The sequence below is a fragment of the Streptomyces bambusae genome, from assembly GCF_020532645.1.
GTDB lineage: Bacteria > Actinomycetota > Actinomycetes > Streptomycetales > Streptomycetaceae > Streptomyces > Streptomyces bambusae.
The window spans coordinates 1-56,799 of record NZ_JAJAUZ010000006.1; the positions used below are offsets into that span (position 1 = coordinate 1).

General features: G+C 73.9%; 49 protein-coding genes and 2 pseudogenes (1 of these 51 only partly in view). 31 read left to right on the forward strand and 20 right to left on the reverse strand.

Going from position 1 to position 56,799, the window contains the following annotated elements; genetic code table 11:
- Window positions 1-186: 186 nt before the first annotated feature.
- Together LG634_RS05965 and LG634_RS05970 are read right to left on the reverse strand one after the other, a co-directional pair.
- Window positions 187-423, reverse strand: a pseudogene (locus LG634_RS05965) (ATP-binding cassette domain-containing protein); the annotation flags it as partial.
- Window positions 420-830 carry a GntR family transcriptional regulator gene (locus LG634_RS05970; RefSeq protein ID WP_226732563.1) on the reverse strand — a complete coding sequence of 137 codons (411 nt, stop codon included), beginning with the start codon at window positions 828-830 and terminating at the stop codon, window positions 420-422. The gene LG634_RS05970 and the pseudogene LG634_RS05965, both read right to left, overlap by 4 nt.
- A 184-nt stretch (window positions 831-1,014) precedes the next feature.
- Between LG634_RS05970 and LG634_RS05975 the strand changes: the two genes are divergently transcribed.
- The gene (locus LG634_RS05975) at window positions 1,015-1,842 is read left to right on the forward strand and encodes an oxidoreductase (RefSeq protein WP_226732564.1); all 828 of its coding nucleotides are present in this window, start codon (window positions 1,015-1,017) and stop codon (window positions 1,840-1,842) included.
- A gap of 61 nt (window positions 1,843-1,903) precedes the next feature.
- Here the strand turns inward: LG634_RS05975 and LG634_RS05980 are convergent, their stop codons facing one another.
- Window positions 1,904-3,151, reverse strand: coding sequence for an FG-GAP repeat domain-containing protein (locus LG634_RS05980; protein WP_226732565.1), 1,248 nt, complete (start codon window positions 3,149-3,151; stop codon window positions 1,904-1,906).
- Between the two features lie 217 nt (window positions 3,152-3,368).
- Between LG634_RS05980 and LG634_RS05985 the strand changes: the two genes are divergently transcribed.
- From LG634_RS05985 to LG634_RS06015, 7 genes and pseudogenes are all read left to right on the forward strand, one after another.
- Window positions 3,369-4,949 carry a N,N-dimethylformamidase beta subunit family domain-containing protein gene (locus LG634_RS05985; RefSeq protein ID WP_226732566.1) on the forward strand — a complete coding sequence of 527 codons (1,581 nt, stop codon included), beginning with the start codon at window positions 3,369-3,371 and terminating at the stop codon, window positions 4,947-4,949.
- Between the two features lie 69 nt (window positions 4,950-5,018).
- Window positions 5,019-6,362, forward strand: a complete 1,344-nt coding sequence (locus LG634_RS05990; protein WP_226732567.1) for an LCP family protein — start codon at window positions 5,019-5,021, stop codon at window positions 6,360-6,362.
- 73 nt (window positions 6,363-6,435) lie between these two features.
- Complete coding sequence (locus LG634_RS05995) at window positions 6,436-7,461, forward strand: SPFH domain-containing protein (protein WP_226732568.1); 1,026 nt, start codon at window positions 6,436-6,438, stop codon at window positions 7,459-7,461.
- Entirely contained in the window at window positions 7,458-8,357 is a 900-nt protein-coding gene (locus tag LG634_RS06000) for a hypothetical protein (protein ID WP_226732569.1), read from the forward strand. The genes LG634_RS05995 and LG634_RS06000 overlap by 4 nt, the downstream gene beginning before the upstream one ends.
- Window positions 8,358-8,487: 130 nt before the next feature.
- Entirely contained in the window at window positions 8,488-9,342 is an 855-nt protein-coding gene (locus LG634_RS06005) for a hypothetical protein (protein ID WP_226732570.1), read from the forward strand.
- A 29-nt stretch (window positions 9,343-9,371) separates the two neighbouring features.
- Entirely contained in the window at window positions 9,372-10,700 is a 1,329-nt protein-coding gene (locus LG634_RS06010; protein ID WP_372482376.1) for an MFS transporter, read from the forward strand.
- A 413-nt stretch (window positions 10,701-11,113) separates the two neighbouring features.
- A pseudogene (locus LG634_RS06015) lies at window positions 11,114-11,254 on the forward strand (DUF3117 domain-containing protein); the annotation flags it as partial.
- Between the two features lie 137 nt (window positions 11,255-11,391).
- On the opposite strand, the gene LG634_RS06020 reads toward LG634_RS06015, so the two are convergent.
- Window positions 11,392-15,261, reverse strand: coding sequence for an nSTAND1 domain-containing NTPase (locus LG634_RS06020; protein WP_226732572.1), 3,870 nt, complete (start codon window positions 15,259-15,261; stop codon window positions 11,392-11,394).
- A gap of 227 nt (window positions 15,262-15,488) precedes the next feature.
- Here LG634_RS06020 and LG634_RS06025 point away from each other — a divergent pair, with 227 nt between their 5' ends.
- The 4 genes from LG634_RS06025 (at window position 15,489) to LG634_RS06040 (ending at window position 19,404) form a co-directional block, all read left to right on the forward strand.
- Window positions 15,489-16,055, forward strand: coding sequence for a hypothetical protein (locus LG634_RS06025; protein WP_226732573.1), 567 nt, complete (start codon window positions 15,489-15,491; stop codon window positions 16,053-16,055).
- Between the two features lie 310 nt (window positions 16,056-16,365).
- Window positions 16,366-16,992: a polysaccharide deacetylase family protein gene (locus LG634_RS06030; protein ID WP_226732574.1), complete on the forward strand. Its 627-nt coding sequence runs from the start codon at window positions 16,366-16,368 to the stop codon at window positions 16,990-16,992.
- Between the two features lie 90 nt (window positions 16,993-17,082).
- A complete protein-coding gene (locus tag LG634_RS06035; protein ID WP_226732575.1) occupies window positions 17,083-17,748 on the forward strand; it encodes a hypothetical protein in 666 nt (221 codons plus the stop codon).
- A gap of 135 nt (window positions 17,749-17,883) precedes the next feature.
- A complete protein-coding gene (locus tag LG634_RS06040; protein ID WP_226732576.1) occupies window positions 17,884-19,404 on the forward strand; it encodes a hypothetical protein in 1,521 nt (506 codons plus the stop codon).
- Here the strand turns inward: LG634_RS06040 and LG634_RS06045 are convergent.
- The 3 genes from LG634_RS06045 to LG634_RS06055 form a co-directional block, all read right to left on the reverse strand.
- Window positions 19,359-20,411: a DMT family transporter gene (locus tag LG634_RS06045; protein WP_226732577.1), complete on the reverse strand. Its 1,053-nt coding sequence runs from the start codon at window positions 20,409-20,411 to the stop codon at window positions 19,359-19,361. The two genes, LG634_RS06040 and LG634_RS06045, sit on opposite strands and share 46 nt — an antisense overlap.
- Window positions 20,412-20,481: 70 nt before the next feature.
- On the reverse strand, window positions 20,482-21,273 hold the full coding sequence (locus LG634_RS06050) for an ArsR/SmtB family transcription factor (RefSeq protein WP_226732578.1): 792 nt from the start codon (window positions 21,271-21,273) through the stop codon (window positions 20,482-20,484).
- 50 nt (window positions 21,274-21,323) lie between these two features.
- A complete protein-coding gene (locus tag LG634_RS06055; protein WP_226732579.1) occupies window positions 21,324-22,028 on the reverse strand; it encodes an RraA family protein in 705 nt (234 codons plus the stop codon).
- A 173-nt stretch (window positions 22,029-22,201) separates the two neighbouring features.
- Between LG634_RS06055 and LG634_RS06060 the strand changes: the two genes are divergently transcribed.
- Window positions 22,202-23,071: an AraC family transcriptional regulator gene (locus LG634_RS06060; protein ID WP_226732580.1), complete on the forward strand. Its 870-nt coding sequence runs from the start codon at window positions 22,202-22,204 to the stop codon at window positions 23,069-23,071.
- A 90-nt stretch (window positions 23,072-23,161) separates the two neighbouring features.
- On the opposite strand, the gene LG634_RS06065 is transcribed toward LG634_RS06060, so the two are convergent.
- A complete protein-coding gene (locus LG634_RS06065) occupies window positions 23,162-23,920 on the reverse strand; it encodes a YqjF family protein (protein ID WP_226732581.1) in 759 nt (252 codons plus the stop codon).
- Between the two features lie 99 nt (window positions 23,921-24,019).
- Window positions 24,020-25,432 (reverse strand): aminopeptidase P family protein, encoded by a 1,413-nt coding sequence (locus tag LG634_RS06070; RefSeq protein ID WP_226732582.1) that lies wholly within the window; start codon window positions 25,430-25,432, stop codon window positions 24,020-24,022.
- Between the two features lie 148 nt (window positions 25,433-25,580).
- On the opposite strand from LG634_RS06070, the gene LG634_RS06075 reads away from it, so the two are divergent.
- Entirely contained in the window at window positions 25,581-26,564 is a 984-nt protein-coding gene (locus LG634_RS06075) for a helix-turn-helix domain-containing protein (protein ID WP_226732583.1), read from the forward strand.
- A gap of 94 nt (window positions 26,565-26,658) precedes the next feature.
- On the forward strand, window positions 26,659-27,450 hold the full coding sequence (locus LG634_RS06080) for an ATP-grasp domain-containing protein (RefSeq protein ID WP_226732746.1): 792 nt from the start codon (window positions 26,659-26,661) through the stop codon (window positions 27,448-27,450).
- 38 nt (window positions 27,451-27,488) lie between these two features.
- Here LG634_RS06080 and LG634_RS06085 read toward each other — a convergent pair whose 3' ends face one another.
- Window positions 27,489-28,796: a sulfite oxidase gene (locus LG634_RS06085; RefSeq protein ID WP_226732584.1), complete on the reverse strand. Its 1,308-nt coding sequence runs from the start codon at window positions 28,794-28,796 to the stop codon at window positions 27,489-27,491.
- A gap of 279 nt (window positions 28,797-29,075) precedes the next feature.
- Here LG634_RS06085 and LG634_RS06090 point away from each other — a divergent pair, with 279 nt between their 5' ends.
- The gene (locus LG634_RS06090; RefSeq protein WP_226732585.1) at window positions 29,076-29,567 is read left to right on the forward strand and encodes a hypothetical protein; all 492 of its coding nucleotides are present in this window, start codon (window positions 29,076-29,078) and stop codon (window positions 29,565-29,567) included.
- Window positions 29,568-29,653: 86 nt separating this feature from the next.
- Here LG634_RS06090 and LG634_RS06095 read toward each other — a convergent pair whose 3' ends face one another.
- Both LG634_RS06095 and LG634_RS06100 read right to left on the reverse strand, forming a co-directional pair.
- Window positions 29,654-30,232, reverse strand: a complete 579-nt coding sequence (locus LG634_RS06095; RefSeq protein WP_226732586.1) for a snapalysin family zinc-dependent metalloprotease — start codon at window positions 30,230-30,232, stop codon at window positions 29,654-29,656.
- A gap of 662 nt (window positions 30,233-30,894) precedes the next feature.
- Window positions 30,895-31,035 carry a hypothetical protein gene (locus LG634_RS06100; RefSeq protein WP_226732587.1) on the reverse strand — a complete coding sequence of 47 codons (141 nt, stop codon included), beginning with the start codon at window positions 31,033-31,035 and terminating at the stop codon, window positions 30,895-30,897.
- A gap of 606 nt (window positions 31,036-31,641) precedes the next feature.
- Between LG634_RS06100 and LG634_RS06105 the strand changes: the two genes are divergently transcribed.
- The 9 genes from LG634_RS06105 (at window position 31,642) to LG634_RS06145 (ending at window position 41,807) form a co-directional block, all read left to right on the forward strand.
- Window positions 31,642-32,544 (forward strand): hypothetical protein, encoded by a 903-nt coding sequence (locus LG634_RS06105; RefSeq protein WP_226732588.1) that lies wholly within the window; start codon window positions 31,642-31,644, stop codon window positions 32,542-32,544.
- Between the two features lie 98 nt (window positions 32,545-32,642).
- Complete coding sequence (locus tag LG634_RS06110; protein WP_226732589.1) at window positions 32,643-33,077, forward strand: ester cyclase; 435 nt, start codon at window positions 32,643-32,645, stop codon at window positions 33,075-33,077.
- A 14-nt stretch (window positions 33,078-33,091) separates the two neighbouring features.
- Complete coding sequence (locus LG634_RS06115; protein ID WP_226732590.1) at window positions 33,092-33,715, forward strand: hypothetical protein; 624 nt, start codon at window positions 33,092-33,094, stop codon at window positions 33,713-33,715.
- A gap of 84 nt (window positions 33,716-33,799) precedes the next feature.
- On the forward strand, window positions 33,800-35,560 hold the full coding sequence (locus LG634_RS06120) for a hypothetical protein (protein WP_226732591.1): 1,761 nt from the start codon (window positions 33,800-33,802) through the stop codon (window positions 35,558-35,560).
- A 31-nt stretch (window positions 35,561-35,591) separates the two neighbouring features.
- Window positions 35,592-37,064, forward strand: a complete 1,473-nt coding sequence (locus tag LG634_RS06125) for a Dyp-type peroxidase (RefSeq protein ID WP_226732592.1) — start codon at window positions 35,592-35,594, stop codon at window positions 37,062-37,064.
- Window positions 37,061-38,281, forward strand: coding sequence for a catalase family protein (locus tag LG634_RS06130; protein WP_226732593.1), 1,221 nt, complete (start codon window positions 37,061-37,063; stop codon window positions 38,279-38,281). The genes LG634_RS06125 and LG634_RS06130 overlap by 4 nt, the downstream gene beginning before the upstream one ends.
- A gap of 33 nt (window positions 38,282-38,314) precedes the next feature.
- Window positions 38,315-38,704 (forward strand): hypothetical protein, encoded by a 390-nt coding sequence (locus tag LG634_RS06135; RefSeq protein ID WP_226732594.1) that lies wholly within the window; start codon window positions 38,315-38,317, stop codon window positions 38,702-38,704.
- Window positions 38,705-38,785: 81 nt separating this feature from the next.
- Window positions 38,786-40,639, forward strand: coding sequence for a peroxidase family protein (locus tag LG634_RS06140; protein ID WP_226732595.1), 1,854 nt, complete (start codon window positions 38,786-38,788; stop codon window positions 40,637-40,639).
- Between the two features lie 181 nt (window positions 40,640-40,820).
- Entirely contained in the window at window positions 40,821-41,807 is a 987-nt protein-coding gene (locus tag LG634_RS06145) for a trypsin-like serine peptidase (protein WP_226732596.1), read from the forward strand.
- Window positions 41,808-41,859: 52 nt separating this feature from the next.
- Here the strand turns inward: LG634_RS06145 and LG634_RS06150 are convergent, their stop codons facing one another.
- Window positions 41,860-42,138 carry a hypothetical protein gene (locus LG634_RS06150; protein WP_226732597.1) on the reverse strand — a complete coding sequence of 93 codons (279 nt, stop codon included), beginning with the start codon at window positions 42,136-42,138 and terminating at the stop codon, window positions 41,860-41,862.
- Window positions 42,139-42,435: 297 nt separating this feature from the next.
- Between LG634_RS06150 and fabG the strand changes: the two genes are divergently transcribed.
- Window positions 42,436-43,221, forward strand: a complete 786-nt coding sequence (fabG, locus tag LG634_RS06155) for a 3-oxoacyl-ACP reductase FabG (RefSeq protein WP_226732598.1) — start codon at window positions 42,436-42,438, stop codon at window positions 43,219-43,221.
- A gap of 40 nt (window positions 43,222-43,261) precedes the next feature.
- Here the strand turns inward: fabG and LG634_RS06160 are convergent, their stop codons facing one another.
- From LG634_RS06160 to LG634_RS06190, 7 genes are all read right to left on the reverse strand, one after another.
- Complete coding sequence (locus tag LG634_RS06160; protein WP_226732599.1) at window positions 43,262-45,235, reverse strand: ABC transporter ATP-binding protein; 1,974 nt, start codon at window positions 45,233-45,235, stop codon at window positions 43,262-43,264.
- 430 nt (window positions 45,236-45,665) lie between these two features.
- The gene (locus tag LG634_RS06165; RefSeq protein WP_226732600.1) at window positions 45,666-45,875 is read right to left on the reverse strand and encodes a hypothetical protein; all 210 of its coding nucleotides are present in this window, start codon (window positions 45,873-45,875) and stop codon (window positions 45,666-45,668) included.
- Window positions 45,876-46,302: 427 nt separating this feature from the next.
- Window positions 46,303-47,415: an AI-2E family transporter gene (locus LG634_RS06170; RefSeq protein WP_226732601.1), complete on the reverse strand. Its 1,113-nt coding sequence runs from the start codon at window positions 47,413-47,415 to the stop codon at window positions 46,303-46,305.
- 78 nt (window positions 47,416-47,493) lie between these two features.
- On the reverse strand, window positions 47,494-50,376 hold the full coding sequence (locus LG634_RS06175) for a type 2 lanthipeptide synthetase LanM family protein (protein ID WP_226732602.1): 2,883 nt from the start codon (window positions 50,374-50,376) through the stop codon (window positions 47,494-47,496).
- Between the two features lie 115 nt (window positions 50,377-50,491).
- Window positions 50,492-50,695, reverse strand: a complete 204-nt coding sequence (locus LG634_RS06180) for a DUF6229 family protein (protein ID WP_226732603.1) — start codon at window positions 50,693-50,695, stop codon at window positions 50,492-50,494.
- Window positions 50,696-51,018: 323 nt separating this feature from the next.
- The gene (locus tag LG634_RS06185) at window positions 51,019-51,399 is read right to left on the reverse strand and encodes a hypothetical protein (RefSeq protein WP_226732604.1); all 381 of its coding nucleotides are present in this window, start codon (window positions 51,397-51,399) and stop codon (window positions 51,019-51,021) included.
- Window positions 51,396-52,031: a TetR/AcrR family transcriptional regulator gene (locus LG634_RS06190; RefSeq protein ID WP_226732605.1), complete on the reverse strand. Its 636-nt coding sequence runs from the start codon at window positions 52,029-52,031 to the stop codon at window positions 51,396-51,398. The genes LG634_RS06185 and LG634_RS06190 overlap by 4 nt, the downstream gene beginning before the upstream one ends.
- Before the next feature lie 249 nt (window positions 52,032-52,280).
- Between LG634_RS06190 and LG634_RS06195 the strand changes: the two genes are divergently transcribed.
- The 5 genes from LG634_RS06195 to LG634_RS06215 form a co-directional block, all read left to right on the forward strand.
- Window positions 52,281-53,243 carry a ribosome-inactivating family protein gene (locus LG634_RS06195; protein WP_226732606.1) on the forward strand — a complete coding sequence of 321 codons (963 nt, stop codon included), beginning with the start codon at window positions 52,281-52,283 and terminating at the stop codon, window positions 53,241-53,243.
- Between the two features lie 273 nt (window positions 53,244-53,516).
- Window positions 53,517-54,536: an ABC transporter ATP-binding protein gene (locus LG634_RS06200; RefSeq protein WP_226732607.1), complete on the forward strand. Its 1,020-nt coding sequence runs from the start codon at window positions 53,517-53,519 to the stop codon at window positions 54,534-54,536.
- Window positions 54,533-55,273 (forward strand): ABC transporter permease, encoded by a 741-nt coding sequence (locus tag LG634_RS06205; protein WP_226732608.1) that lies wholly within the window; start codon window positions 54,533-54,535, stop codon window positions 55,271-55,273. Before LG634_RS06200 ends, LG634_RS06205 begins: the two co-directional genes overlap by 4 nt.
- Before the next feature lie 5 nt (window positions 55,274-55,278).
- Complete coding sequence (locus LG634_RS06210; RefSeq protein ID WP_372482379.1) at window positions 55,279-56,484, forward strand: sensor histidine kinase; 1,206 nt, start codon at window positions 55,279-55,281, stop codon at window positions 56,482-56,484.
- Window positions 56,481-56,799 carry the 5' portion of a response regulator transcription factor gene (locus LG634_RS06215; protein WP_226732610.1) on the forward strand. 305 nt of this gene lie beyond the right edge of the window, so only the first 319 of its 624 coding nucleotides appear in the window; its start codon is at window positions 56,481-56,483; its stop codon lies off the right edge, out of view. The genes LG634_RS06210 and LG634_RS06215 overlap by 4 nt, the downstream gene beginning before the upstream one ends.

Here is a 56,799-nt window from a genome sequence, read left to right on the forward strand (position 1 = left end):
CCCCCCCCCCCCCCCCCCCCCCCCCCCCCCCCCCCCCCCCCCCCCCCCTGCCCGGCGCCGGCCGGGTTGCCGTTCTTGGGGCTCCGCCCCAAACCCCGCTCCTCAAGCGCCGGAGGGGCTGGAATTGCACCGCCCGGCGGGTTGGATTCCCATGCGCAGGGTTTCGGCGACGGTCAAGTGCGGTTAGAGCGGCTTGTCCTGGGCGACGTAGCCGACCGCCTCGCGGGGCGGGGCCGTCAGGGTGCCCTCGGTGGGCTTCAGCACGCCCGCGGCCAATGCCAGCAGCGTGGACTTGCCGGCCCCGTTGGGGCCGATCAGCGCGCATATGCGGCCGGCGGGGAGCCGGAAGGAGCAGTCCCGCAGGACCCAGCCGCCGTGGCGGAACCTCCGTCCCAGACCGTGCGCTTCGATGGCTGCCGTCATGCGTCGTCCCCCTCGTTCGTTCCACTGTCGGCCCCGCTCAGCACGGAGGTGAACAGTGCGGTCATGTCGTCCTGCTCCAGGCCCGCCCGGCGCGCCCGCTCCACCCACGCGGCGAGTTCGGCGCGCAGCGCGCCGTCCGCGGCCCGGCCCTCGCCCAGCGTCCGGCGGACGAACGTGCCGAGCCCCCGCCGGCCCTCCACCAGTCCTTCGCGTTCGAGTTCCCGGTACGCCTTGAGCACGGTGTTGGGGTTGATGGCGAGGGCCTCGACCACCTCACGTGCGGTGGGCAGCCGGTCCCCGGGCTTCAACAGGCCCAGGCGAAGGGCCTGTTTGGTCTGCTGCACGATCTGGAGGTAGGTGGCCAGGCCACTGCGCCGGTCAATGCGGTAATCGATCACACCGTTCATCCCCCTTTAACTAAGGAAGTAGTGAAAGGGTGGCGTGCGGGCGGGGTGGCTGTCAAGCACCCCCGCGCCGAGACCGGACGGAAGAGTGACCCTCGTCACATCCCTCTTGATCTAGAGTCGACTCCAACTCCTATCGTCGAGACGCCGGCCGATGTGCCGGTCGGAGACGAAACAGGGGGAAAGCATGGGAGTTTGGTTTGTCACGGGTGCGTCGCGCGGGCTCGGCGCGCAGATCACCCGGGAGGCGCTGGAGCGCGGGCACAGCGTGATCGCCACGGCGCGGGACGCCTCGGCGGTGAAGCAGGCGTACCCGGACGCGCCCGCCGGTCTGCTGGCGGTGAGCGCCGACGTGACCGACCCCGGACAGCTGGCGGCCGCGGTGGAGGCGGGCCTGGCCGAGTTCGGCCGGATCGACGTCGTGGTCAACAACGCCGGGTACGGGCTCGTCGGCGCGGTCGAGGAGGTCTCCGACGAGGCCGCCCGGGCCCTGTTCGACGTCAACGTCTTCGGCGCGCTCAACACCCTGCGGGCCACACTCCCGACGCTGCGCGCCCAGCGGTCCGGCCACGTCCTCAACATCGGTTCCGTGGGCGGCTTCGCCACCGCCCCGGGCGTCGGCCTGTACGGCGCGTCGAAGTTCGCCCTGGAGGGCATCTCCGAGGCGCTGCACGGCGAGCTGGCCCCGCTGGGCGTCCGCGTCACGATCGTCGAACCGGGCGGATTCCGCACCGACTTCCTCAACGCCGCGAGCATCCGCGTCGAACCGGCGTCCATCCCCGACTACACCGCCGGCGCGGGCCCGGTGCGCGAGGCGCTCGCCCAGAACGACGGCCGCCAGCCGGGCGACCCGGTGAAGGCGGCGAAGGCCGTCGTCGACGTCACCGAGGCAGCGGAGCCGCCGCTGCGCCTGCAACTGGGCGCGGACGCGGTCGAGCGCGTCGAGGCGAAGCTGGACCTGGTGCGGCGCGAACTCGACGCCTGGCGCGACACGGCGCTCGCGACCGGCATCTGAGGCACCGTCCGCCAACCGGTGGCCGGCTGGGTGGAGACCCGGCCGGCCACCGCCGCGTGCATCAGTGGATGCCGTCGTACACCTGCCAGCCGGTGGCGAGCCTGGTGCGGCCGCCGAAGGTGCCCTTGCCGGTGCCCTTCCAGCGCCAGATGTTCCCGGCGGTGTCACGCGCGAGCAGGTCGGCGTGCCCGTCCCCGGTGAGGTCGCGGATGCCGACGACGGCGTTGAACGACGCACCCCAGTTCTCGGCGAGCAGCACGCGCTTGGCGAACTTCTTCTTGCCGAGGCCGTTCATGCGCCACAGCTTGTTGGACTTGTCCTGGAGCAGCAGGTCGCCGTGACCGTCGCCGTTGAGGTCGCCGGCGCCCACGATCTTCTTGTACTGGTTGTAGCCGGTGCCCAGCAGCTCGCGGGGGTAGAAGATCGAGTAGCCGAACGAGGTGTACAGGTACAGGTTCCCGGTCTTCGGGTCCCGGGCGATCAGGTCCGCTTCACCGGACAGGTTGACCCCCGTGCTCACGTTGCCGACCGAGGTGATGATGTCGTACGCGTTCCAGCCCTTGCCCAGCACCTTGTACGGGCTGGCGGGCGTCAGCGGCGCCCCGCACCCGGGCGTGTAGACGCGCATCTCGCCGGTGGCGAGGCGGACGAGGGTGTCGTTGCAGCGGTTCTCGTCCATCAGGCCGGTGGGGATGGGGCGGAAGCCCTTGGGCCAGCCGGTGCTGGTGGCGCTGCCGCTGAAGTTGCCGGTGGACCGGTTCCCGTAGGCGGTGCGCAGGGTGCCGGACGCGGTGGTGGACATGAGGTCCGCGATGCCGTCGGGCGTCCCGGTGGGGCCGCCGACGTCGCGGCGCACGGCCTTGCCGCCGATCACGGTGACCGTGCCCCTGTCCAGTACGACGGCGGTCGGGGAACCGACGGCGGTGGCCTTCAGCTCCCAGCCCATCGGGCCGTTGGCGGCGTAGAAGTAGCCGTCCAACCCGTGCCAGTAGGGCTTGATCTCCTGCTGCGCGGTGGTCTCGGTGATCGTGTGGAAGTGCTTGCCCATCAGATCCGTGAACGTCAGCGTCCAGGTGACCGGCTGGTTGACGGTCCAGACGGGCTTCCAGCCGGGCGCGGGGTAGTTCCCCCGGGCGTCGGCCACGGCCGGCACCTGGGAGCCCGTCACGACGATCGGGACCTCGGCGGCGGCAGGGGCGCCGGCCGTCACGGCCGCGGCCGGCGGCGCGAGCGCGGCCCCCGAAACGGCCAGCGCCGCGGTCGTGACGAACAGTGCGAGCCGGTGGTGCGTACGGGCGCGTGTGCGCATGGATGATGCCTTCCCCGTTGGAACATGGCGATCGCTGTCGACCGCGGTGATCGGTGAGTTGGACACACCGCCCCCGCCAACGGTTGTACGGCCCCGCCGCAGGATCCGGGAAACCCCGCCCCGATGACTCCGGACGGCTAGCGCAGGGGGTGTTCGTCCGCGTGGCCGGTGGGTGGGTGTGGGGTGGTCGGTTAGAAGGGGAGGGGACGGTGGCGGTGTGGTGGAGGTGGGTATGCAGCAGCGGCTGGTGGGAGGCGGGGCTCAGGGGCCCGGGCGCAGGCGGGTGCTGGTGGCGGCCGCCGGGGCGGCCGGTGGGCTGCTGGCCGGGACCGGCGGCGCGGCGGCGCGGGTGCCGGGGGCGGGCGGCCGTCTGGATGTCGCCGCGGAGAACGAGCGCCCGGGGGACTCGGGCTGGCGCGTCACCCGGCCCGGTCCCGCGCAGGCGATCGAGGGCTTCGCCGGCGAGACGAGCGTGCTGCCGGGCGAGCCGGTCCGGCTGTACGTCTCCACGACCGCGTCCTCGTACCGGGTGTCCGCGTACCGGATGGGCTGGTACGGCGGGGCGCGGGCCCGGCTGGTGTGGCGCTCGCCCGCCCTCGCGGGTGCCCGGCAGGGGGCCGCGCGCACCGAGCCGGCCACCCGCATGGTGACCACCGGCTGGCGGCCGTCGCTCCGGCTCGACACCACGGGCTGGCCGGAGGGCTGCTACCTGCTGCGCCTGGACACCGCGGACGGCACGGCGCAGCGGTTCGTGCCCCTCACCGTCCGGTCCTGCACCACCCGGGGCCGCCTGGTCGTGGTCAACGCGGTCGCCACCTGGCAGGCGTACAACCGGTGGGGCGGCGCGGACCTGTACCAGGGTCCCACGGGCACGAAGGCCTCCAGGTCCCTGGCCGTCTCCTTCGACCGCCCCTACCGGGCTCGGAACGGGGCGGGCCAGTTCCTGTTCTTCGAGGCGCCGCTCGTGGCCCTGGCCGAACGCATGGGCCTGCCGCTGGCCTACGCCACCGGGGTGGACGTGGCCCGCGAGCCGCACCTCCTGGACGGCGCCGTGGGCATCGTCTCGCCCGGCCACGACGAGTACTGGAGCCCCGAGCAGCGCCGGCACGTGACCTGCGCCCGCGACGCCGGGACGAACCTGGCGGTCCTCGGAGCGAACTGCTGCTACCGGCGCGTGCGCTTCGCACCGTCCGCCGTGGGCGCCGACCGTACGGTGGTGTGCTTCAAGGAGGACTACGCCGCCGACCCCGGCCACCGGGCCGGGCTGCCGCCGACCAACGACTTCCGCCGCAGTCCGCTGCCGGAGCCGGAGAGTGAACTCCTGGGCGTGATCTACGACGGCTACCCCGTGGATGCGCCGTACGTGGTCACCGAGCCCGCCCACTGGCTGCTTGCCGGCACCGGAGCCCGGTACGGCGACTCCTTCCCCCACCTGGTGGGCGTCGAATACGACTGCGTGGACACCCGGTACCCCACGCCCCGCCCGATCGAGGTGGTCGCCCACTCTCCCGTCGTCTGCAAGGGCCGCCGCGCCCACGCCGACACCGCCTACTCCACCCATGCCTCGGGTGCGGGGGTGTTCGCGGCCGGGACGATGCGGTGGGTCGAAGCCCTGGACGTGACCGGACCCGGCAAGGGCGCCCACGGCCTCGACGCCCGGGCGGGGGCGTTCACCCGGACCGTCACCGAGAACCTCCTGCGGGCGTTCAGCCGGGGGCCCGCGGGCCGGGTCCGGCCCGCGGCGGACAACCTGACGGCCTATTACCCGGGCGCTCCACCCGTCGGCTCCGGCGTGTGACGCCCCGTCAGGCCCCGGGGTCCCGTAGCGTCGCGCACGCCCCACCCGACCGATCGTCAGGAGGCTCGCATGCGACGGCTGACCATCGCCCTGGCCCTGGTGTCCACCCTCGCCGTCGGCGCCTGGCCGGCCTCCGGCGCCGCCCCGGACGACGGCCGGGCGCAGCGCGCAGCCCACCGCGGCACGAACATCCTCGTCGTCGGGACCGACAGCCGCGAGGGCCTCTCCGCCGCCGAGAAGCGCCGCCTGAACGTCGGCGGCAAGGGCTGCAACTGCACCGACGTGATGATGCTCGTGCACCTGTCGGCCGACATGGAGCGGGCCACCGTCGTCTCCGTCCCCCGCGACTCCTACGTGCCCTACGCGCAGACGGACCCCGTCCGCAAGGGCAAGATCAACGGCGCGTACGCCCTCGGCCGCGGACCGCAGGCCGTCGCCACCGTCGAGCAGGTCACCAAGCTGCACATCGACCACTACCTGGAGACGGACTTCACCGGCTTCGAGCGGGCGGTCAACGGCCTCGGCGGGGCCACCGTCTGCACCGACCAGCCCCTCAAGGACGTCAACTCCGGACTCGACCTCCCCGCCGGCGTCCACCGCACGGACGGCCGCGGCACCCTCCGGTACGTCCGCGCCCGCCACATCGGCCGCCCCGGCGACCTGGGGCGGGTCCGCCGGCAGCAGCGCACCGTCTCCGACCTCCTGGTGAAGCTCCGGGCCGACCGCGCCCTCGCCGACCCGGCCGCCGCCTACCGCACGGCCACCACCCTGCTGAAGTCCGTCCGTACGGACGACCGGACCGACGTGTGGGACCTCGTCCGCATCGCCACCGCCCTCGGCCGGCTCGACCACGCGCGGACCGAGTTCGCGACCGTTCCCATCCGCGAGTTCGACCACCGCGTCGACGGCGTCGGCTCCACCCTCCTCTGGCACGAGCCGCGCGCCGAGGCCCTGTGGGACGCGCTCGCCGCCGACCGGCCCATCATCGGCGACACCCGCATCCTGCCCCGCCCCGCGAACCTGGTCCCCAACAACCCCGCCGCCGTGAAGGCGCGCGTCGACGACGCCGCAGTGGCCCGCGCGCTGGGCGCCGCCAAGTTCGTCGTCACCGACACCTCGGCCGCCGCGCCGCCGGTACGGCACGCAGGTCCGCCCGTCATCCGGTACGCGCCGGGCCGCGAGGACGATGCCGCCACCCTGGCCATGGCGCTGCCCGGTGCCCGCAAGGAAGCGGTCGCGGGCCACGACGCCTTCCTGGACGTGCTCGTGGGCACCGACCCCGTCACCGTCGGGTCCGTCACCTGGGACCGCAACATCGTCGACGGCGCCCCCGTCGCCGGCAACCGCCTCGGCTGCGTCGGGGACGGCCACCGCTTGCCGGCGACGACCGGGCCCGCCAGGCCTGCCCCCTGACGCCGTTTTCGTCCCCTTGACGATATGAACACCGCTCGTTATCGTCGCACTGACGAAATCGAGGGGGTTTGCCATGGCCGACATCACCCGGCGCTTCGGCTGGCGTCATCTGCGTTCCGCACCCACCGCTCACATCCGCCACCACAAGCGCGGCCGGCTCGTCCACGACGGGCGCGGACTCAGCTTCTGGTACCGGTCGCTGTCGGCGGCGCTCTCCGAAGTGCCGGTCGACGACCGGGAACTGGCCATGGCCTTCCACGCCCGCACGTCCGACTTCCAGGACGCCGCCGTACAGGCCACCGTCACCTACCGCATCAACGATCCGGCCCAGGCCGCGGACCGGCTCGACTTCTCCGTCGACCCGGACACCGGGAGCTGGCGCGCCGCGCCCCTGGAGCAGATCGCCACCCTGCTCACCGAGACCGCGCAGCAGCACGCGCTCGACGTCCTGGCCCGGACCCCGCTCGCCGTCGCCCTGGTGGACGGCGTCGCCTCCGTACGGGAGCGGGTCGCCGCCGGGCTCGCCGCCGAGCCGCGGCTCCCCGCCACCGGCATCGACGTGGTGGCCGTACGCGTCGTGGCGATCCGCCCCGAGGCGGAAGTCGAACGCGCCCTGCGCACCCCGGCCCGCGAGCAGATCCAGCAGGAGGCCGACCGGGCCACCTACGAACGGCGGGCCGTCGCCGTCGAACGCGAACGCGCCATCGCCGAGAACGAACTGGCCAGCCAGATCGAACTCGCCCGCCGCGAGGAACAGCTGGTCGAACAGCGCGGCATCAACACCCGCCGCGAGGCAGAGGAGAAGGCGGCGGCCGACGGCATCAGGACGGAGGCCGAGGCCGCCCGCAAGGTCCGCCTGGCCCGCGCCGACGCCGAGGCCGCCCGCGAAACCGGCGCAGCCCGCTCCGAAGCCCAGGCCGCCTGGCTGCGCGTGCACGACGAAGCCGGTCCGGCCACACTGCACGCCCTGGCCGCGACCCGGCTCGCCGAGAACCTGCCGCGGATCGAGAGCCTCACCCTCTCGCCCGACGTCCTCACCACCCTCCTGACCCGGCTGGGACGCACGGGCGCGGCACCGGAAGGCGGCACCGGCGCGTGAGCCTGGCCCCGCGGGCGGTGCTCGTCCACCGCAGGACCGAGTACGAGGAACTGCTCGCCCGGCACGGGACGCACGGGCAGGCCGCGTTCTTCCTCTCCAGCCGGGGCCGGTCCATCGACGAGGTGGTCCGGCGCCACGCGAGCACCCAGCAGGCACTCCGGGAGGTGGCGGCGGCCGTGCCGCTCACCTGGCGCGGCGCCCGCGTGGAGCGGGCGGACCTGGACCGCTTCCTGTTCGCCCCCGAGGACGTGGTGGTCGTCGTCGGCCAGGACGGCCTCGTCGCCAACACCGCGAAATACCTGCGCGGACAGCCGGTCGTGGGCATCGACAGCGACCCCGGGCGCAACCCCGGGGTCCTGGTCCGCCACCGCTGCGCCGACGCCGCCGCCCTGCTGCGCGCCGCGACCGCACCCGGCGGCCGGGCGGAGGAGCTGACCATGGTCGAGGCCGTCGCCGACGACACCCAGCGCCTCCTCGCGCTCAACGAGATCTACCTCGGCTCGTCCGGCCACCAGACGGTCCGCTACCGCCTGGGCTCCGCCGGCACACAGGGCGCGGACGAGGCCCAGGCCTCGTCCGGCGTACTGGTCGGCACCGGCACGGGCGCCACCGGCTGGCTGCGCTCCCTGTGGCTGGAGCGCGGCAGCTCCGCACACCTGCCCGCCCCCGCCGACCCGCGCCTCCTGTGGTTCGTACGCGAGGCCTGGCCCTCGCCCACGACCGGGACGACGCAGGTCGCCGGCGAGCTGGGAAGGGGGCAGGCGCTCCAGCTGACCGTGGAGTCCGACCGGATGGTGGTCTTCGGCGACGGGATGGAGAACGACGCCATGCAACTGACCTGGGGTCAGAGCATCAGCCTCGGCATCGCGGACACCTCCCTGCACCTGGTGACGTGAGCCGGCCCGCTCCCCGCCGACCGAAGCCGCCCGGCTTCCCAGCGGAGCCGTCCGGTGGGACCATGGCGCCACCGGCGGCACCCACCGGCGTGGGGGAGTGCTCGTGCGGTGTCACCGTTCGGGAGTCCCCATGAACCCCAGGCTCCGTCCCACCACCCGATCCCGCCGGTCCAGCCGGTTCCTCGCCGCAGCGGCCGTCGCAGGGCTGCTCCTCACCGGCTGCGACGACGGCTCCCCGGAGCGCGCGGCGCCCACCGGCGGGCCCTCCCGCACGCCGAGCCAACCCCCGAGCTCCCCGCAGGCCACCGGCGAGCGCACCGCTCCCGCGCCCACCGGCCCCGCCGCCTCCCGGTCCGCAACCGCCGAACCGCCCCTCGGCGCGGGCCTCCACCCGCTGTGGCCGTTCGCCACGTACGCGCAGGCACAGGCATGGCAGCGGTCCTACCGCGAGGGCGGCCACCAGCCCTGGCACCTGGAGGCGGACCGGACCGCGCTGGCCTTCGTCCAGGGCTACCTGGGCTTCCGCGAGATCGACCGGGTCTCCTCACGTTCCGTCAGCGGCCGGCACGCCCGGATCGGCGTCGGCCCGAGCGCCCCCGAGGAGGCCCGCCGCAGCACCGCGGCCGTCATCCACCTGGTGCGGTACGGCCCGGGAGCGGACGCCCCCTGGGAGGTGGTGGGCACCGACGACACGACGTTCAGCCTGACCGTGCCCGCGTACGGCGCCACCGCGCGCTCCCCGCTCCGGGCCGGCGGACGGATCACCGGCGTGGACGAGAGCATCAGGGTGCAGGTGCGCCAGCCGTCCTCGGCGCGGCCCCTGGGCACCGGCTGCTGCACCCCCGCCGGCGGCTCGGACCGGCCCTGGACCGCAACCGTCTCCTACACCCGCCCCACCGACCCGGTCCTGACCGTGGTGGCCTCCACCGGCGGCCACGTCACGGAGGTCGAGCGCTTCACCGTCACGGCCGTACGGTCCCGCTGACCCCGCAGGCGGTCAGGGCCGCGCAATAAATGATTTGTCCGATTCCGGCGGATCGCGGACGATGTTCCGTCGTGAGTACCCCCCGTCGCCTGACCGCCCTCCTGCCCGACCTGACCCCCTGGCGATCCAGCCGGGACTTCCGCCTGCTGTTCTGGCAGGGCACGGTCACCTTCTTCGGCTCCTTCATGGCGATGATCGCCCTACCGCTCCAGATCAAGCACCTCACCGACTCCCCGCTCGCGGTGGGTGCGATGGGCGCGGTCGAGCTGATCCCGATGGTGGTCTGCGGCCTGTACGGAGGAGCCCTCGCGGACGCCGTGGACCGGCGGCGGCTGATCCTGCTCACCGAGGCCGGACTCGGCGCCCTGGCCATGATCCTGCTGGTCAACGCGCTGCTGCCGGACCCCCTCCTGTGGCCGCTGTACGTGGTCGCCGCAGGGGTCTCCGGCCTCGCGGGCCTCCAGCGCCCGGCCCTCGACTCCCTGATGGCCCGGATCGTCCCGCACGACCAGATGACCGCCGCGGCCGCCCTGAACTCGCTGCGCTACAACGTCGGCGCCATCGCCGCGCCCTCCCTCGCCGGCCTGGTCGTCGCGTACGTCGGCTACGCCTCCGCCTACGCGGTCACGGTGCTCGGCTTCGCGGTCTCCGTGCTGCTGTGCACCCGGCTCGCGCCCGCCCCGCCCGTCCACGGCGCCGAACGGCCGTCCCTGCGCTCCATAGCGGAGGGCGCCCGGTACGCCTGGAGCAGGCCGGTCCTGCTGGGCACGTACGCGGTGGACCTCGCGGCGATGTTCTTCGCCTTCCCCAACACGATCTTCCCCTTCCTCGCGGACGAACTGGACGCGGTGTGGGCCCTGGGCCTCATGTACGCGGCGGGCGCGGTCGGTTCCCTCCTGCTGGGCCTGACCAGCGGCTGGACCTCCCGTGTCCACCGGCACGGGCTGCTGGTGATCGGCGGGGCCACCGTGTGGGGCCTGGCCGTCGCCGCGGCGGGCTGGACCGGCAGCATCTGGCTGGTCCTCGCCTGCCTGGCCGTCGCGGGCGCCGGCGACATGCTCAGCGGCCTCGGCCGCGCCACGATCTGGAACCAGACCATCCCCGAGGAACTGCGCGGCCGCCTCGCGGGCATCGAGGTCCTCTCCTACAGCGTGGGCCCGCAGCTCGGCCAGGTCCGCGCGGGCACCATGGCGGGCTGGACCGGCACCCGCTCCGCGTTCTGGACCGGCGGCGTGGCCTGCGTGGCCTCGGTCGCCATCCTGTCCGCGCTGCTCCCGAAGCTCTTCACGTACGACGCCCGCACCGACGAGGACGCCCTCCGCCGTCGCGCCGCCCGCGAGACGGCCCCGACCACCTGACCGGGGCCCGGTCCCGGCCGCCCCGCCGGCCGTCCGGTCGACACCGGGTGGGGGGCGGGGGACCATGGGCGGGAGCGGCGCTTCACGATCAGTGCGGCGCCGCACCGGCGCCACAGCCGTACGTCCGTCGTCGTGTGCTGTGGCCGGAGGGACACTTCCCGGAGCGCGGGTGCGGCGACGTGCCCCCGCGCCTCCGCGGCCCTCCACTCATCGCGTCACCGCGAGGGAGGACACCCGTCATGGCCCGACGCATCCGGCACAATGCCGTCGTCTCGCTCGTCGCCTCATCGTTCCTGCTGGGATCCACGGCCGTGCTCGCGCCGACCGCCACCGCAACACCCGCCCCGGGGACGTACGCACGCGGAACCGGAGCGGCACCCTCCCTCGACGGGAGCGGATTCCCGAACGCCAGGATCAGGCCGCGCGCGGGCGACGGTCCGATGGAAGCCGCCGACGAGGGTAAGTCCGTCGTCATCCGCGTACCGCTCGAAGGCGGCGGCCGGCTCGTGGTCGAACTGTCCCAGGACGAGGCCGACGCCCTCGCCGAGGAACTCCTCGACCCGAGCGGACGCGGCCGCCCCGACCCCGACGAGTCCGACGTACCCGACGAGTCCGACGTACCCGAGGTGCCCGACGCGTCCGACGAGCCGTAGCGAGGAGCACCGCTCAGGAGCCCGTCCGCCGGGCCGGATCAGCCGTCCGGCTGCCCGGGGCAGGTGCGGCGGTAGGGGAGTTCGGGCAGGTGCGTGCGCCACTGCGCGCGGTCGAGGCCGCCGTGCAGGGCGCAGGCGGCGGCTGCCGCGTCCGCGGGCCGCACCCGGTGGACGAAGGCGGCGGTGTGCGCTCCCTGGACCAGCAGGCCCGTGCCGTCCGGGGTGAAGGAGAGCCGGGAGACGGGGTCGCCGGCACCGGGGAACGGGCCGCCGAGCGGCTGGCGGGACGGGACGTCCCACAGGCGGACCGCCCCCGTGTCGTCCCCGGTGGCCAGCATCGTGCCGTCCGGCGAGAAGGCCACCGCCGACACTCCGGCCGCGTCCGACGGCACGCCGTGCGGGCCGGTGGTGAAGAAGGCCGGCGCCCCGGCCGGCGCGCCCGTCCACAGGGCGATGCCGCCGGTGGCGTCCGCGAGCGCGAGATGCCGGCCGTCCCTGCTGTAGGCGGCCGTGAACGACGATCCGAGGGCACCCGCCACCAGGTCGACGCGTTCTTCCGGCACGGTCACCACCGGTCCGTCCGACGGCACGAGCACCCCGCCGTCCGGCCGGACCGCGACGGCCCGGGACGCGACCGGCAGCACCGCGACCGGACGGGACGCGGTGAGGTTCCACAACTCGCCGCCACCGGCGGCCTCGTCGGCGAAGACGCCGTACACGACCGGTCTTCCGCCGCGCAGCACCGGCACCAGGGCGGTGACGGACAGGTGCCGGTGCGCCCCTCGGCCTGCCGGAGCCGTCCCGCCCGACGGCCGCCCGGCCCCGGGCACGGCCACGTCGGGCAGGGCCCTCCGGCGGTGCACGTCCCACACCCTGACGGTCGGTCCGGCACCGCGCCGCGGGTACGGGCCGTAGGCGAAGAGGCGCCCGTCGGGACTGAACGCCCCCACCGCGGACCGGCCGGCTGCCGCCTGCCCCGGAAGCGGGGGAAGCCGCACGACCGGTCGCGCGGCCGCGCCCAGCGGGTCGTCCGGGCCCCCGCCGCCTGCCGCGGCGGCGTACAGCTCGGGGACGACGGTGCCGCCCTGCCGGCGCAGGACGACGGTGGCGGATCCGTCCGGCGCCGGGAGGACGGCATCGGTGCCCGCCGGCGACCAGACCGCCCCGGGCAGCAGGCCGAGCCGCAGGGCGGCCACGCGGCGCCGGTCGTCGTGCACGTACCGCAGCACCCCCGCACGGTCGTCGATGCGCACGTCCGTGGGCCCGTCGGGACGCAGGCGCTGCCGGAAGACCACGGGGTCCGGGCGCCCGTCGTCGGTGCGCCACACCCGGGCCGTGTCCGCCGACACCGCGGCCAGCAGCGTGCCGTCCCGGTTGAAGGAGAAGCCGGTCACGCCGGCCGCGGCCAGTCGCCGGGCGGGGCGGCCGCCGGGGCCGGTGGCCGCCAGGAGGATGCCGGTGTCCAGGCGGACGGCGAGCCGTGACCCGTCGGGGCTCAGGCGCAGGGTTTCCGGGCTGCAGGCGCGGGCCGGCACGTCCCGCCCGGCCGTCCCCCCGACGGGCAGCCGGCGCCGCCCCGGTACGTCCCAGACCTCGACGCCGGACCTGCCGCACAGCGCCGCCCGCCGGCCGTCCGCGCTGAGGGCCGCGCCGGTGAACGCCCCTGCGGCGGGCACGGCGAACAGCGGCCGGCGGCCCACGACGTCCCAGAACCGGACGCTCCCGGGGACGGTCACGGCCAGCAGCCGGCTCCCGCCGCCCCACGCAAGGTCGGCCGCCAGCCGGACGCCGGGCAGCACGAACGCCGACTCGTCCCCCGTCCGCAGGTCCAGCAGCCGCACTTCCGCCCACCCGGGCGTCCGGTTGCCGTACGCGCCGCCCTGGCTGATCACGGCCGTCCGCGTGCCGTCCGGACTCGGCCGCAGCACCTCCCCGGCGGGATGCCGTCCCGGCGGCAGCCGGGGGCCCGGGAGCGGGAGCGGGCGCACCCGGGTGGGACGCGGCAGCCGGTGGCCCGAGAGGCGGTGGCCCGCCCGCAGGTCCCACCGTTCGACCTGCCGTCGGCTGCTGACCGTGAGGGTGCTGCCGTCGGGGTCCGCGAACTCGCTCTGCACGGACTCGTCGCCGATGCCCACCGTGAGGTCCGGCCCGGTCCGGTCGGTGCGGGCGGCGTACAGTCCGGCCCTGGTCTGCGGGGTCCGCGCCAGCTGCCAGGCGGCGAGGTTCAGGCGGGCCGCCGTCCGCGGATCGGTGGCGCGCAGGCCCTCGGCGACGGCGGCCGTGCGCAGCGCGACCGCGGTGCTGCGGCGGTCCCGCTCCGTCCGTCCGGCCTGCCATGCCGCGGTGCCGGCGAGCAGGGCGAGGACGGCGAGGAGGGCCAGCAGTCCCCGGGTGGCGCGGCGGCGGGCCGCCGCCCGCGTCCGGGCGCGGGTGCTGGCGGCGACGAATTCGCTTTCCACGGTGGTGAGCCGGTGCGGGGCGGCCGTCGGGAGGAGCGGCGCGCAGGATGCGAGGAGCGCCGCCGGGGCGAGCGCACCCGGCGGCCGGCCGAGCCGGTCCCAGGTCTCCGCGGCCGTGCCCAGCCGCTGGCGCAGCCGCAGCTGCTCACGGCTCTCGTCGACCCAGCCGTGCAGGCGGGGCCAGGAGGTGATCAGCGTCTCGTGGGCGAGTTCGACGGTGTTCCGGTCCAGGGTGACCAGCCGGGCCGCGGCGAGGAGGTCGAGGACGTGCCGTACGTCCTCGCCCTCGCCGAGTTCGTCCGGGCGGGCCGGGCGGCGGGTGTCGGGGAGCCCCTCGTCCCCGGGGCTGACCAGGCGCAGCAGGATCCGGCGGGCGAGGTCGGCCTGCTCGGCGCCGAGCAGGCCGTACGTCGTCTCGGCGGTGCGGGCGATGGCGCCGTGCACACCGCCGGCCGCCTCGTAGGCCTCCAGGGTCAGCCGGCGGGCCGCGCGGCGGTGCCAGGTCTCGCGCAGGGTGTGGGAGAGCAGGGGCAGGGCGGCGGCATTGCCGTGCACCTCGTCGACGAGGCGGGCGGTCAGGGCGCGTTCCACCTGGACGGAACGGGCCGCCGCCGGCGCGGTGACGGCCTGGTGCAGTTCCTCCCTGCTCATCGGCGTCACGGGCAGGCTCGCCTCCCGCACGGCCGCCGCCAGCGCGGGATCGGCCAGGCAGTGGGCGTAGAAGTCGGCCCGGACACCGAGCACCAGCCGCACCCGCGCGCCGTCCGGCCGGGTGCCGGACAGCAGGGCGCCGACGAAGGCGGACCGTTCGGCCGGGTCCCGGCACAGGGTGAACACCTCTTCGAACTGGTCGACGATCAGCCAGGTGTCGCCGGGCCGGTCCGCCGGTGCGAGGTTGGCGCGGTGCCGGTCCAGCGGGTTGCCGCCCGGGGTGAGGAGCCGGACCGCGGCCGCCTCGCCGGCGGACTCCTGCAGCCGGGGGACCAGCCCCGCGCGCAACAGCGAGGACTTGCCACTGCCCGACGGCCCGAAGACGACCACGACCCGGTGCTTGAAGGTGAGCGCCACCAGATCGTCGACGAGCCGGTCCCGGCCGAAGAACAGCTCGCGGTCGCCGGGCTCGAAGCGGGCCAGGCCCGGGTAGGGGGCCGGCTCGTCGTCGTGCAGGGCGGTACGGGCGGCCAGTTCGTCGGCAGCCAGCCGCCAGCGGGTCTCCCACTGCGCCGGGTCGCCCTCGCAGGCGGCCGCGTACGCGAGCACCACCGGCAGGGTGGGCAGCTGCTCGCCGGCCGCCGCGCGCGAGAGCGTCGCCACCGAGTACGTGCCGGCCCGGCGGGCCATGGCCGCGTACGTGGGACTGCCCGCCGCCCGCCGCAACTCACGTAGTGCCGCGGCCAGTTCGACGACGGGCCCGCCCGCCGGGTCGAGCGGTTTCTCCTGACGTCCCATCCATCCCACCCCGCCCGCCCCGAGTACCCGGCCACTCACCCAACAGCGCCGCCCGAGGCCGCCACAAGGCGTCTTCGCGCCGTGTGCCGACCACCGCCCGGGAGTTGTTTCAAGCCGCTGAGGAGCAGCGCAACAACCCTGCGGTGCCGGAACCTTGGGGCGACGCCGCGCGGCGTCAGACCGCCGCCCGAGCCGGCGGCGGCCCGTACGCACACCGAGGAGCCGGCATGAGCGTGACGAGCAGGAACCCCGTGCAGGGCCCGCACCCCCGGCGCCCTGGCGCCCGGCCGCCCGGGGCCCGGCGCCCCGGCGCCCGGCGGCTCGGGGCGGTGGCCGCAGCCCTCCTCTTCACCCTCAGCACCTCGGTGGCCCTGGCGAGCGAGGCGGCCGCCGCACCGACCGCCTGTGCGGCCTTCGGCTGCGACAACCACAACCCGAACGTCCAGAGCTGGAGCTGGGGCCCCACCACCCCCCGGGGCGAGCCGCATCCGTTCGGTGCGATCGACCTGCGGGCGGGGACGACGGACGGCGACCACTACGCCTGGGCCCGCGCGACCTACCCGCTCGGCGCCGGCAGCGCGTACGTCTACGTGAACCGCCGCAACAGCGACGGCACCGGCTTCGAAGGCCGCCTCGGCCCGCGCGGCATCGGCCAGCAGGGCTGGAGCACGTCTGCGGGCACCAACACCGTTGCCACCTGGTCGGGCATGTACTACGACCCGCCCTACAAGCAGGTCCAGGCCTGTATCCACATCAACTCGGACGGCCGGTCCTACTGCACGGGCTGGTACTGACGGGTGGGTGTTGCGAAGTCCCGCACGGCGCAGGACTTCGCAACACCCCCGGACGATTTGCGCCGGTTCGCGGTCGTGTCGGGTGCGTGGCGGGGCGCGGCTCTGGTGGCGGTTGCCGTATGCGTGCTCTCCGCAGGGTCGCGTGGTCGTCGACCGTCCTTGCCGCCGCCTTCGCCATCGGCGGCTGCGGACCGGGGCAGCCGGCCGCGGCACCCCCGGCCAAGCCCACCTCCTCCGAGTCCACCCCTGCCCCCGCTCCGCCGCGCGCGGGCACCCGAGCGCCACGCCGTCGCCGGTTGCCGCGGGCCCCGTGCCCGTCGACTGCCGCAAGGCCCGGTGCGTCGCCCTGACCTTCGACGCAGGACCGGGCCCCGACACGGCGCACCTGGTCGACGTCCTCAAGGCGAAGCGCGTCAGCGTGACGTTCTTCCTCCTCGGCAAGAACACGCGCGCCCGTCCCGCGCTCGTCCGCAGGGAGGCGACCGAGGGGCACGAACTGGCCAACCACACGTGGACGCACCGGCGCCTGACCCTCGTACCGCAGACCGAGATCCGCCGGGAACTCGTCACCCTCCAGGAACAGATCAAGCAGCTCACCGGCCGCGCCCCCACCCTGATGCGTCCGCCGCAGGGACTGACCGACGCGCGGGTCGCCGAGGTCTGCCGCTCGCTCGGACTCGCGCAGATCCTGTGGTCCGTGACGGCCAGCGACTACCGCGACCACGACCCCGGGGTCATCCCGAGCCGCGTCCTCCAGGGCGCCCGGCGCAACGGGATCATCCTCCTCCACGACGTCTACCCGGGCACCGTTCCCGCGGTGCCGGCCATCATCGACGGCCTGCGGCAGCGCGGTCTGACCCCCGTGACCGTCTCCCAGCTCTTCGCACCGGCCCGCCCCGTCCCGGGCCGGGCCTACTGGACCGCCCCGCAGACCTGACCCCACCGGCCCGCGGGCATCCGCCGGCGCACTGCGCCACGCGGCGGACGCCCGCTGGCCGGTGTCCCGCACCCGCCGGACGCTGCTGTCATGCACCGACCCTCGTCGCCCACCGTCCGGGCCCGCCGACTCGCCGCCCTGCGGCGGTGCCCGGCAGCGGGAGGCAGAACGTCCCGGGCACGGCGGTGGCACGTCCTGCGCCGCGAGCTGGTTCCCTGGGCGACGGCCCTGACCGCCCTCACGGCGGCGATCGGCCTGCTCTTCAGCGGCATGGTGGCGATGTCCAGCGTGGACGCGTCCCGCAAGGAGCTGGAGCGGGACCGGCGCCGGCAGGCCGGACGGGTCGGGTACTGGACCCAGGACGCCGCCGGGGACAGCGAGACGGTGATCATCGCGAACCGTTCCCTGGACCCGGTCACCCGCGTCGACCTGTGGTTCCACGCACCGGACGCCGGAGTCGACACGTACGAATGGGTGTTCGTGGGCTTCGACGCCATCCCGCCGTGCACCAGGCTCGTGTTCGCGCCCCGCACGATCGACGACTACCTGCAAGGGCGCTTCGGCATCGAGCCGGGCGGGGCACCGATCCGGGCGATCCAGTTCTACGACGGCGACGGCCGGTGGTGGATCCGCGACATCGACGGGCTGCGGCCGGGCGAGCACGAGAGGTCGGCCGACGAGGACGAGCGGGTGGACGGCGAGGACGTGGGCGCTCCGCCTGCCCGGCAGGAACCCGCCGAGCACTGCGAGACCTGACGACGGGACGCGTGCGGAACGGACACCGGCCGTGCCCCCGCCGTCCCGGGTTCGGCCGACTGCCGCCCGGAATGCGGGGCCGGCCCGCCCCGGGCAGGGTGGTGCCCCCACCCCTTCGCCCCGGAGGCGACGCCGATGCCCGAGAAGGCCACCACCGTGTCGGACCCACCGACCACCCCGGCCGGCTCCGCCACGGCTCACGGCCGCGCCGGCGATCTGGCCGCGCTGGGGTCCGTCGCCGCCGCATACGGCCTCGTCCAGCTCCTGCTCGTCGTACCGGGCACCGGACTGGGGTGGGACGAAACGGTCTACGTCAGCCAGGTGTCCCCGGACGCTCCGGCCGCCTACTTCAGCGCCCCGCGCGCCCGCGGCATCACCTACCTGATCGCCCCGGTCACCGCCTTCACCTCCTCCGTACCGGTGCTGCGGGCCTTTCTCGCCGTGCTGGCCGCGGGGGGACTCCTGCTCTCGCTGTGGGTGTGGCGCGGACTGCTGCCCACCCGGGTGCTCGCCCTCGCGGGCGGCCTGTTCGCGGGGCTCTGGGTCACCGTGCTCTACGGCCCGCAGGCCATGCCCAACCTCTGGGTGGCGTTCGCGGCGCTCTTCACCGTCGGGTGCTTCCTGCGGGCCGCCCGCGATCCCGCGGACCGGCTCGCACCGGCCGGCGTCGCCGCGGGCGTTGCGTTCGCCGCACTCATGCGGCCCGGTGACGCCGTGTGGCTGGTCCTGCCGCTGCTCGGCGCCGCGCTGGCCGTGCCCGCCTGGCGGCGGGCCGTGCTCGCGACCGCCCTCGTCGCCGGCCTCGTCGTGGGCGGGGCGGAATGGGCCGTCGAAGCCCACCTGCGCTACGGCGGCCTCCTGCCCAGGCTCCGGCGGGCCGGCGAGATCCAGGGGGGCCTGGGGTGGAACCCGGCCTTCTTCGACCAGCTGCGCTCCCTCGACGGTCGGACCCTGTGCCGTCCGTGCGACGTGCCGTGGTCCCGGCCCGTCACCGGTCTGTGGTGGTTCGCCCTGCCGCCGCTGGCCGCGGGCGGGCTCGTCGCCGCGCACCGCAGCGGCCGGCTCGGGCGCGTCGCCGTGCCGACGGCGGTCGCGCTGTTCCTCGCCGCGCCCTACCTGCTGATGATCGGCTACGCCGCACCGCGGTTCCTGCTGCCCGCCTACGCCCTGCTCGCGATCCCGGTCGCGCTCTGCCTGGACCGGCTGTTCGCCGCCTGCCGCGCCCGCCCGCTCGCCCTGACCGCCCTGTGCGCCGCCCTGGCGGTCCATCTGGCCCTGCAGTTCGCGGTCGCCGGCACCGCGGCGGCCCGCAGCCGCGCCAACCGCGTGGCGTTCGCCGCGGTCGCCGCCGAACTGCACCGCCTGGGGGTGCGCCCGCCGTGCGTCCTCAGCGGCGACGAGGCGGTCCGCGCCGCCTTCGCCACCGGATGCGCCGCCCGCCAGGTGTACGGGGGTCACGACGGCAGCATCACCGTCCGCGCGCTCACCGACCTGGCGCGCACCCGCCCGACGGCGGTGCTGGTGACGGGAGGCTCCCCGCCGCCGCAGTGGGCCCGCAGCTGGCACCCCCACTCCCTGCCCGGCCTCCCGGACCAGCCCGGCTACCGCGCCTATCTGGCGCCCGCCGCCTCCCCGGCGCCGCCCGACGGGCCGTAGCGGGTGTCCTCACCGTCCTCACCGTCCTCACCGTCCGCGCCGTTCTCACCGTCCGCGCCGTCCTCGGCTCGGGCGGGGGAGGGGCGGACGGCGGGCCGGCGGCGGGACACCGCGACTCCGGCCAGGCACAGGGCGCCGCCCAGCAGCGTCAGCCAGGCCGGGACCTCGCCCAGCAGCAGCCAGCTCAGCAGCACCACGATGGCCGGGACGGCGTACGTGGTCGCGCCCAGCTTCCCCGCGGGCATCCGGGCCAGGGCGTACGTCCAGGTGGTGAACGCGAGGGCGGTCGGCACCACGCCGAGGTAGAGCATGTTCAGCGTCGCGGACAGCGGCGCCGCGGGGACCTCCGCGGCCAGTTGCCCGGCGAAGGGCAGGCAGACGACGGTTCCGACGAGGCAGCTGTACGCGGTGATCTGGAGCGGCGAACCGCAGGCGAGCGCAGGCTTCTGGGCGATCACTCCCGTCGCGTACGCCACCGCCGCCAGCAGGCAGAGGACCACGCCGAGCAGGGACGTCGAGTCGGCAGCACCGGCCCCGTCGTCCGAGGCGGACATGGACAGGCCGACGACGACCGCGCCCACGAACGAGACCCCCATGCCCATGAGCAGTTGCGGCGGCAGTCCTTCGCCGAGCAGACGGGCGGCGAGCAGGGCCATCAGGATCGGGCCGATGTTGACGAGCAGGGCGGCCGTACCCGCGTCCACCAGGCGCTCGCCCCAGTTCAGCATCACGGTGTACCCGAAGAACCAGACCACCCCCGAGACCAGGATCCCCCGCCACGCACCCCGCGGCGGCAGTCCTTCGCGGCGGACCAGGAGCAGGCCCCCGAGCACCAGCGAGGCGGTCAGCAGCCGTCCCAGCGCCAGGGCGCCCGGGGAGTACGCCGCGCCCGCGCTGCGGATCGACACGAAGGCGGAGGCCCACGCGAGCACGGTGAAGGTGATGGCTCCCAGGGTCGGGAGGTGGAGCGACGGCGGCGGACGCAGGGGCAGCAGGTGGGGTCTCATGCCTTCCACCCTAGCCCTCGATATTTCGGTGTCCACCGAAATATAGGACGCCCCCCGACCGCGCGTCCCGTCAGGCGTACGCCTCCGGCCCGATGCCGAGCAGCTCGGTGAAGGCCCGTTCGCCGGCCGCCGTCACCAGCAGGCCCCGCCCACCGGACGCGGGCCGGCCCACCCAGCCGGCGTCCAGTGCTCGGGTGCACAGCCGGGCCCCCGCCAGGCCGCCCAGGTGCCGGCGCCGCTCCGTCCAGTCCAGGCAGGCACTCACCAGCGGCCGGCGCCCCGTCTGCACCAGGTCCACGCCCGCCCCGGCGCACCACTCCCGCCCCGCCGCAGTGAGCTCGAACACCCCGTCGGTCCGCAGCAGCCCGCCCCGCTCCATGGCGTCGGTGACGGCCATCCCCAGGCGCCCCGCGAAGTGGTCGTAGCAGGTACGGGCCCGCGCCAGCGGATCGGGTGCGCCGACCACCGGCACCGCGTGGGCCGCGTCCCGGTCCGGGATCGCGAACGAGGCCAGCCCGTCCACCAGCCGGGCCGTCGCGGCGTCGGCGATCCGCACGTACCGGTGCCGGCCCTGCCGCTCGGTCACGCAGACACCCGCCTCCTCAAGCCGCACCAGGTGCCCGGTCATGGTGGACGGCGCCACCCCGGTGATCCTGGCCAGCTCGCCCGCCGTCCAGGCGCGCCCCTCCAGCAGGGCCATGCAGATGGCCGCCCGGGTCTCGTCGGCCAGGGCCCCGGCCAGGCTCGCCAGACGCGCGGCCGGGGCCGCTGCCGGGGCCGGGGCCGGGGCCGGAGTCGCGGCCGGGGCCGGGGACGCCGGATCGCGGGGGTCGGACGGTTGCCCGGCGGGGGACTGATGCATGCCCCCAGCTTGCCGCAACATTTCGCCCGATGCCGAATCAATGACGGGATCTACTCCTCGATGGCCCCGCCGATGGCCCGCAGGTGCTCGCGGAACGTCGTGCCGTCCCGGTCGCGCGCCGCGAGGTGGTCGGCGAACCGGACCTGGGTGCGCAGGCTGGTGCCGAGCCGCATCCGGGCCGCCTGGTGGCGTTCGGTGTCGCGGATACCACCCGCCGCCGCGGCGATGTCGGCGGCCCGGTCGAGCGGCAGGAAGAGCACCCCGTCGTCGTCGCCGAGGACGAAGTCCTCGCGGGTGACCTCCACCCCGCCGATCCGGGCCGAGACGAGAGAGTCGGGCCCCTGCGGTTCGAGCCGCTGCGGACCGGCGGGCAGCGCCCCCTGGCTGAACACGGGCAGCCGCATGCCGCGCAGCTCGCGGGTGTCCCGGTGCAGCCCCCACACCACCAGGCCGGCCAGCCCGGCCCGTTCGGCCTCCAGGGCCACCAGGTCGCCCACGCACGCCTCGTCGTCACGTCCGGCGTTGTCGACCACGAGCACGTCCCCGGCGTCCGCGTGCCCGATCGCCTCCAGGAACACGTCCACGCTGCCGTGATGACGTGCCGGCCGGGCCCGGCCGGCCATGTGCACGCCGTCGCCCAGCGGCCGCACGGTCGCCGGGGCCTGCCGGATCGGCAGACCCAGCCGCAGGAGCGCGTCCGCCACGTGCGCGGTCGTCAGGTCGAGGTACATGAGCTGCAGTTTCAGGGCGTCCATCGGGTCCGCTTCTCCTCGTCGTACCGGCAGCGCAGCAGGACTGGCACCGGAGTGCCACGCGAGTGCGTACCCAGTCCGCGGAGGCAGGAAGCACCGGCATGATCGGATCGGTTCGCAGCGATCGGGTGCCGGCGGGGTGCCCGCTGCCAGGGTGGGAGTCGAAAGGAGGCCTCGTGATCTCGGCACTCAACCGGCTCGTCGACCTCGTCGAGGAGCAGCTCGCGGAGGATCCCGACGTCAGCGCACTGGCGGCGTCGGTCGGCTCGACCGAATACCACCTGCGCCGGATGTTCTCGTCGCTGGCCGGCATGCCGCTGTCGGAGTACGTGCGGCGGCGGCGCATGACCGTGGCCGCCGCCGAGGTAGTCCGCGGCGAGCACGACCTGCTCGGCATCGCGGTCCGGCACGGCTACGGCTCGGCCGAGGCGTTCGGCCGCGCGTTCCGGGCCGTGCACGGCGCCGGCCCCGGCGACGTGCGCCGCGACGGAGGCCCCCTGCGTACACAACCACAGCTCAGGTTCCGCCTGACCGTAGAAGGGAGCGTCCCCATGGACACCCGCCTCGTCAACCGGCCCGCGTTCCGCCTGGTCGGACACGCCATCCGGGTCCCGCTCGTCCACCAGGGCCCCAACCCCCGCATCCAGGAGCACATCGCCGCGCTGCCGCCCGAGGAGCACCAGCGCCTCAAGGCACTGGCCGACACGGCACCCGAAGGCCTGCTCCAGGTCTGCGACGACGTCGACCCCGACGGCAGGGAGGGCACCGAACTCACCTACCTGCACGGGGTGGCCGTCGGCCGGGACACCCCCGCCCCCGCGGACCTCGACGCCATCGAGGTCCCCGACGGCATGTGGGCGGTCTTCCGCACCAGCGGTCCGCACCCCCAGACCCTCCAGACGGCCTGGGCGGCGACCGCGACCGACTGGTTCCCCTCGAACCCGTGGCGGCTGCGCCCCGGCCCCTCGATCGTCACCACCCTGGACCACGCGCCCGACTTCACCACCGCGACCTGCGAACTGTGGCTGCCCGTCGAACCGGAGTGACCACCGGCCGAACCGGAGTGACCACCCGTCGAACCGGAGTGACCACCGGTCGAACCGGAGCAACCCACCGGCAGCCGCCGTACCCGGCCGCTACCCGACGCGCGGGCCCGCAGCTCCGGCGAGCGACGGGCTGCCGAGACGGACCGGCACCCCCGGCGAGTAGAGCACGCTCACCGGGGCGCCGAGGGGCGCGGTGAGACCGGCCGCGGCGAGCAGGTTCTCCTCGCAGGCCAGGAGGTCCGCGCGGTAGAGGGGCCAGCGAGGATGGTCGTTGGGCAGGTACGCGGTCCTGCCGAAGAAGCGGTTGTGCAGGCCCCAGCGCGCGGTGAGGAAGTGCTCCAGCTCGGTGGGCTCCTCGATCCGCTCGCCCCTGGCCACCGTGATGCGGCTGTGCGCACCGCGCGGGCCGGGCCAGCGCCGGGTACTCGTGTAGCCCACCGTGCCGCCCTCGGTGCGGACGCTCATCCGGGACCACAGGTACGGCAGCCGGAATCCGGCCCGCCCCATCAGGACCGGGAGCAGCCGCGAGGCGTCCATCGACCGGAAGACGACCCCGCGCCGCCCGTGCGCGTCGACCGAGTACAGGCGCACGTTGGTCTCCGGGAACGAGCCGAGGTACGGGATGCCGGGCAGCCGCAGCCAGCCGACCCGGTGCATGCGGAACGCCACCAGCCCGACGTAACTGACCCCGTCGTGCACATCGGGCACCGTTCCGCCCGGCAGGAGCGGGGCCACGACGGCCGGGTCCACGGCCCAGTGGACGAAGGTCAGGTCCAGCCACTGCTGGGTCAGCAGCGGCCCCGCTATGCGGGCGGGTGCGTCGGGCGTCACGGACGAGGGCGGCTGCACGCCGCCAGCATGCCAGAGCACCCGCCGGTCCGGCGCCGCCGGCCGCCCGCCGTTCCGGGCCGGCACGGGCTCGCGCCCGTGCCGGCCCGAGGGCGTCCGTCAGCCCGCGACGCGGGCCATCCACGCCTCGACCTCGTCCGACGAGCGGGGCAGGCCCGCGGACAGGTTCTCGTGGCCGTCGGCCGTCACCAGCAGGTCGTCCTCGATCCGGACGCCGATGCCGCGCCACTCCTCGGGCACGGTGAGGTCGTCCGGCTGGAAGTACAGGCCCGGTTCGACGGTGAGCACCATGCCCGGCTCCAGCACGCCGTCGACGTACTCCTCGTTGCGGGCCTCGGCGCAGTCGTGGACGTCCAGGCCGAGCATGTGCCCGGTGCCGGCCATGGTGAAGCGGCGCTGCAGCCCGAGTTCGTACGCGCGGTCCGCCGGGCCCTCGATGAAGCCCCACTCGACCAGCTTCTCCGCCAGGTACCGCTGGGCCGCCACGTGGAAGTCGCGGTACGCGGCCCCCGGCTTCACCGCGGCCATGCCCGCCTCCTGGGCCTCGTACACCGCGTCGTACACCGTGCGCTGCACGGCGGTGAAGGTGCCGCTGACCGGCAGGGTGCGGGTGACGTCGGCGGTGTAGAGGGTGCGCGACTCCACGCCGGCGTCGAGCAGCAGCAGGTCGCCGGGGCGCACCGGGCCGTCGTTGTCGGTCCAGTGCATGATCGTGGCGTGATCGCCGGCCGCGCAGATCGAGCCGTAGCCGACCGAGTTGCCCTCCAGCCGGGCACGGCGGAAGAAGGTGCCCTCGACCCACCGCTCGGACGACGCCACCGCCCGCGACAGCTCGCCCACGCAGTCGGTGAAGCCGCGCACGGTCGAGTCCACCGCCTTGCGCATCTCGCCTATCTCCCACGCGTCCTTGACGAGGCGCAGCCCGCTCAGCGCCTCCTCCAGCTCCTCGTCGCGCTCCTCGTCGCTGGTGACGGCGGCCTCCAGCGCCGCGTCGACGCCGCGGACGATGCGGGTGGGCACGGCGGAATCGGCGCGCAGGTCGTCCGCCACGGCGCGGACGTCGCGGCAGGACAGTCCGAGCACCCGCTCCGACTCGGCCAGCGAACGGCGGCGGCCCATCCAGAGCTCGGCGTGGTAGCCCAGCCAGAACTCGTCGGTGTCCCGGCCGTCGCGCGGCAGGACGTAGCAGTACGCGTCGTGACCGCCTTCCGGGCGGGGTTCGAGGACCAGGGCGCCGTCGCGGGCCTGGTCGCCGGTCATGTGGACGTAGCCGGAGTACGGGCGGAACGGGTAAGTGTCGTCGTTCGAGCGCGCCTTGAGGTTGCCCGACGGGATCACCAGCCGCTCGCCGGGGAAGAGCGCGGACAGGGCGGCGCGGCGGCGGGCCGCGTACGGAGCCTGTTCGTCGAGCGGGAGTTCGTGCCGCTCGGTGTCCGCCCAGCCCGTCTTCATCAGGGCGGACAGCTCCGCGGAGATCCCCGAGTAGAGGCCGTTCTTCCGGGCCTTCGCCACGTCGTGCACCTGCTTCCGGATCGGGTCGACTGCCGAGGGGCCTCGGCGACTCCCGGACGGTACTGCGGACCCGTGCACCCGGGAGGGCCATGCGTGTCAGTGGCACCGATCGGCCACTGCGGTCTCGCGGACCGGGACAATGCCGTGCATGGCAAACGTGAAACTGGGCGAGGCCCTGCGCCTGCTGGGCATCGGTCCCGAAGCGGGCCGGGTCTACACGGCCCTCCTGGAACTGGCCCCCGTGCCCCTCGCCGCGATCGGGCGGGCCGCCGGGCTGGCCGGCGCCGAACTCGACGCCGCATACGGCGAACTGGTCGATGCCGGGCTGGCCAGCACCGCCGAGGAGGGGGCGGACGTGGTGGCGCCGGTGCCGCCCACCGCAGGGCTGGAGATCCTCGCCCGGCGCCGGGCGGCGGAGCTGGAGAAGTCGCGCATCACCGTGGGCGGGGCGTTCGACTCGTTCCGCCGCCAGCGGCTCGCGGCGTACAACGACCACCTCGTCGAGGTGGTGACCGGCGAGGCCATCGGCCCCCGGATGCGCCACGCCTGGGCCAGCGCCCGGGAGCAGATCCGCCAGCTGGACTCGCCGCCGTACTTCCCGCTGGCCGGAGCCACCGACGACGCCCTGGGAACGCTCGCCCGCGGCATCACCCAGCGGGTCGTCTACTCGAAGGCCTCCCTGGAGGTGCCCGGACAGCTGGAGAACGCCATCGAACCCTGCATCGACGCCGGCGAACAGGCCCGGGTCGCACCGCAGGTGCCGGTGAAACTGGTGATCATCGACGAGGCGTACGCCCTGGTGTCCCTGTCGATCAGGGAGGCGGACGTGCACAACACGATGCTGGTGGTGCAGCCGTGCGGGCTGCTCTCCGCGCTGGTCGCCCTGTTTGAGCAGACCTGGCAGGCGGCCCTGCCCCTCGACGGCCGCGCCACCCGCCCGGCGGGCCTGCTGCCGGCCGACCGCCGCCTGCTCCGCCTCCTCGCCGGCGGCGCCGCCGACGAGGTCATCGCCCGCGAACTGGGCATCAGCCGCCGCACGTTCTTCCGCCGCCTTCAGATCCTGATGGCCCGTCTGGGCGCCGAGAACCGCTTCCAGATGGCCCTGCAGGCCCAGCGCAGCGGCTGGCTGTGAGGGGCACCGCCGGTCCCCGGGCCCGAATCCGGTGGACCGCCGGACCCGATCGGTGACATCGTCGGCGCCTGTGACGAACCACGGATTCCTGGCGATGGCCCCGCAGTACACGACGACGTCCGAGCTGCTCGCGGCGGCGGCGCGGCGGCGCGGAATGGACGTGGAGGTCCTGCCCGCCCGCGGCGGTGCGGGCGGTGCGGCGGGGCGGCACGGCGGCCACTACTACGGCGGCCCCGCCTTCGCGGCACACGTCGCGGACGACCTCGGCGTCGCCCTCCTGGAGCCGACCGACGACTGGCTCGCCGCACTGCCCGTCGCGTACACCCGGCGGCGCATCACCCTGGCGACCCTCGGCGAGGCGCGCGCCCTGCCCGGGCCCGCATTCGTCAAGCCGCCCACCGCCAAGACCTTCCCGGCCGCCGTGTATGCCGTCGGCAGAGACCTGCCGACGGGACCGGACCTGACCGCGGACCTGCCCGTGCAGATCAGCGACGTGGTGACCTGGGCAGCCGAGTTCCGCCTGTACGTCCTGGACGGCGAGGTCCGTACGGGCTCGCAGTACGCCACCTTCGGCCGGCTCGACAGCGCACCACTGCACGGGCACGACCGCGAAGGCGCCGTCCTGGAGTTCGCGGACGGCCTCCTGGCCGCGTGCGGCGCCGGCCTGCCCAGCGCCGTCGTGGTGGACGTGGGCCTCCTGTCCGGCCCCGACCGCGCCGCCGCCGACGCATGGGCGGTGGTCGAGGCGAACATGGCCTGGTTCAGCAACACCTACGCCGCCGACCCCGACCGCGCCCTGGACGTCGTCCTGCGCGCCGCCGGCCCGCGCCCGCGCATGGCGGCCCGCGACCACCGCTTCTGCCGCGCGGTCCGCCCGTCGGGTTGACGCCGCGCCGGTCCCGGTGCTCCCGACCGGACGGGCCGTCAGACCACCGTGACCGGGTGGCGTACCACCGCGTCGAAGAGGTAGCCCTGGGTGTTGTGGACGGCCTTGCTCGGCTGGGTGCGGCCCGTGGTGTCGGTGGCACGGGCCAGGAGGGCGGTGGGGCCCGCGGTGCGCGGGGTCCACGGCACGGACCAGCGGACCCAGGTGCCGCGGCGCGGGGCGTCGTGGAAGCGGGCCCGCCGCCAGTGCGTACCGCCGTCCGTGCTGACCTCGACCCGGTGCACGGGGGCCGCGCCCGACCAGGAGCGGCCGGTCAGGAGGTGGGGGCGGTGCGCCGGGACGGTCGCGCCCGGCCGGAGTTCGAAGGCGCTCTTGAGGGTCTGGCGGGTGAGCGGGGCGCTGCCCTGCGGCGGGTGCTCGGGACCGAAGAGGCGGTAGAGGTCGGTGTTCCAGGGGGTGTAGAGGGGCCGGGCGCTGACCTCGATGTCGCCGACCCACTTGACCGAGGAGATGCCGATCCACTCGGGGACGACGACGCGGACCGGGCCGCCGTGGTCGGCGGGCAGCGGTTCACCGTTCATCTCGTACGCGAGGATGACGTCGTCGAAGGCCTTGGAGACGGGCAGCGGGCGGCGGACCCGGCCGAGGTTCACGCCGTTCGCCACCACCTCGTCGTCGAGGCCCCGGGGCAGTACGTCCACGGCGCGGCGGGTCACGCCCGCCTTCCGGAGCACGTCCGAGAGCCGGGCGCCGCGCCAGCGGGCCACGCCGATCGCGCCGAGGGTCCAGGCGGTCCCGGTGACGGTCTGGCCCTGCTGGGTGGTGTAGAAGCTGCGGCCGTTGCCCGCGCACTCGATGAACAGGGTGCGTTCGACCGCCGGCAGGCGGCGCAGCGCGTCGTACGAGAACTCGACCGGGCCGTGTCCCTCCGGCAGGGCGTCGCCCCAGACGGTCAGGCGCCAGTCGGCGGGGTCGAGACGGGGGGTGGAGGTGTGGTTGCGGACGAAGAACCGGTCCAGCGGGGTGAGGTGGCCGGTGCCGCGCAGGGCCTCGAAGTTTGTCTCGGCGTTGGTGCCGCGCAGGGTGAACAGCTCGGGCGGCAGGGGCTTCACGATGCCGGGTGCGGCCGCTGCCGTGGGCGCGGCGGGAGTCACCGGTCCGGTGCGGGGGGCCGCCCCGGCGGTTTCCGCGGCGGTCAGGGACAGCGGGGCGGCGGCCGCGGCACCCGCCGCGAACAGCGTGAGCAGGTCGCGGCGGTCCACCCCCGCCGAGCGGGCGCGGCCGCGCGCCCACTGGCGCAGGCGCGCGCGGTCGTACTGGCTCTCGTCCGACAGGTCGACGGGCATGACGGGAGGCTCCCTCGGGTCGTGGTTCCCGACGGACCGTAGGAGCCCGCCCCCGTCTGCGGGAACCGCCCGGCTGCGATGGCCACGAACCTGCAACACCGCTGCAACGACCCCGACGGCAGGCGCGCCGGCCCCGGACCTCAGGACAGCCGCGGATGCCGGGGACCGGGGCCGCGCGGGCGGACGCGTCCGGGACGACCGTGTAGGTTGCGTGCAGTCCCGCGGCCGGCAGGTGCGGGCGGGCGAGGGTGCGGGCGGGCGAGGGGGCGGGGTGGGGTCGTGGCGGTGTGCTTCGAGCTGGTGGTGAACTTCGGCGGTGACGTGGCGGCGGCCCGGGCTGCCGCCGGGATCGAGCCGTGGCCCTTCACGCTCCCCTCCGGAGACCACCGGATCCCGCTGCACCGGCCCGTCCTGTCGGTGACCGACGGTTCCGCGTGGCTGTCGGTCCTGCCGGCGGCCGTCGGGTACGGGGTCGCGATGGACGGCAGCCTGCCGCGGTTCGAGCTGACGGAGGCCGAGCTCGCCGAACTCGGCGGCGGACTCTACGGGTTGCTCGCGCGGTTCGAGGGGTACCTGGCGGCCATGGTCGGGTGGGACCCGGAGCCGCTGCTCGACGTCGACGACCTCGCCGCCGACTGGGCCGGGGAGCTCGCCGACGGCGCGCTGCCGGGACTGGTCCTCGCCGAACACCTGCGCACCCGCCTGCCGTTGGGTCCGGAGTGGGTGCCCTTCCGGCCGGGACACGTGTGGCTGCCGTACGGGAGTCGTTGAGCGGCCCCGTGCGGAGGCCCCGCCCGGGCTCGCGCAAGGCGTGCCGGGACGGGGCCGGTGGGGGCACCGCCCCCCCGTGTCGTACGTCAGGGGGCGTCGACGAGAAGCCGGCCGTCGGTCGGCACGGTGGCGGCGAGCGCGGTGGCGTAGGCGGACTGCACCCGGGACCGCTCGGTCGCGTTGGGTACGGCGTTCGTGCAGGCCGTGCCGGCGCTGGAGCCGGACATCAGCTGGCTGCACGGCCCCGGCTTGGTGTCCGGCAGGCCCAGGCTGTGGCCCAGCTCGTGCGCCGTGATGCGCGTCTTGTCGTAGCCCTGGGTCACGGCCTGCGCGCCGAGTTCGACCCGCACCTGCCGCCCCGGACGGACCGGTCCGAGGGTGGCCTGCGGCCAGCCGGTGGTGGCCACGATGACGATCTCGGCCCGGACCCCGGGCGCCGCCTTCACCAGCCGTACGTTGCTGACGTTCGTGTTCCAGGAGGCGACGCCGGCCGCGACGGCCGCTTCCCAGCCGACGGCCCGGCTGTCGTCGTAACGGAGCGTCACCACTGCTGCGGCGGCGTCCGGTACGGCCACGGGCGCGGGTGCGGCGGTCGCGGCAGTCGCGGCCGCGAGGACCAGTGCAGCGGCGGCGGTGCCTGTTTTGAGCCAGGTGCCCAGGGACATGGAGGTGCTCCTTCACGTGTGGGGGACCCGGCCCCTCGGCGGAGCCGGGGCGCGGAGGCGCCGCCACCGCCCGCCGGTGGCCCGGGCGTTCGGACAGCCGCCCCTCCGGAGCCCTAAGAACGTAGCCCCGCACCCCGCCAACCCGTCATGCGCATGCCAGCCATTTCCGCCCACGCGCTCCGGCCGCTGCCCGGTCAGCGGGCGCCACGGGTCGTGCACCTGCCCCCCGGCCGCCCGGCCGCACCCGGATCCGCAGGCGCCCGCCCGGCACATGCCCTGGTGATGGGCCAGTTCCCGGTCGCTACGTGGGGACATGGCGGAGAGGGGGTCTCTCCCGGGCTGCACCCCTCCTGCCCGCCTCGCGCCGCGAAGCCGACGTCCCCGGCCCGGGGCCTCTGCCGCCGGGCGGTTGGACCGGGTTGCGCCGGTCATGTATGGTTGATCTTGTTCTCGCGGCCGGATTCCCCGGTGGTGGGCATGCGTTGGTGGTCCAAGGAAAGGCACCCCACTTCCCGTGGGGGGATGCAGGTGCAAGGCCTGCCCAGCGCTCGAACAAGGCCCCGGTCTCCTCAGGGAGACCGGGGCCTTCTGCGTTGCGTTACGGTGTCCTGCGCGGCCGTCACACGGTCGGTGCACCTGAGGCGGCCGCCCGCCGGCCGTCCCTACGTCCCGCCGTCCCGGCCCAGTCGGCGGTCCAGGAACGCGACCAGGCGCGCCTCCGAACGCAGGAGCCGCTCGCGCTGCTCAGGCGGCAGCGAGGCGAGGGGGTCGACGAGGACCTGTTTCCGGGGGACGAACACCATGTTGCCGCGGTAGATCCGGCACCCGGCACACCAGGCGAGTCCGATGCAGCGCTCGAACAGCGGTGATTCGGGCGGGTGATGGCGGTACCGGTACGAACGGACGCCCGTCCCGCACGCGGCACAGACCCGCCGATCCCCCTCGGGAACGGTTTCCCAACTCCCGACCTTCCGCCACTCCCACCGCCCGGCCGCTGCTCTTCAAGTGGTCATGCCGACCATTCTCACGCACGCACGCACCCACCCACCCACCCACCCGGCCCGGCACAGCCTGCCGGGCATGCCGCTGCGGTGAGCAGTGGGTGGCTGCCGCACCGACGGGGAAGGCGGGATGGTCGAGGGCGGCGATGTGCCGGCCGGTCACCGACTCACGGTGCTGCTCGGGGGGACAGCCGCCGCCACCCCGCCTCAGCGTCGAAATGCGGCTCGTCCCCCTCCGGCGCAGGATGAACGTGGACGTTCAAGTCGGACCGACGGCCGGGGCAGTACTGACGGCCGGTGCTGCCGGGAGTGGCCGGTTCGGTTGCACGGGCGTCCTCCTTCACATTGCCCGGGTGCGTCCCCGTCGGGGGCGGGCGCACGCGTCCGTGCGAGGAAAGGGGAGCATCCATGAGGAAATCCCTGATGGCCGCACTCGCCACCGTCACTGCCACCACAGCCGTCCTGCTGGCCGGTCCGGTCACGTCGGCGAGTGCCGCGTCGCCGTTCTGCAACCAGACGCCGCCGAGTACGTCGATCTTCTTCTACCGGTCCGACAACGGGAATGCCGGCACCGGTACGCTCTCGGCCGGCCAGTGGCAGTTCAAGGCGTCGCTGAACCTCCCGCCCGGCTACACGCACGGCGCCGCGAGCCGTGACTCGCTGCTGCTCTACAACAAGGACACCGGCGCCGGTGAGATCGGTACGTTCACGAACGGCAGGTACGCACGTGTCGGGACCTACGGGTTCGCGCAGGGCTGGACCCACATCGAGGCCTCCGGCGACTCCGTGATCTTCTACAAATCGAACGGTTACGGAGTGACGGGCACCCTCAAGAACGGTGCGTTCCAACAGGTGCGCGTCTACAACAACTTCAGCTCCGGCTGGGGGACGATGGCCGCCTCCTGCGACACGCTGGTCGCGGCGGCCCGGCAGGGAGGGACCGATTTCCCCTGGAGCAAGGTCGGCTACGGCACCCTCACCGACGGCGTCTACACTCACGAGGGCAGCATTCCGCGGGATGACTTCCTGGGAGAGCTGACCGCGACGAAGGACTCCGTGCTGTCCTGGGCGAGGGCCGGCGAAGGGCTCGAAATCCGGGTGTCCAAGGCCACCGAAGGCACCGGCATTTCGTTCAACCAGATCGGCACCTCCGGGGTGTGGAACAAGGTGGGCCGGACCTCGGACAGCCTGTTCTTCTACAAGACCGACGGCACCGCCTGGACTTCGACCCTGGTCAACGGCTCCTACACCAACGTCGGCCCCCTCGCCCAGGTTTCCTCGGGCTGGACCCTCATCGAGGGCGGCGTCTGACCTCGCCCCGGCAACCGCCGCCGGTGCCCGCCAGGCCCGCCCTGCCGTCGCCCGGCGCGACCATAGATTCGCTCCTGTCGTCCCGTGGAGGAGCTCCCATGACAGCCGCGTCCGACCAGGCCCTCGTCCGTCGGTTCTTCGAGGAGGTGTGGAACCGGAACGATCTCGAAGTGGCACGTGACATCGTCCACGAGGACTACGCGTCGCCCGAGGGGCAGACCTTCCCAAGTCTGCCCGGGTTCGACATCCTCGCGGCGGACCTGAAGCTGTACCAGTCGCTGTACCGGGACCTGACGTTCACGATCGAGCGGATGTTCGTGGAGGAGGAGCAGGAGCAGGACCAGGACCAGGAGCAGCAGCAGGTCGTGTGGACGGTCTGGCACGCCACGGGCGAGTCGAAGATCCACACCTTCACCGACCGGCTGGGCAGGATCCGCCCGCAGGAGCTAAGCGCCCTCGGCGTGAGCCTGACGGAGGTGCGCGACGGCAAGGTCGCCTCGCACCGGCTCCTGTGGCCCCGCACCCACCCGTAGAACGGAATCCGCCGATGGCATCCGCAGAGCGCACCGTGTTCCCGCTGGAACTCCGCCCCAAGAGCGGCGTGACGGGTGAGGACGTCAAGAAGGCCGTGGCGCGCGACCTGACCGGGGCGACGCACGATCTCGGCCGGTTCGGCAACGTCAGCGCGGTACGCCTGCTGCATGACCACGCCGACGGCCGCCACCTCCTCCTGGTGTCCACGGACGGCTCGTGGACCCCGGACGCCACGATCGAAAGCCTCGGGGCCATCACCGCGATCGACCGGCTGGGCTCGTTCCACTTCGTCGGCCCGGCCCCGCTCGACGGTGAGGCGACCGCCGGGGGGACCGGACCCGGCCTGGACCTCGGCAACGACATCCGCCTCTTCGAGCTGCACCCGAACGCCGGCCGTACCGCCGACGACCTCGCCGAAGCCGTCGGCACTCAGCTCGTCACGCTGCTCGACGCGCCCCCCACCCGGGCGGGGAACGTCCTGAACGTCTCCCTGCTGAGGGAAGACGACGCCGACCGGCACCTGCTCTTCTTCGGCGTGGACAACGGCACGTCCCGCCGCAACGAGAGCCGCCTCGCCGCCCTCCGCGACACCATGGACGTCAAGGAACTCGGCTCGTTCATCCAGCAGCCCCTGTAAGGACGGGGCGTACCGGGGCACGACATGCCGGGGCGGACAGGCTGAACGTACGATGATGTCATGGCCCGCCCGCGGAGGTGCGTGATGAGCCATGACACCGGGGTGGACGCGGCCCGGTTGCCGGGCATGTCGCGTCCGGCCCTCGATCAGCTGTTCCGCAGCAGTCCGGCCGGCGTGATCCCCACGGGTGAAGGCCGTGGCACGGTCCTGCCGGCGCGCGGCGCCCGGCTGTCGGCAGCGGTCGCCCGGCTGGCGCGCATCGTCGCCTGGAAGGGCAAGGTCTTCGACCCCGGACGCGGCGAACTCCTCAACCGCGTCACCCCGTTCGGCGTGGCCGCGATCCGGGCGGAGGTCTACCGCGGCCCGAGCCGGCTCGACGGCGCGGAGTGCACGGTCCTGGACTACTCCCGGACCTCGTTCCTGGCGCGGTGGATCCGCGACGAGATCCGCGAGATCGCCCCCGGCGTGTACCTCGGCATCGTCTACTGGGGGAAGCACAAGGTCCTGCATTTCGCGCTGACCTTCGACTCTTCAACCACACCCGCCGACGTGGCCGGGGACCCGCACCAGGTGGCCGTCACCATCAGGGCGGTCGTGCCCGGGGACCGGGTCGACGAGGTCCGGCGGCGCCTGGCCGAGGCCGGCCGCAAGGCGGGTCCCGGCGAGATCGTCCCGTTCGCCGAGTTGACCGGCGTCCACTTCGCCCGCCTGGTTCTGGTGCCCGCCGGGGCCGACCTCGCGGGCCGGGCCGTCCCGGCGAGCATCGTCTACATGAGCGAGGTGGACGCCCCGCTGGACGCGCACCTGGCCGACCTGGTCCGCAAGGCCGGCAGCGGTGTCGGCGAGGTCTTCGGCCACTGCGAGGGCTATCCGCCGTCGGACGCCACCGACGCGGCACGCGTCCAATGGCTGCGCGGCCACTGCGTCCCCAGCGCCGCCTTCTACGTCAACACCGTCGGCCGGGGCCTGCGCCAGATCCTCCAGGAAGCCCGGCTGCGCGAGGCGATCGAAGCCTTCCTCGACGAGCGGCCCGCGAGCCCGTCCGGTGCCGCGGCGCCCCGGGACCCCGGGGCCGTACGGGCCGAGATCCAGCGTTTCGTCACCGGCCGGCCCGACCTGGCCTGGGCAGCCCGTCCCGCCGCCCGGCCCGGGACGCGTTGGCGGATCCGGCAGGCCGCGCACCGGGTCGCCGTACCCCTGGCCGGGCTGGCGCTGCTGCCGGTGGCGCTGCTCGTCCTGCCGGTCTGGGCGGTGCTGCTGCGCAGGCACGAGCGGCGCGACGTCCCCGGCCGGGAGCGCCCCGCCCCGGAGCACGTGGCGAGCCTCGCCGCCTGTGAGGACTTCGCCGCACAGAACCCCTTCACCGCGGTCGGCTTCGTCAAGGCCGGGCGGTTCCGGCGGATGACGCTGACCGCAATCCTGTTCGCCGTCGACTACGGGGTCCGCCACCTCTTCCACCGCGGCGACCTCGCCGGCGTCAAGACCATCCACTTCGCACGCTGGCTGTTCATCGACGACAAACGGCGGGTGCTCTTCGCGAGCAACTACGACGGCAGCCTCGAAAGCTACATGGACGACTTCATCGACAAGGTCGCCTGGGGCCTGAACGCCGTCTTCAGCAACGGCCACGGCTACCCGCGCACCCGGTGGCTGGTCCGGGACGGCGCCAGGGACGAACAGGCCTTCAAGTGCTACCTGCGCTGCCACCAGGTGCCGACCGAGGTGTGGTACTCGGCGTACGACACGCTGACCACGCACAACATCGACACCAACGCCCGGATCCGCGCGGACCTGTTCGCAGACCTCGGCCCGGCCGAGACCCAGGCCTGGCTCGCCCTGTTCTGACCAGGGCACGGCCGGAGGAGAGCGTGACGCGATGGCAGCAGGATCCGAACCCGAGCCCCTGGAACTCGACGACATCCAGGGCATCCTCGTCCGCGGCTACAGCAGCCTGACGGCCGCCTGCTTCCTGCTGCTCACGATCGCCGGCCCCGCTGCCCGCCCCGCCCTGGCGCGGCTCGTACCGAAGGCGACCGGTGGCGGTGCGGAGCCGCCGCAGAGGGCGGTGAACCTGGCCTTCACCGCCGAGGGCGTACGGCGCCTGGGCCTGGACGGCCCCGGAGCCGGCGGATTCTCGCAGGAGTTCCTCACCGGCATGGCCGAGCCCAACCGGTCCCGGCTCCTCGGCGACGTGGGGGAGAACGCCCCCCGGCACTGGCTCTGGGGCGGTCCCGGCACCCCGCCCGTCCACGCCCTCGCGCTGCTCTACGCCCGTGACGAGGCGCTGCTCACCGCGCTGGAGGCGGAGGTGCGGCAGGACCTGCTCGGCGCGGACGCCTTCACGGAGACCGCCCGTCTGGGCACGGCCGAGCTGACCGACCGCGAGCCCTTCGGATTCCGCGACGGCATCTCGCAGCCCCTCGTCGAGGGCCTGCCCAAGGCCGCCCGGGCCGGCGGCGACGAGGTCGTCAAGGCCGGCGAGTTCATCCTCGGCTACCCCAACGAGTACGGCCTCCTCACCGACCGGCCGCTGCTGCCGGCCGGGTACGACGCCACGGGCCTGCTGCCCCGCGCCCACGACGGCTCCGGCGCGGACCTCGGCCGCAACGGCAGCTACCTGGTCCTCCGGCAGTTCCGCCAGGACCTCGACGGCTTCCGGCAGTACCTGGAGGACGCGACCCGGCGGCCCGACGGCACCACCGACCCCGAGGCGGCGGGGGAGCTGGCGGCCCGCATGATGGGGCGCTGGCCCAGCGGCGCACCCCTGGTCCGCGCGCCGCACCGGGACGACCCGGCCCTCGCCTCCGACAACGACTTCGGCTACTTCCACACGGACCCCGAAGGCCTCGGCTGCCCGCTCGGCGCCCACGTGCGACGTGCCCACCCGCGCGACTCGCTGGACCCCGACCCCGGCACCGCCCGCTCGATCGCGATCGGCAGACGCCACCGGATCCTGCGCCGCGGCCGCGCGTACGGGCCGGACGGCGGCGCACACGGGCCGGACGGCCGCGCGTACGGGCCCGCCGGCGCGGCAGCGTCCGGCACGGACGACGGCAGTGGGCTGCACTTCCTGTGCCTCAACGCCAACATCTCCCGCCAGTTCGAGTTCATCCAGCACACCTGGCTCAACAACCCCACCTTCAACGGGTTGTACGACGGCCCGGACCCCATCGCCGGAGCCCGCCAGGACCACCGCTCGACCTTCACAGCCCAGGCCAGACCGGTCCGCACCCGCTACCGCGACCTGCCGCAGTTCGTGTACGTCCGCGGCGGCGCCTACTTCTTCCTGCCCGGCCTCCGCGCCCTGCGCTACCTCTGCGAGGGCACCCGAATGGAGCCCGGGCCGTGAACGCGGCACGGCGCCTCAACGACGCCCTCCTCGCCCTGGTCCACCTCGAACGGCGCATCGACCCGTACGTCCGCCCCCTGTTCGACCGGACCCTCCGCGGTCCCCTGCAGGCGCTCGTGCAGTGGATCGTCAACCTCCGGCGCCGTGACCGGCACCTCGGTCCCGCCGAAGAACTCCCGCTCCCGGAGGAGAAGGAGGTCACCGAGGCCATCACCCGGCAAATGGCCCGGTTCGTCCACCGCGAATACACCCCGGGCACCGCCCGACGGGCCGGCAACACCAAGACGTACGGGATCGTCCACGGCGAGTTCACCGTGCGCGAAGACCTGCCCGAGCACCTGCGCCACGGCGTGTTCCGCCGCCCCGCCACCTTCCGCGCCTGGGTCCGCTTCGCCGGTCCCGGCCCGCTCGCCCCGCCCGACATCAAGGACAACGGCGTCCTCAGCATCGCGGTCAAACTCATGGGGGTCGAGGGCCCGACGCTGCTCGACGACGAGCAGGGCACGCAGGACTTCACCGGCATCAGCGCACCGACGTTCACCACTCCGGACATCACCGACAACCTGCTCCTCCAGCAGCACGTCTACGCCGGCACGCCCCTGCTCTACTTCCTCGGCCCGCGCCACCCGCACCTGTGCGACCTCCTCATGCAGGGCCTGTACGCCAAGACGCACACCAGCCCGCTGGAGACGCGCTACTGGAGCTGCGTGCCGTACCTGCTCGGCGAGGGCCAGGCCATGCAGTACTCCCTCGTGCCGCGCGAACGGACCCGCAGCCGGGTCCCGTGGCACCCGCCCGACGACTACCTGCAACAGGCTCTGGCCGGAGCAGTGCGCCGACGGGACGTCGTCCTCGACTTCCTCGTGCAGATCCAGACCGACCCGCACCGGATGCCCGTCGAAAACGCCTCCGTCGTCTGGCCCGAGCGGCTGTCCCCGTACGTCCAGGTCGCCGAACTCCGTCTTCCCAGGCAGGAATTCGAGGAATCCGAGCAGTTCGCCCTGGCCGACCGGCTGTCCTTCAACCCGTGGCACGCCCTGCCCGAGCACCGTCCGCTGGGCAACCAGAACCGCGCCCGCCGCGAGATCTACCTGCACCTGTCACGCCTGCGCCAGTCCATGAACGGCACGCCGCACGGGGATCCGGGCCGGGCGGACCAGGGCGCCGCGCCGGCACGGCGAGCGGGGCCTCCCGGTGTCCACTATCGTCATGTGTAGTACGAGATTTCCCCTCTGGAAGGGGTACTGGCCATGGACCCGCGCACGGTCGCGCGCTACAGCCTGGCCGGGATCCGGCTGGTGAACGGCGTGGCGGCGCTGGCCGCCCCGCAGGTGGTGGCCCGCCGGCTGGGGGCGGACGAGCACCAGCCCGGCCTCGTCCACGTCCTGCGCATGTTCGGTGTCCGCACCGTGTTCATCGGCGCCGAACTGCTGCTCCTCAAGGACCCCGACAGAGTCGCACAGGCGCTGCGCATCGGCACGCTCATCCACACCAGCGACGCGCTGTCGGCGGCCGCGGCCGGCCGGCACGGCATGCTCCCGCCGCGCGCCGCGATGACCACCACCGCCATCTCGACGGTCAACGTGGCCCTCTCCCTCGTGGCCCAGCTGCCCGGAGGAGCGGTCCGGGGCCGCAGCTGAGCCTGGCCGCACCCGGCACCACCGTTTCCCCCGCTCCCGCTCCCGCTCGCCGACCGGCGCCACGCCGGAAGGAGTTCGACCATGCGCAAGCCTTCCGACGGCACCACCGCCGACCGGGCCGCCCCGCAGCCCGCCCGCGGCACCGGCTCCTCACCCTTCCTGCGCCTGTACGACGACCTGGCGCTCGCCGCCGACCGCAAGTTCGGCTGGCAGAACCTGCCGACCCCGCTCGGCCTCGCCACGCTCATGGGCCTGCGCGGCAACCTGCGCCGCAAGAACCTCTTCGACACCGGCTCCTATCCCGTGCAGAACCCGCCCGACATCGAGCCACCCGCCACCCGGCACCTCACCGAACGCACCGCCGACGGTTCCTACAACGACCTCGACGAGCCCCGCATGGGCATGGCCGGCTCCCGCTTCGGCCGCAACGTGCCGCCCGAGGAGACCTACCCCGAGCCCCTGCCGGACCTGATGTCGCCCAGCCCCCGCGAGGTGAGCCGGAACCTGCTGACCCGCCACGAGTTCATCCCGGCCGGCTCCGTCAACGCCCTGGTCGCGTCCTGGCTGCAGTTCATGGTCCGCGACTGGGTCGGCCACGGCCAGGGCGCCGTAGACGACCCCTGGCTGATCGAGCTGCTGCCCGACGACCCCTGGCCGGACCGCCCCATGATCGTGCCCCGCACCCTGCCGGACCCCACCCGCCCCGAGGGCGGCGACGGCCTGCCGCCCACGTACCTCAACGAGCACTCGCACTGGTGGGACGCATCCCAGGTCTACGGCAACGACCTGACGGCGCAACGGCAGCTGCGCTCGGGCGAGGACGGCAAGCTCAGGGTCCCCCACAACGGCTCGCTCTTCCCCGACGGCCCCCAGCCGGACCCCGCCACCACCCCGGGCTTCTGGGTCGGCCTGCTGATGATGCACCACTTGTTCATCCTGGAGCACAACGCCATCTGCGACCGGCTGGCCGGCGAGTTCCCCGCCTGGACCGACGAACAGCTCTTCCAGCGGGCCCGGTTGATCAACGCGGCCCTCATCGCGAAGATCCACACCGTCGAGTGGACCCCGGCCGTCATCAGCCACCCGACCACCGTGACCGCCATGCACGCCAACTGGTACGGGCTGCTCGGCAGGCGCGTCCACCGGCTCCTCGGCCGGGTCAGCCGCAACGAGGTGCTCAGCGGCATCGTCGGCGGACGCCCCGACCACTTCGGCGTCCCGTACGCGCTCACCGAGGAGTTCGTCGCTGTCTACCGGATGCACCCGCTGGTGCCCGACGACTGGAGCTTCCGCTCGGCCGCCGACGACGCCCCGCTCCAGGAGGCCTCGTTCGCCGAGCTGACCGGACCGCACGCCTACGAGATCTACCGCAAGCACAGCCCCACGGACCTGTTCTACTCCTTCGGCACCTCCCACCCCGGGCTCGTCACGCTGCACAACTACCCCGGTTTCCTGCAGAAGTTCGAACGCCCCGACGGCAAGCTGATGGACCTGGCCGCCGTCGACGTACTGCGCATCCGGGAGCTGGGCGTACCCCGCTACAACGAGTTCCGGCGGCAGCTCCACCTCAAGCCCGCCGCGGACTTCGGCACCCTCACGGACAACCCCGCCTGGGCCGAGGAACTGCGCCGGACGTACGGCGGCGACATCGAACGCGTCGACCTGATGGTCGGGTTGTACGCCGAGCCCCGCCCCAAGGGCTTCGCCTTCAGCGACACGGCCTTCCGGATCTTCGTCCTGATGGCGTCCCGCCGCCTCAACAGCGACCGCTTCCTCACCACGGACTACACCCCCCAGGTGTACACGCAGACCGGCCTGGACTGGATCGAGGACAACAGCATGACGACCGTCCTCCTCCGCCACTTCCCGGACCTGCGCGCAACCCTCCGCTCGGTCGACAACGCCTTCGCCCCGTGGGCCACCGCCTCCAGATAGGCGCCGACCCGCCGCGGACCGACCCCGACCGATCGCCGCCCGGTACCGCCCGGCGCTGACCACATGGCGGAAGGCCGGACGTGTGCTTCTCGGCGACGCCCTGCCCGTCGTCCGCCCGCCGCGCTCGTCCCTCCCTACTGTGAGGCCCGCACGCTTCGCTTCGCCGAGAGGACGGGTGGAAATGTCCGAACCGATTCTGCCGGAGAACTGGGGTTCGACCTTCGAGCGCGCCGCGTCGGCGCCGGAGGCCACCGAGCACGAATTCCCGCCCCGCCCGGAGGTGGTCGTCGTCTCCGAGGCCGACCTCACCGGGCAGGCCGACGGGCAGGGTGCGAACGAGCCCTACCGGCCCGCGGACGCACCCCTGCACGCGCTCCCGCAACTGCTGCGCCCGGAGGGGGCCAGGGCGCCGCTGTGGAAGCGGCCCCCCGGGGCGCAGGACGAGCGGGGCGAGCCGTCCACGGTCTTCCCGCCGGAAGACCGCAGGGTGATCTTCGATACCGCCTACCCGTGGCGGACCTGCGGACGCGTCGCCGTCCCCGGCGGCTCGGGATCGGGCGTCATGGTGGGCCGCCGCCACATGCTCACCGCGAGCCATGTGGTGCCCTGGCGTGCGGACGGCAGCGCCGACTGGATGACCTTCACGCCGATGCAGTACGACACGAGCACCCCGTTCGGGTCCGCCCACGTCACCCGCCTCTTCTTCTGGCAGCGGGTGAACGGCGCCGACGGCATCCAGTCCAACGAGGCCGCCTTCGACTACGTGGTCTGCGTGCTCAGCAGCCCGCTCGGCGACAGCACCGGATGGATGGGCAGCGCGCACGACTACACGCCCGGCTGGAACGGCCGGGCGTTCTGGTCGCACATCGGCTACCCGGGCGACATCGCATCGAGCCTCCGGCCCGTCTACACGTCGAACGGCGTCATGGACAGCACGGTCAACGAGTCCTTCGCGGGCCGCAACGGCATCCGCATCATGCACCGCAACGACGTCCGACCCGGCCAGTCCGGCGGCCCGTACTTCGGCTGGTGGACCGGCGAGTCCGGACCGCACGTGGTCGCCGAGCAGAGTGCCGAGAACTGGGGCATGGCGGGCGGCCCGAACGCCGCGGGAGGCGGGTCCGCGCTGCGGGAGCTCGTCGCCCACGCACGCACCGTCGAACCCTGATCCCCGTTCCCGAGCCGTGAGCCGTGAGCCGTGAGCCGTGAGCCGTGAGCCGTCAGCCGCGCGTCGGCTCGCCCTTGTCGTCCCGCTGCCCGGGTGGCCGCCGCCACCGGGGCCGCGGCGCTTCCCCGGGCGGCGGCGCCGGCAGGGGCGGCACCTCCACGGGCCGGCCGCTGCCCGGGTGCGCGGCCGTACGGCTCTCGTCCTCCTCGGCGCCCTCGGGCTCCGTCACCTGTACGACGTCGGGCCGCGGCGGAGCCCCCTCCGCCGGGGCCGGCCGCGGGCCGGGGCCGAAGTGTTCCTCCCAGTCGGCGGGGGGAATCGGATCGGACATCGTCGCCTCCGGGGATGCAGGGCACGCTTCCGTACACGTACCGCCCGTACCGTTCCAGCGTAGTGGCCGGGCGTGCCCCGGCCCCGGGGCCGGGCCGGCGGTGACCGGCCGGGCGTGCAGCGCACCGGGCGGGGCACCCCGATCCGGCTCATCCGTTCGGATGAGCCGGCCGGCGGCCGGGTGCCGGTCAAGGCGGCCCACCGGCGCCGCGAGCCCCGGAGGCCGGTGCCGGATCGGCTACGGTCGGCGCCCGCGGACCAAGCCGGACGCGCCCCCGAACGACGAGGCGGACCAGCCATGACCACCACCCCCTGGCACGAGCGGTCCGTCGTCGTGACGGGCGGAACGCGCGGCATCGGACGCGGGATCGCCGAACTGTTCGCCCGCCGGGGCGCGGCGGTCCTCCTGACCGGCCGGGACGCGGAGGCCGCCCGCGCGGTCGCCACCGACCTCGCCCGGTCCACCGGCGGCCGCGTCGCCGGCGCCGGCGTGGACGTGCGCGACGCACACGCAGTGGAGGCGGCCGTCACCGCCGCCGAACGACTCCACGGGCACGTCGACATCCTCTGCGCGAACGCCGGCATCTTCCCGGAGAAGCCGCTGCGGGAGATGACGGCGGCCGACATCGACGAGGTCCTGGAGGTGAACCTCCGCGGCTGCATGCTCACCACCCGGGCCTGCCTTCCCGCCATGGAACGCTCCGGCCACGGCCGTATCGTCCTGACCTCCTCCATCACCGGCCCCACCACCGGTTACACCGGCTGGTCGCACTACGGGGCGAGCAAGGCCGGCCAGATCGGGTTCCTGCGCGGCGCCGCCCTGGAGCTGGCCCCGGCGGGCATCACCGTCAACGCCGTCCTGCCGGGGAACGTCCGTACCGAGGGCCTGGCGGAACTGGGCGAGGACTACCTGCGGCGGATGGCGTCCTCGATCCCGCTGGGCAGGCTCGGCGAGACCGCCGACATCGCCCACGCCGTGGCGTTCCTCGCCTCGGACGAGGCCGCGTTCATCACCGGCCAGACCCTCATCGTCGACGGCGGCCAGACCGTCCCGGAATCCCTCGACGCCCTCGCCACCCTGTGACGGCGGCCCGGCACCCGGCCGTCCCGCGGGCGGCAGCCGCTCACCGTCCCGGCTCCCGGTCGGCGGTGCCGGACCGGTAGCCGCTGGCCTGCAGCGTGAACATGTCCGCATAGGCGCCGCCCGCCGCCATGAGCTCCTCGTGGGAGCCGGACTCGACGATCCGGCCCGCGTCGAAGACGAGGATCCGGTCGCACGCGACGACGCTCGCCAGCCGGTGCGAGATCAGGACCGTGATCTGGTCCTTGCGCAGCCGGCCGCGCAGGACCGCCTCGTACACGGCGTGCTCGGACGGCGGGTCCATGCTGGCCGTCGGCTCGTCCAGCAGGAGCAGCACCGCTTCCTGGTACAGGCCGCGGGCCACCGCGATCTTCGCCCACTGCCCGCCCGACAGCTGCTGGCCGCCCTTGAAACGCCTCGACAGCAACGCCGTCCACTGACCGGGAAGCGCCGCGACCACCCCGTCCGCGCCGGAAGCCTCCACGGCGGCCATGGCCCGCTCGGGGACGGCCTCGGTGAGCGTGCCCGACCCGGCGGTGACGTTCGCCAGCGCACTGAACGGGAACCGCACCGGATCCTGGAGCACACAGGCGACCCGCCGGTGCACCGACCGGGCGTCCATCTCGCGCACGTCGACACCGTCCCAGCGCACGCTGCCCCGCTGCGCCTCGTACAGCCCGGCCAGCAGCTTGGCGCACGTCGACTTGCCCGAGCCGTTGAGGCCGACGAACGCCACCGTCTGCCCGGCGCGGAGGGTGAAGGAGACCCCGTCGAGGGCCGGGGTGTCCTTGCCGGGGTAGGTGAAGTGGACGTCGTCGACCGTGATCTCTCCGACTTCGGCCGGTGCCTCGACCTCCGAGGCGCGGGGCAGGAGGCGGCGGCTGCGCTCCTGGACGGCGAGGAGGTCGTCGACCCACAGGGCGTGCTCGTAGACGAGGTGGCCGACGTCGACGAGCCGGGTCAGGGCGGACTGCCCGGCCTGGATGGCCAGCACCGCTCCGGCACCGGCGGCCAGCGGCAGCCAGCCGCCGATCAGCATGGCGGCCAGGGCCGTGTACGTGACGCCGGTCCCGATCCCGCCGACCGCCCGGCCGGCCAGGTTGAGCAGGGCGGAGCCGACCCCGAGCCGGGTGTCCTCCTCGGCGATCTTCGTGGTCAGCCGGCGGTGTTCGTCGAGCAGGGCGCGCTGGACCGTGTCGGAGCGGAGTTCCGCGGCGGCGTCCACGTCCAGCAGGAGCCAGGAGAACACCCGGACCCGGCGCTGGAGCGCGTTCCACCGCTTGAAGGAGTTGAACCGGGCCCGCGCGCTGTGCACGGCGGCCGCACCCACCGGCAGTACGGACAGCAGCAGGAGCGGCAGGAGCGCGGGGTGCAGGACGCCGAGCACGCCGGCGGTGCCGAGGAGGGAGAGGGCGGCGGAGGCGAGGGAGACGACCTGGCCGACGATCATCCGGGCGTAGAACAGCCCGCGGTCGTTGGCGCGGTGCACCTCGTCGTGCCAGTCGGAGTCCTCCACGGCCTCGAGCCGCACGTGTGCGGTCAGGCTGAGGAACTCGCACTCCAGCGCCGTACGGATCTTGGGTGTGACATGGCCCTGGGCGACCGCCACGGCGGTGTCGAGCAGGGCGCGGGCGGCGAGGAAGCCGGCCACCAGGAGGATCTGGGGGACGGCGGCACGCACCCGGTCCGGTGTGGGGCCCTCGGCGAACAGGTGCCGGAGCACGCCGACCGAGGCGATCAGCCCGAACGCGGCCATGGCGGCCGAGGCGAGCTGGCAGACGACCGCCGCGATCATGGCCCGGCGGTCCGCCTTCCAGGCGAGCCGGCCGACGAGCGCGATGATCTTCGGCAGCCGGGTCAGGACCTGGCGCACGGTGGCACTGGCGGCGGCGCCGTCGTGAACGGACCAGTACGTCTCCTTCAGGCCGTCGGTGAGGTCCCCGTCCTCCGGCCCGGCGGGGAGCGTGGCCGGGGGCAGGGACAACGGGGCGGACCGGGGGGTCGGTGCACGGTTCACGGTGTCCTCCATCCGGGCGCCGTCCGAGGAAGTCCGCGTGACGCCTGCGTAACTCACGGGCGGTCAGGTGCCGTCCGTGGCGCCGCGTAACTGCCCAGGCCCACCGGGCAGTACACGTACTTGTCGACCGGGACGCCGAGGAGCGTGCGGTGGGACGAGAAGGAGCACTCGGTGTCCCGGGGTGGCGTTGCAGAGGTCCATGTCGAGGGCGCCGGGGGCTCGGTGCGGGAGGCTCGGGGTGGGAGCTGACGCCGGACCGGGCGCCCAGGCCGCGGCCACGCACGGGCTGCGCGGCAGCGTCACCGGCCGCCGGGCCCGGTGTGCCGGGTGCCGTGACAGGGGCGGCCGTGGACGGGGCCGTGCCGGCGGGGGCGGCTCGCCGAGCGCCGCCCCGGTCAGTCCGTTTCGACCGGGCCGTTGTGCCGCGCCGTCAGGCGACGTTGGAGGTGGGGGCGGAGTCGTCGAGCGGGGGCTGCCCGAGGTTCTCGCGCAGGTCCTCCCAGGAGGTGACGCGTTCCAGGTCGACGCCCTCGCCGGCCAGCCGCTCCAGGACGTAGGCGATCTGCGGGTCGCAACCGGCCAGCTCCCGCGCGTCGGCCCGGAGGGCTTCCTGCTCGGCCGGGTCGAAGACGATCCGCATCGCGGCCTCCAAGTCGTGGGTGCTGCATCGAGGCTAGGGGGTGTTGCGAAGGGCCTGTGCGGTGCCCGCGGTGTCCGGTGCGTGCTCTCGGCGTGCCGGGCGAAGGCCCTCGTACTGGGCGTACTCGGGGCTTCGGCCGGTGCGGCGAGAGGGCGTGCCGGGCGCCGTGGGCGCCGTGCGGGACTTTCGCAACACCCCCTAGCGCAGCGGGACGCCGCCGGAACCCGGAACGTACGGAGCATCCCACGGCCGGCGCTTCCTTCCCGGCGGCTTCGGCGGTACTGGCGGTGATCGTCGGCGGCGGCCTCGCCGTCGCCTTCCGGTACGGGCTCGGCGCGGTGAACCGGTCCCACGAACGCCGAAGCCGCCGCCGGAGCGGGCAGTCGCTCCTTGCGGCGGCCGCGGAGACCGTCGGCCCGCCCCGGTCCTACGAGGGGACGGGGGCGGGCTGCACGGGGTCGGCCTCGGGCTCCTGCGGAGGCTCGCCGAGCTGGTCGCGCAGGTAGTTCCAGAACACGGCGATCATGGCGGCCGCCGGCACGGCCAGGAGGCTGCCCACGACGCCGGCCAGGCTGCCGCCCAGCGTGACGGCCAGCAGGATCACCGCCGCGTGGAGGCCCAGACCGCGGCTCTGGATCATGGGCTGGAAGACGTTCCCTTCGAGCTGCTGCACGACGACGATGATGGCCAGCACGATCAGCGCGTCCGTCAGCCCGTTCGACACCAGGGCGATGAGCACCGCGACGAGACCGGCGAACAGGGCTCCCACGATCGGCACGAACGCGGAGACGAACGTCAGCACCGCCAGCGGCAGCACCAGCGGCACGCCCACGATCCACAGCCCCAGCCCGATGAACACGGCGTCGAGCAGGCCCACGAAGGCCTGGGAGCGGACGAACGAGCCCAGGGTCTCCCAGCTGCGCCGCGCCACCACGGGGACGTCGGTGGCGAGACGGCCGGGGAGCTGGCGGGCGAGCCAGGGCAGGAAGCGCGGCCCGTCCTTCAGGAAGAAGAACATCAGGAACAGCGCGAGGACGGCCGTGACCAGCCCGTTGAAGACGGTGCCCACGCCCGTGGCGACGGTGGACACCGCGCTGCCGACGCTGTTCTGGAGGCGGTCGGTGGCCTGGTCGAACGCGCCGGCGATCTGCTCGTCGCCGATGTTGAGCGGCGGGCCGGCCGCCCACTCGCGCAGCCGCTGCAGACCCTCGGTCACGCCCGTGACGAGTTCGCCCGACTGCGAGGCCACGGGCACGGCGATGAGCGCCACGATCCCCGCGGCCACGAGCAGGAACAGCACGGTCACCACGGAGGCGGCCAGCGTCGGCGCCCACCCCCGGCGACGCAGGTACGCGGCCAGCGGCCAGGTCAGAGTGGTGAGGAGGAGAGCGACTATGAGGGGCCAGACGACCGACCACATCCGGCCCAGGACCCACAGGGTCACCCCCGCCATGACCAGGACCACCAGCGACTGGGCGGAGACCCGCGCCGATGTGCGGAGAGCGGCCGCAGCCCGTGTGGAACTCAACGTGACAGACATGGGGCCACACTAGTCACCCTGCGTACGTACCCGGGCCATCGCCCGCGGTCGAGGCCCGGGTCCCTGTGCCGGCCCCTGTTACGGCCCCGGCGCCGGCCCTTGTTCCTGTCCTTGTTCCGGTCCCGGTGCCGGGGGAAGGGCCAGGAGGAGTGGGGAGCAGAGCCGGGCTTCGGGGTGCATCCGCAGCAGGTGGTGGACCACTCCGGAGAGCCCGGGGAGAAGTCCCGGCGCGAACGCCTCTTTGGCGAGGCCGCCGACCGGGCCGCGCTGTTCGATTCCCGCGAGCAGCTCGCCGTCGGCCTGCGCGGCGGAGGGGCCTTCGTAGCCTCCCAACGGGCGTACGCGGTGCAGGAGTTCCCAGAGTCCGAGATCGCCGTGGCACAGGGTGTGGCTCCAGCCGAAGCCCTCGCGCAGGCCGGCCGGTACCGAGCGCAGCGCGGTGTCCGGATGCCGCGGATCGCCGGTGCGTTCGTGGAGGTCGACGGCTGCCAGGCCGATGCCCGTGCTGCCGTGGCACCACGCGGTGGGGTGGTCGACCTCGCCGCCGACGCGGGCATCGGCCCAGGCCCGTACCGCGGGGGAGTAGAGCGTCTCCTCGAAGTCCTGGGCCAGGGAGCCGAGTTCGTACCAGCGCCGCCGGTCGGCCGGGCTCGCGGCGGCGGAGAGGGCGAGCCGGGTGAGGGCCCAGCCGGCGCCGGTGGCGCCGTGGGCGAAGCCGCCGATGCCCTCGGGGAACATCGCGGTGGACCACCGCGCTCCGCGGTCGTCGACGATCGCGGTCCGTTCCAGATGCCGTCCGGCCTCCGCGGCGATGCCCAACCACTGATCCTCGCCGGTGAGTTCGGCGAGTCCGAGCAGCGGGACGATCACGCCCGCCGCCCCGCCGAGCACGTCCAGCGCCCGGTCCTCGGCGATGGCCGCCGGGGTCAGCAGCGCCGCCCTGCCGCGGGCGCGGTCCAGCAGCCCGGGCGTGCCGAGCAGGCGGTGCAGGGCGCACCAGGTCCACACCTGCGAGGCGATGCCGGTGAACCCGCCGACCGGGCGGGTGGGCGTGAGGTCCTCGGTGGCGGCGAGCACCTCCAGGGTGCCGGCCAGGACGGACTCGGCACCGGCCACCGGATCGGCCCGCCCGGCCCGCTGCTCCTGCACGTACTCCGCGAGGGCGAGCGCGACCCCGCCCTGCCCGGTGTAGAGGTCCGCGCCGAGCGGGCGGATCGCCCAGCCGAAGTCGGTGAGCACCGGACTGATCCAGGTCGCGGTCGCGTCGGCACCGCGTACGGCCGCTGCGCAGACCGTCGTCAGGACCTCGGCCGCCAGCGTGCGCCGTCGCCGGTCGAGGTCCGCCGTGCTCGGTGTGAGGGCGGGCGTGCGGACCCGGTCGGGGAGCCGGCGTTCGTTGAGGTAGGCGCCGACCAGTGCGCTGCGGATGGTGTCCCGCTCCCGGGCGAGGTCGGCCCGGCGCCACCCGGTCAGGAAGGCGGCCAGTTGCGTGCCGTCCACGTGCTCGTCGAACACGGGGACGTCGCCGACCAGCAGGTCCGCGATCTCGCCCTCGATGACGTCCGGGTCGCGGGGTGCACCCGGGGCGGCGAGGGCGTTGCGCCGGAGGATGTCCCGGCCCCGCTCCAGGGCGGCGGCGGGGTCGTGCAGCGAAGCGGGGTGCCAGAGCATCCGGCCGATGTCCGAGTAGGTCTGTGTGGGCCGCCGGACCCTGCGGACCCGGCATCCGTCGAACACCTTCATGAGCGTGGCGAGTTCACCGCGTGCATCGAGTTCGGCCAGCGCCCCGGTGAGGGAGTCGAAGCCGGTGAGCACCTGGTCCCAGTGGCGGATCAGTACGGGCTCCGGGCTGGGGTGGTTGCGGGCCGGGGGCAGGTCGACCACGCCGATCTCCATCCGGGCGGTGTCCAGCCCGCCGTCGGCGATGACCGGGACGCGGATGCTCGGCTGCTGACCGGGCAGGCCGCCCGCGGCGGAGAGGTCGACACCGGCGAGGGCGTAGCCGTCGGTGCGCAGCGGGAGGATGCCGGTGCGCAGCACGGTGTTGCGGATGGTCCGTGCGGCCCGGTCCACGGCGTCGCCGCGTCCGCTGGGCGGGACGTCCACGTCGGGCGTGAAGAGGGCTTCGGCGTCGACCACGGCGGGCACCGGGCCGTGGGCCACCAGGTTCTCGGCGTGCAGGTCGGTCCCGCCGAGGAGGCGCATCACCGCCAGCCAGCCGCCCAGGGCGCGGTAGAAGCGGGCGAGTTCGGCCTCGTCACGGCAGTGGCGGTGGTCGAGGTGTTCGGTCCACCCGTAGCCGTGCCGGACCACCGCCTGCGGTACGCCGAGGTCCGCCCCGCCCGGCACGGCGGAGACGAACGAGCGCAGCGCGGCGTCCACTTCCACCGGCCGCGGCTTGTACATGAGGGCGGCGTCCTCGAAGACCAGCCGGGCCACCGCCCGTCCGCCCTGGTGGGTGTCGCCGCGGGCGAGTTCCAGCGCGCGCAGTGGCCCCGGGGCGCGGCCGAGCAGGCCGGTGATGGCCTGGCGGTCCGCCGCGAGCCGCGCCCCCAGTTCGACGGCGCCGTCGATCAGGAGGCGCCCGGAGGCGAGGGCCCGTGGGTGCAGCGCCGGGTACCGGTCGTGCAGGGACCCGAGGAATGCGGGGGTGGCGGCGTGCCGGAGGAAGGAGTCCCAGCGGGCGGCCGGGTCGGCGCCGGGCAGTTCTCCGGCCAGGGCGGCGGCCCGGAGTTCCAGCAGGAGAACCCGGTTGAGGCGGAGCTGGAGGGTCCTGTTCAGGGCCTCGCGGGTCGCCTCGCGCAGCACCTCGCGTTCGTCGGGGGCCAGCCCGGTGATGCCGGGGATCCGGTCGTCCAGTTCCGCGAGCAGCGGGCCGGCGAAGACGCCCACCGGTGCCGCGAACCAGCCCTCGGGCGGGGGCCCGTCGGCCGTGCGGGCCGCTGCCACCGGTTCCACCATGCTGAGTCCTCTCCCGACGCTGATTGGGTTCGTACGCCCGGCGCGAGGCCGGGGGACCCGTGCGGGTCCCCCGGCCTCGCGGGTGGTGCTGAACGGTGTTCTGAACGGTGGTGCGTCAGCAGCAGTAGCTGTGCCACGAGCCGGTACAGCTGCTGCATCCGGTGATCAGTGCGTCGGTGGCGTCGGTCAGCGCGGCCTCACCGGCCGCACCGCCCACGTAGAGCGGGCCGGCCGGGTTGTCGGTGCCGAAGGCCGTCTCCGCTCCCTGGAGCCAGGCGGTGACGATCTCGTCCGTACGTGTGGTGGACATGACGGTCATGCGGAACCTCCTGCGAGTCGCGGGATGTGCACGGTGCCCCAGCATCCACCGGAGAACCTTGCTGTGGTGGCTATCAGAACCGGCCAATCATCAAACAGATGTGCGGGTACGCGTGCCTCGATCCGCAGCCCGCCGCCGCGCTTCCGGACGGGGGCCGGACGCGGTCAGGTCGCGGACGCAGGCCGAGGTGGCGGGCGGTGCCCGCCTCCGGACGGCCGGGCCGGGCACAGCCGTCCCGGTCGGCCGCGGCGGCGGTCGCCCCGTCCCTCAAGTGGCATGGACCGTACGCAAATCAGCCCGCGCCGTCGAAAGGCGCCGGTGTCTTACGCGGCGCCCGCCCCGGCCAGCACGGCCACCGGCAGCAGCAGGATCCACTGCGGCAGCCGCAGCAGCGGCCTGGACCACCCCATCGACAGGGTCACCGCCAGGAACACCGCCGCGTAGGCGAGGAAATGCGCCGCGACGAACCACGCGACGAGTGCACGCCCCGCCGTCCCGTCCGCCACCGAGAGCCAGAGCAGTGCGGCCGCGGACAGCACCAGGTCCGCCGTGACCATGTGCCAGACGGCGTGCAGCGCGCCCCGGGGTTCCGCGGCCAGATCGCCGGTCAGCAGGGGGCGTACGACGTCCTTGTGGCCGGCGGTCATGTGTATCCCCGCCACGCCGAACGCGACCACGCCTGCTGCGAGGAGCCAACCGTTCATCGTGTCCCGACCCCCTTGGTGACGATGGCGGCCAGTTTCTCGGCCAGTTGCCCGTCGGGCTGCTCCCCGATCAGCCCGACGTGGAAGAGCACTGCTCCGGCCAGCGTGTCCAGCACCAGGTCCACGGGAGTGTCCGGCGCGGTCTCCCCGCGCAGCACGGCGCGTTCGAAGACGATCAGCAGCCGCTCCTTCGCCGGAGCGAGGAAGTCCCCGCGGATCCGCCCGCTCAGGACGGGATCGGCGGCGAAGTCGGCGAGCAGCCCAGGGAGGGCCGCAGCGGCGGCCGGCGCCCGGAACTCCTCGACCAGCCCCCGCACCAGGGCGGCCAGATCCCCGGCCAGCGTGCCGGTGTCCGGAACCGGAGCCCGCTCGGTGGTGGTGAACACCGCCTCGAACACCAGCTCCGGCTTGCCGGACCACCGCCGGTAGACCGTGTCCTTGCCGACACCGGCACGCCCGGCCACCGCTCCGATGGACGTACCGGCATAGCCGCTCTCCGTCACCAGCTCGACGGTCGCGCGAAGAATGGCCTCGTGGGTACGGGGATCTCTGGGACGGCCTCTGGGAGCCGGTGAGTTGGTCACACGACTTACATTACAGGTCGACCCGTTTGATAAATAGCCCGGTCGCATGCGTGCCCCCGCTGACGTCAGGCGCACCTGCGCGAGCGCCGTACGGAGTGGGCGCCGGGCGGGCCGTGCCGTCGGGCTGACGTCCCGCCACCGAGGGCTTCACCCGGGACGACGCGTTCCGCGGGTTCGCGTCAGCGAGACGTGTGCGAGACGTGTGCGAGACGTGTGTGAGTCGTCAGCGGTGGCTCGTAGCGTGGGGCCAACGGCCGTCCGGGTCCGCTTCTCGACCAAACAGGGAGAACCTGCCGAATGAAAATCAACTTATCCGCCCGCCCGATGTTCGGGCGAATCATGGTATTGATTCTGGCGTTGGTGGCATCTGTCGGACTCACGCAGGCCCCCGCCTCGACCGCGACCGCAGTAACGCCTCGGTGGGTTCGCGTGGACTGGGACATCACGAACCTCCAGCCCAATACGTCCAGCTCGTACGCGGCGAACTCCTACTGGTCGATGCTGGCATCGGTTCGGGAATACGCAAGCACCGGAATTCCGCCGCACCACGGTGCCACCTATTCGGTAACCGACCGCAATTCGAACAGGTATATCGAAGTTGCGCTGATGGATTCGTCGAATCAGGCGGTGCCGCATCGCCTGTCCCTCATCCTCGATGCGAGAAATCTGTACGCAGTGGGGTTCTTCACGCCGCAAAGCAGGTATCTCTTCAGGGGCACGGACGTGAATCGCGTCGTGGCCTCGTACAACGCGGTCCACGGCGGGCTGCAGCCGGGGCATTTCACCTACCTGCCGTTCGGTGAAAACTACAACGATTTCTCCCGGGACGAGTGGCGCGCCGACACGTCGTTCCTGGGGCTGCGAAGCGACATCAACAGGCTTGTCGACCTCAGGGGAACCATAGGTCAGAACACCCCTCCGGCCATCGCGGCCGCACGCTCCCTCACTCAGGTCGTGGCCGCAGTATCCGAAGCCGCACGATTCGGATGGATCCAGAACCGCATCCTCAACACGATCCGGAGCGGTTCTGACATCGACGGAAACAACAGGTACAGCCACCTGGGCCCCTTCGGTGCCGAAATGGAAACCAGCTGGGCGGCCCTCACCCGGCTCCTTTCCGCCAACGCGGCGGGACGGCAAGGGGTGCCGGTGAACATCAACAACCGGATCTATTCGAATCGCACTGAAGTGGAGCATGGGGACCCGAGCCGGAACATGCCTGCCATTGACGTGTTCGTAGCCCTCGGATCTCAATGGTGACCTGACGCCGGGTGCCCGCGCCACCGAGTGGCGCGGGCACGCCGACGTATGTTCCGGAGCGCTTCGCGGCACTCAGCCGCTTCCGATCGGGCCACCGGCGCCCGGTGGCCGCCACATCGCAGTCCCCCGGCCGGCAGACGCACGGCACCTCGGGCACCGGCAGACGCGCGGCACCCCGGACAACCGGCGCACCCGGCCGCATGACAGATGTCATGCGCAGCCCACGACACCCGGCACTGCCGCCCGTACCCCGGCGCCGACGAAGCTGGGGGCATGACGACGACGACCGTGAAGACCGCCGGCACCACGGTGGTGAGCTTCCAGAACGTGACCAAGAGCTACGGCCGGGTCCGCGCGGTCGACGGCCTCACCCTCGACCTGCACCCGGGGGAGACCGTCGCCCTGCTCGGCCCCAACGGAGCCGGCAAGTCCTCCACCCTCGACCTCCTCCTCGGCCTGCGCACCCCCGACTCCGGCACCGTCCGGCTCTTCGGCGGCACCCCGCAGCAGGCCCTCGCCCGCGGCCGGGTCGGCGCCATGCTCCAGAGCGGTGGCCTGATGGAGGAGGTCTCCGTACGCGAGCTCGTGGCGCTCGGCTGCGCCCTGCACCCGAACCCGTACCCGGTGGACGAGGTCCTGGCCCGGGCCGGCGTCACGGCCCTCGCCGACCGCATGGTCAACAAGCTCTCGGGCGGCCAGGAGCAGCGGGTGCGCTTCGCGCTCGCGACCGCCGGGTCGGCCGACCTCATCGTGCTCGACGAGCCCACCACCGGCATGGACGTCACCACCCGCCAGGCCTTCTGGGCCACCATGCGCGAGCAGGCCGACCAGGGCCGCTCGGTCCTGTTCGCCACCCACTACCTGGAGGAGGCGGACGCCGTCGCCGACCGGGTGGTGGTCCTCCACCGGGGCCGGCTGCTCGCCGACGGCACGGCCGCCGAGATCAAGGCGAAGGCCGGCGCCCGCCGGATCTCCTTCGACCTGGACCCGGACCCGGACCCCGGCCCGGACCCCGCCATCGGCCCCGCCCCGGACCCCGCCACCGCCATCGGCCCCGACCCGGCTTCCGCCTCCGGCCCGTCCGCAGCCGTCGCGGCACAGCTGCGGGGCCTGCCGCACCTGACCCGCGCGGAAATCCACGGCAGCACGGTCCGCCTCCAGTCCCGCGACGCCGACGCCACCGTGCACGCCCTCTACGGCCTCGGGCTCTACCCACGCAACCTCGAAGTCGCCGGACTGGGCCTGGAACAGGCCTTCATCGCTCTGACCGAAGCCGAGGAGGCCCGCCCGTGAACGCCCTCGTGAAGCTCGAAATCACCCGAGCGCTGCGGAACAAGAAGTTCCTGTTCTTTACGGTGATCTACCCCGCCGCCCTGTTCCTGATGATCGGCGGCACCCAGACCGGCTCCACCCGCGTCCTGGGCACCACCCTCTCCCTGCCCGCCTACTTCATGGTCGCCATGGCCTCCTTCGGCGCCCTCACCGCCGTCCTCATGGGCAACAGCGAACGGATCGCCAAGGAACGCGAGAGCGGCTGGGTCCGCCAGCTGCGGCTGACCGCCCTGCCAGGCCACGGCTACGTTCTCGCCAAGGTCGCCGGCTCCGCCGTGGTCAGCCTGCCGGCCATCGTGGTGGTCTTCGCGGTCGCCGCCGCCACCAAGGGCATCCGCCTGGAGACCTGGCAATGGGCCGCCCTCACCGGCGCCATCTGGGCCGGCAGCCTCGTGTTCGCCGCCCTCGGCGTCGCCATCGGCTACCTCGTCAGCGGCGACACCGCCCGGCCCGTCACGATGATCGTCTACTTCGCCCTGTCGATCCTCGGCGGCCTCTGGATGCCGACCGCCGTCTACCCGCAGTGGCTCCAGGACATCGCCCGGTGGCTGCCCACCCACGCCTACGCCTCACTCGGCCAGGCCATCGAACTCGGCTCCGCCCCCCGGCCCGGCGACGTCGCCCTCCTCGCCGCGTACTTCGTCCTCTTCGCAGGAGGCGCCGCCTGGCTGTACCGCAAGGACACACTGAAGGGATGAACACGATGCAGCCGTCCGCGCCGCAGCCGCGGGAGACCACGGACTTCTTCGGCTACGGCACCCGGGCGACGTCCTCCCTGCCCACGCCCGAGACCCGGCGGCAGACGGCGGTCAAGGCCCTGTGGACCGTCGTCTGGCTGTTCTACCTCGGCGCACCCGTGACCGACCTCGTCCGCGGCGGGCACGGCAGCGGCGCCCGGGCCCTCGGCGCCCTGGGGCTGGCCTGCTTCGTTGCCTGGTACCTGGTGCTGATCTTCCGCGCCGACCGCGGCACGTCCGCCCGCCGGATGCTGCTCAACCTGGCCGTGCTCGGCTTCCTCGCGCTGGCGCTGTCCCTCTCGCTCGGCCGCGAGTGGCTGGTCCTGTTCGTCTACGTGTCGATCGCCTCGGGAGCCTCCCTGCCCGCGCGGACCGCCCGCTGGACGGTGCCCGCCGCCACCGCCCTGCTGGTGGCCGTCGGGTACGCGGTGCCCGACGGCACCTCGTACCTCGTCGGGCTGGTGGTGCCCGCGCTGCTCGGCGGGTTCGCGATGGTCGGCGTGCGGCAGCTCATCCGCACCACCCAGGAACTGCGCCGGGCCCGCGCCACGGTGGCCCAGCTCGCCGCCAACGAGGAGCGCCTGCGGCTCGCCCGCGACCTGCACGACCTGCTCGGCCACTCGCTCAGCCTGGTCACCATCAAGAGCGAACTCGCTGGCCGGATGCTGCCCGACCACCCCGAGCAGGCGGCCCTGCAGGTCGCCGACATCGAACGCGTCAGCCGACAGGCGCTGGTCGACGTACGGGAGGCCGTGACCGGCTACCGGAGACCCACCCTGCCCGGTGAACTCGCGGGCGCCCGCACCGCGTTGGCCGCCGCCGGCATCGACGGGGACCTGCCGGCAGACGACGGGTTCCCGGACCTCGCACCGGAGGCCGAATCCGCCCTCGCCTGGGCGCTGCGCGAGGCCGTCACCAACGTCGTGCGGCACAGCGGCGCCCGGCGCTGCACGGTCTCCCTCCGGCCCCATCAGACACTGGACGGCCCGATGCTCGCCCTGCGCGTCGCCGACGACGGCAGCGGCGGCTCCGCCACACCCGGCAACGGGCTCACGGGCCTGACCGAACGCCTCGCCGCCGTCCGCGGCACCCTGCGGGCCGGCCCGCTCCGCAACGGCTTCGAACTCGTCGCCACCGTGCCCGTAGGGCCTGACCTAGGATCGGCCCCATGACACCCCCCGCCCGCCCGATCCGGGTCCTGCTCGCCGAGGACCAGTCGATGGTCCGCGAGGCGCTGGCAGCCCTGCTGGGCCTGGAACCGGACATCGAGGTGGTGGCGCAGGCCGCCCGCGGCGACGAGGTCCTGGCCGTGGCGCGGGCGCACGAGGTGGACGTGGCGCTGCTGGACATCGAGATGCCGGGCATGACGGGCATCGAAGCCGCCGCCGTCCTGCGCGCGGAGCTGCCCGGTGTGAAGGTCGTCGTGTTGACCACCTTCGGACGGCCCGGCTACCTGCGCGGCGCGATGGAGGCCGGCGCCTCGGCCT

What these genes read in the sequence shown, in the direction of transcription:
- LG634_RS05970 (WP_226732563.1), bottom strand. Translation starts at nt 830, where the DNA reads ATGAACGGTGTGATCGATTACCGCATTGACCGGCGCAGTGGCCTGGCC.
- LG634_RS05975 (WP_226732564.1), top strand. Translation starts at nt 1,015, where the DNA reads ATGGGAGTTTGGTTTGTCACGGGTGCGTCGCGCGGGCTCGGCGCGCAG.
- LG634_RS05980 (WP_226732565.1), bottom strand. Translation starts at nt 3,151, where the DNA reads ATGCGCACACGCGCCCGTACGCACCACCGGCTCGCACTGTTCGTCACG.
- LG634_RS05990 (WP_226732567.1), top strand. Translation starts at nt 5,019, where the DNA reads ATGCGACGGCTGACCATCGCCCTGGCCCTGGTGTCCACCCTCGCCGTC.
- LG634_RS05995 (WP_226732568.1), top strand. Translation starts at nt 6,436, where the DNA reads ATGGCCGACATCACCCGGCGCTTCGGCTGGCGTCATCTGCGTTCCGCA.
- LG634_RS06005 (WP_226732570.1), top strand. Translation starts at nt 8,488, where the DNA reads ATGAACCCCAGGCTCCGTCCCACCACCCGATCCCGCCGGTCCAGCCGG.
- LG634_RS06010 (WP_372482376.1), top strand. Translation starts at nt 9,372, where the DNA reads ATGATTTGTCCGATTCCGGCGGATCGCGGACGATGTTCCGTCGTGAGT.
- LG634_RS06020 (WP_226732572.1), bottom strand. Translation starts at nt 15,261, where the DNA reads ATGGGACGTCAGGAGAAACCGCTCGACCCGGCGGGCGGGCCCGTCGTC.
- LG634_RS06025 (WP_226732573.1), top strand. Translation starts at nt 15,489, where the DNA reads ATGAGCGTGACGAGCAGGAACCCCGTGCAGGGCCCGCACCCCCGGCGC.
- LG634_RS06035 (WP_226732575.1), top strand. Translation starts at nt 17,083, where the DNA reads ATGCACCGACCCTCGTCGCCCACCGTCCGGGCCCGCCGACTCGCCGCC.
- LG634_RS06040 (WP_226732576.1), top strand. Translation starts at nt 17,884, where the DNA reads ATGCCCGAGAAGGCCACCACCGTGTCGGACCCACCGACCACCCCGGCC.
- LG634_RS06045 (WP_226732577.1), bottom strand. Translation starts at nt 20,411, where the DNA reads ATGAGACCCCACCTGCTGCCCCTGCGTCCGCCGCCGTCGCTCCACCTC.
- LG634_RS06050 (WP_226732578.1), bottom strand. Translation starts at nt 21,273, where the DNA reads ATGCATCAGTCCCCCGCCGGGCAACCGTCCGACCCCCGCGATCCGGCG.
- LG634_RS06055 (WP_226732579.1), bottom strand. Translation starts at nt 22,028, where the DNA reads ATGGACGCCCTGAAACTGCAGCTCATGTACCTCGACCTGACGACCGCG.
- LG634_RS06075 (WP_226732583.1), top strand. Translation starts at nt 25,581, where the DNA reads ATGGCAAACGTGAAACTGGGCGAGGCCCTGCGCCTGCTGGGCATCGGT.
- LG634_RS06080 (WP_226732746.1), top strand. Translation starts at nt 26,659, where the DNA reads ATGGCCCCGCAGTACACGACGACGTCCGAGCTGCTCGCGGCGGCGGCG.
- LG634_RS06085 (WP_226732584.1), bottom strand. Translation starts at nt 28,796, where the DNA reads ATGCCCGTCGACCTGTCGGACGAGAGCCAGTACGACCGCGCGCGCCTG.
- LG634_RS06095 (WP_226732586.1), bottom strand. Translation starts at nt 30,232, where the DNA reads ATGTCCCTGGGCACCTGGCTCAAAACAGGCACCGCCGCCGCTGCACTG.
- LG634_RS06100 (WP_226732587.1), bottom strand. Translation starts at nt 31,035, where the DNA reads ATGGTGTTCGTCCCCCGGAAACAGGTCCTCGTCGACCCCCTCGCCTCG.
- LG634_RS06105 (WP_226732588.1), top strand. Translation starts at nt 31,642, where the DNA reads ATGAGGAAATCCCTGATGGCCGCACTCGCCACCGTCACTGCCACCACA.
- LG634_RS06110 (WP_226732589.1), top strand. Translation starts at nt 32,643, where the DNA reads ATGACAGCCGCGTCCGACCAGGCCCTCGTCCGTCGGTTCTTCGAGGAG.
- LG634_RS06115 (WP_226732590.1), top strand. Translation starts at nt 33,092, where the DNA reads ATGGCATCCGCAGAGCGCACCGTGTTCCCGCTGGAACTCCGCCCCAAG.
- LG634_RS06120 (WP_226732591.1), top strand. Translation starts at nt 33,800, where the DNA reads ATGAGCCATGACACCGGGGTGGACGCGGCCCGGTTGCCGGGCATGTCG.
- LG634_RS06125 (WP_226732592.1), top strand. Translation starts at nt 35,592, where the DNA reads ATGGCAGCAGGATCCGAACCCGAGCCCCTGGAACTCGACGACATCCAG.
- LG634_RS06135 (WP_226732594.1), top strand. Translation starts at nt 38,315, where the DNA reads ATGGACCCGCGCACGGTCGCGCGCTACAGCCTGGCCGGGATCCGGCTG.
- LG634_RS06140 (WP_226732595.1), top strand. Translation starts at nt 38,786, where the DNA reads ATGCGCAAGCCTTCCGACGGCACCACCGCCGACCGGGCCGCCCCGCAG.
- LG634_RS06145 (WP_226732596.1), top strand. Translation starts at nt 40,821, where the DNA reads ATGTCCGAACCGATTCTGCCGGAGAACTGGGGTTCGACCTTCGAGCGC.
- LG634_RS06150 (WP_226732597.1), bottom strand. Translation starts at nt 42,138, where the DNA reads ATGTCCGATCCGATTCCCCCCGCCGACTGGGAGGAACACTTCGGCCCC.
- fabG (WP_226732598.1), top strand. Translation starts at nt 42,436, where the DNA reads ATGACCACCACCCCCTGGCACGAGCGGTCCGTCGTCGTGACGGGCGGA.
- LG634_RS06165 (WP_226732600.1), bottom strand. Translation starts at nt 45,875, where the DNA reads ATGCGGATCGTCTTCGACCCGGCCGAGCAGGAAGCCCTCCGGGCCGAC.
- LG634_RS06170 (WP_226732601.1), bottom strand. Translation starts at nt 47,415, where the DNA reads ATGTCTGTCACGTTGAGTTCCACACGGGCTGCGGCCGCTCTCCGCACA.
- LG634_RS06175 (WP_226732602.1), bottom strand. Translation starts at nt 50,376, where the DNA reads ATGGTGGAACCGGTGGCAGCGGCCCGCACGGCCGACGGGCCCCCGCCC.
- LG634_RS06180 (WP_226732603.1), bottom strand. Translation starts at nt 50,695, where the DNA reads ATGACCGTCATGTCCACCACACGTACGGACGAGATCGTCACCGCCTGG.
- LG634_RS06185 (WP_226732604.1), bottom strand. Translation starts at nt 51,399, where the DNA reads ATGAACGGTTGGCTCCTCGCAGCAGGCGTGGTCGCGTTCGGCGTGGCG.
- LG634_RS06190 (WP_226732605.1), bottom strand. Translation starts at nt 52,031, where the DNA reads ATGCGACCGGGCTATTTATCAAACGGGTCGACCTGTAATGTAAGTCGT.
- LG634_RS06195 (WP_226732606.1), top strand. Translation starts at nt 52,281, where the DNA reads ATGAAAATCAACTTATCCGCCCGCCCGATGTTCGGGCGAATCATGGTA.
- LG634_RS06200 (WP_226732607.1), top strand. Translation starts at nt 53,517, where the DNA reads ATGACGACGACGACCGTGAAGACCGCCGGCACCACGGTGGTGAGCTTC.
- LG634_RS06210 (WP_372482379.1), top strand. Translation starts at nt 55,279, where the DNA reads ATGCAGCCGTCCGCGCCGCAGCCGCGGGAGACCACGGACTTCTTCGGC.